Genomic DNA, 57671 nt, shown 5'->3' on the forward strand with positions numbered 1-57671 from the left:
CCGAAATCAGCCGGGCGGCGATGATCAGTTGGGCATTGCGGGTGGAGTTCACATTCAGTCCTTGAGTGTGGAGAGTATCGCCGTTGCGGATTGCCTGGTCTGACGCCATCGCGGGCAAGCCACGCTCCCACAGGTCAGGTGTCGATCATAGAATCCGGGGGCGACACAAAACCTGTGGGAGCGGACTTGCCCGCGATGCAGACGACGCGGCCCCCAAAAAAGCATCTACAAAAAACCCGGCCGAAGCCGGGTTATGGGTCAACCGATCACTGCATCCAGGGTGGAGGCGGTTCTTCGGCTTTGCTCGGTGGCGCGTCGTCCGCAGCGCGGATCGCTTGCTTACGCTCTTCATCAAGACGGGCCGCCTCGATCTCGCGCATGATCCCGCCGACGTCTGCCAGTTCTTCCGGCTCGTCGAACTCGCCGGTCAACACACTGGCCGGGTGCAAAGTGCCCGCTTCGTACAATGCCCACATTTCCTTGGCGTACTTGGTGCGTTTCAACTCCGGTGCAAAACGACCGAAGTACGACGCCATGTTGCCCACGTCCCGCTCCAGCATGTTGAACGCGTGGTTGTTGCCCGCCGCATCCACCGCTTGAGGCAAGTCGATGATGACCGGGCCGGTCGGCGTCAGCAGCACGTTGAACTCGGACAGGTCACCATGCACCAGACCGGTACACAGCATCAGCACGATCTGCGAAATCAGAAACGCGTGATATTCGCGCGCCTGGTCCGGCTCCAGCACCACATCGTTCAGACGCGGCGCGGCATCGCCGTACTCATCGGCCACCAGCTCCATCAGCAGCACGCCTTCGAGGAAGTCATACGGCTTGGGGACTCGCACACCGGCACCGGCCAGGCGGAACAACGCCGCCACTTCGGCATTCTGCCAGGCGTCTTCGGTTTCTTTCTTGCCAAACTTGGAGCCCTTGGCCATCGCTCGAGCCTGCCGGCTGTTGCGCACCTTACGGCCTTCCTGATACTCGGCCGCCTGACGAAAACTGCGTTTATTCGCCTCCTTGTAGACCTTGGCACAACGCAGCTCGTTGCCGCAGCGCACCACATAAACAGCTGCTTCTTTACCACTCATGAGTGGGCGCAGCACCTCGTCGACCAGACCGTCCTCGATCAGGGGTTCAATGCGTTTTGGAGTCTTCATCAGCTTTTATTGTGGGTCCTTTATTACCAAACACGCGAAAGTCATTCGTTATACGGCAATCCACTCATTCGCGGGAGGGGTTGCCGACCTATGAACGTTCCCATGAACATCAAGAAGCACACAATGTGCCGGATTAATCAGACACAACTCATCGACCGCTCAAGATCATAGCTGAGCCTGCGCCACTTGTTGACGAAGGGCTACAAGGGCATTTGCGACAGAATCTGACACCGAGCCCCTACCCTTCGCCGGATTTTTCTCAACAGGCCTCAATTTCCACGTTCCTCAGCCGAAGTCATTAGAGAGAAAAGGAATTGTCCGACAATCGCCGACAATGATAACGAGGGCGCACTCAAGGATCGGGGTATCGAACGTTTTCGGCTGCCAATAATCCGCGAGTCATCTGCACTGCGTGGGCCTACAAGAAAAAACTGGAGCGCGGATGAACATCAAACAGAAGTTGACCTGGGCGTTTGCAATCATCGCCTGCTTGCCCGTGGTACTGGTCGCCACCCTCGTGGTGCTGAACTTGCGCAGCGATGCCAAGGATAATTTTGTCGACGGCAGCGGCCGCGAGATTCGTCAGGTCAGCAATGCCATGCAGTTGTTTTTTGACGGCATCAGCCAGAACGTCGATTACCTGGCCACCCAACCGCTGATCAAGAACTCCGACGACAGCCTCAAGACCTACATGAGCGCCAACGCCGAAAGTATTCCCCAAGGCGAGTCGGACAAAAAGGTTTTCGCCCTCCTCCAGGACCTTGGCAACAGCCACCCGGCCTACGCCTACGCCATCCTCGGTACGGCGGCGGGCGGTTACGTGTCCTGGCCGGACGATGCGAAGCTGAGCAATTACGATCCGCGCCAGCGCCCGTGGTACAAAGCCGCGCAGGCCAAACCCGGCAAACCATTTCGCACCGAGGCCTATTACTGGGCTCAGGATGACGCGACTTACGTCAGCACCGTGCGCACCATCGACAACAAACTGGGCACCAACGGCGGCGTGGTCAGTATCGACGTGACGCTCAAGCAGCTCACCGAAATCGTCAAACAGATCAAACTCGGCGAAACCGGCTACCTGATGCTGGTGGAAAACACCGGCACGGTGCTGGTCGATCCGAAGCAACCAGCACACAACTTCAAAGCCCTGACCAGTCTCGGCGACGGCTACGCGCAACTCGCCAAGGCCGGCAAAGGGCTGGTGGAAGTCGAGCTCAATGGCGAGCGCTACATGGCCAACGTCTGGCCGTCGGAACAACTGGGCTGGACCTTTATCGGCCTGATCAAGCAGACCGACGTGATGAGTTCGGCCACTCAACTGACCTGGCTGATCGCGATCATCGCGGCGGTACTGGCGGTGTTCTTCGCCATCGTCGGCGCCAGTTTCGCCAGCCTGATCGTGCGGCCGATCCGCAGCGTGGCCAGTGGTCTGGAAGGCATCGCCCAAGGTGAAGGCGACCTGACCAAGAACCTGCAAATCCGTGGCAGCGACGAAACGGCTCAATTGGCCAACTGGTTCAACCAGTTTCTGGCGGCGATTCGCAACCTGATTCAAAGCATCGGCGGCGCCGCGACCAAGATCCTCGCCACCTCCCAGAGCTCGACGCAGGTGTCCAGCGACATGGCCGAAGCCGCCGGGCGCCAACGTGAAGCGGTGGACATGGTGTCCACGGCGTTCCACGAAATGGTCGCCACCGCCAACGAAGTCGCACGCTCCTGCAGCCAGGCCGCCGAGTCGGCCGACAGCGGCCAGCGCCAGGCGCGCGAAGGTCAGCAGCAGATCGATGCCGCAGTGAGCAGTGTTGATCGCTTGAGCCAGGAGATCGAACAATCGGCGCAATCGATGCAACAGCTTGAGCGCGATAGCAACGACATTCAGTCGATCCTCGGGACCATTCGTTCCATCGCTGAACAGACCAACCTGCTGGCCCTGAACGCGGCCATCGAAGCGGCCCGGGCCGGTGAACAGGGTCGTGGTTTTGCGGTGGTGGCGGATGAAGTTCGCGCCCTGGCCAAACGGACTGCCGACTCCACGGCGGAAATCGACGGGCTGCTGGGCAACCTGGCCAAGCGTACCAGCCAGGTGACCCAGCAGATGCATGCGAGCCTGGAAGTGTCGCAGCAATCGGTGACCCGCATCGGTGAAGCGCGCAGCAGCTTCGGGCAGATTCGTGAATCGGTGGATGTGATTCGCGACATGAACACTCAAATCGCCACGGCGGCTGAGCAACAGCATCAAGTGGCAGAAGACATCAATCGCCACATCAGCCAGATTCATGGCGATGCGCAGTTGGTGGCAGAACTGGCGAACTCGGCACGCCTGGATTCGCAGAGTCTGGCTGGGTTGTCGAATGAGCTGGATGGGTTGGTTCGGCGGTTCAGAACCTGATCCAGAATCCCGGTGGCCGCTTCGCGGCCAATCGCGGGCAAGCCCGCTCCCACAAGGACAGCGCAAAACCCTGTGGGAGCGGGCTTGCCCGCGATGAGGCCGTCACTGTCTAAACAATTCCCCCGGGGTAAACCCGAACAACCCCTTGAACGCCGCAATAAACGCCGACGTCGAGTCATACCCGCAAGACAGCGCGGCATTGGTCACGCTGTTCCCCTCCTCCAGCAAACTCAGCGACGACAGCAGCCGCATGCGCTGGCGCCAACCGCGGAAGCTCAAGCCGGTTTCACGCTGGAACAAGCGCATCAGGGTTTTCTCCGACGTACCCAAACGCTCGGCCCATTCCTGCAAGGTCGCATTGCGCTCAGGGCTGTCGATCAGCTCGTTGCACAAGCCCAGCAAACGTTCATGCCGGGGCAGCGGCAGGGAAAACCCCACCTCCGGCAGACTCGCCAACTGATCCAGCAACACGCCCACCAATCGCGCTTCCTGGCTGTCGCCCTGTGGATATTCCACGGGAAGCAGGCAAAAGCGCTTGATCAACTCCCGCGCCAATGGCGTGACTTCCAGCACCCGGCAACGCCCCTCCGCCCACTGGCAGTCCTCGCGGCGCACATACAGGCTGCGCATCTCGGCACGCATCGACGTCACGACCTGATGCTCGAGATCCGCCGGAATCCAGATGCCCCACTGCGGCGGCGCAAAGAAGCTGCCCTCGGCGGTATGCACACCGAGAACGCCGCTGATGGCGTAGGAAAACTGCACCCAATCGTGACGATGCGGCGACGTCCATGAACCGGCGTTCAGACTTTCCGCCCGCGCATACAACGGACGCGGCAACGCCGTCAGTGCCGGGATGGTGCGTTCGAGGGAAAGTTGTCCGTTAGTCGGCATTGATTGGCCTTATGTCGCAAGACGGCTGATGGAGCCGACGTTAGGCTAAGTCATCAATTCTTACAAACGTATTCGGTGCCCATCATGCATGCCTTCAAACACCTCAAACGCGTGGTCACCGACTGGTTCTTGTGCGGCATGCTGCTCGCCACGCTGCTGGCGTATTTTTTCCCGACCTTCGGCGCCACCGGCGGCGGGATGCACGCGGAGTATGTGATTAACATCGGCGTGTTTCTGGTGTTCTTCCTCCATGGGGTCAACCTCTCCAGCGAGCAGATCCGCCACGGGCTGAAGAACTGGAAGCTGCACGTGATGGTTCAGGCCTTCACCTTTGCGGTGTTTCCGTTGATCTGGCTGCTGAGCGACAAACTGCTGGGTTCGCACATCCCCTCACTGCTGATGCTCGGCTTCCTCTACCTCTGCGCCCTGCCCTCAACCATTTCCTCGTCCGTGGCGCTCACCGGCAGCGCGGGCGGCAACGTACCGGCAGCAATTCTCAACGCGAGCCTGTCCAGCGTGCTGGGGATTTTTCTGACACCGTTGCTGCTGAGTTTCGTGGTCGGCAGCGGCGCGGGCGGTATCGACCTCGGTGCAACCCTGCTCGACTTGTGCGCCATGCTGCTATTGCCGCTGGTGCTCGGGCAATTGCTGCGGCCGTTACTGGGCAAGTTTTTCGCTCGGCACAAGCGCTACACCAACATCGCCGACAAACTGGTGATCCTGCTGCTGGTGTACTCGGCGTTCTGCAACTCGATGGTCTCGGGGATGTGGCAGCAACAGGGCAACAGCGTGATTCTGACTGCGCTGTTGGGCAGTGCGATTTTGCTGGCAATCATCCTGTGGATGACCACCCGCACCGCTCGGGCGCTGAAGTTCAGCCCTGCCGATGAGATTGCCGCGGTGTTCTGCGCCAGCAAGAAATCCCTGGCGGCCGGTGCGCCGATGGCGGCGCTGATCTTCGGCGCCAACCCCGGCCTTGGCTTGATCCTGCTGCCGATCATGATCTATCACCCATTACAGCTGATCGTCTGCTCGGTGATGGCCGAGGGTTACGCCAACCGCAACCGGGAAATGGCCGCGCAGCAACGCGCGGCAGTGCTCAACCCCCAGTAATCAGTAATCAGCAATCAGCAATCAGCGCTCGATAATCGCCGTCACGCCCTGACCGCCCGCTGCGCAGATCGAGATCAACCCTCGGCCCTTGCCCGCCGCGTCCAGCAGCTTCGCCAGGTTGGCGACGATGCGCGCACCGGTGGCGGCAAACGGATGCCCGGCGGCCAGTGAGCTGCCCTTGACGTTGAGCCGGCTGCGGTCGATGGAGCCCAACGGTGCGTCGAGCCCGAGTCGGGTTTTGCAGAACGCCGGATCTTCCCAGGCCTTCAACGTACACAGCACTTGCGCGGCAAACGCTTCATGGATTTCGTAGTAATCGAAGTCCTGCAAGGTCAGGCCATTGCGCGCCAGTAACCGCGGCACGGCATAAGCCGGCGCCATCAGCAGGCCTTCGGCACCGTTGACAAAATCCACCGCCGCCGCTTCGCCGTCACGCCAATAGGCGAGGATCGGCAAGCCGCGCTCTTTCGCCCATTCTTCACTGCCCAGCAGCACCACCGACGCGCCATCGGTGAGTGGCGTGGAGTTGCCCGCGGTCAGGGTGCCCTTGGCGCTTTTCTCGAAGGCCGGTTTCAGTGACGCCAGTTTTTCCAGGGTCAGATCCGGGCGCAGGTTGTTGTCCCGGGTCAGGCCGAGGAACGGCGTCATCAAATCGTTATGCCAGCCTTCGGCGTAGGACGCGGCCAGTTTCTGATGGCTTTGCTGGGTCAGCTGATCCTGCTCGTCACGCGGGATGCTCCAGGTTTGGGCCATCATTTCACAGTGTTCGCCCATCGACCGGCCGGTGCGCGGCTCGCCGATGCTTGGAAAGTCGGGCATCAAGTGGCGGGGACGCAGTTGCAGGAAAGTTTTCAGTTTGTCGGCGGTGCTTCGGGCGCGGTTGGCTTGCAAGAGGATCTTGCGCAGGTTTTCGTTGACGCCGATCGGCACGTCCGAGGCGGTGTCGACGCCGCCGGCAATGCCACATTCGATCTGACCCAGGGCGATTTTGTTCGCCACCAACAACGTCGCCTCCAGCCCCGTGCCGCAGGCTTGCTGGATGTCATAGGCCGGCGTCATCGGCGACAACCGCGAGCCGAGCACGCATTCGCGGGTCAGGCCGTAATCACGCAAATATTTGAGCAGCGCTCCAGCCGCCACTTCACCCATGCGCACACCGTGCAGGTTATAGCGCTCGATCAAGCCTTCCAGCGCTGCGGTGAACATCGCCTGGTTACTGGCAGTGGCGTACGGCCCGTTGGACCGGGCAAAGGGGATACGGTTACCACCGATAATCGCGACGCGACGCAGCTGAGTCATGAAAAAGCTCTCCTTCCTGATATTCAATTGTGAACACATACCCCTGTGGGAGCGGGCTTGCCCGCGAAGGGGCCGGCTCATTCAACATCTCTGCTGACTGACACACCGCCATCGCGGGCAAGCCCGCTCCCACAGGTTCTGCGCTCCCCGAAAGTCCCATTACAAACTAACCTGCAATGATCAAGCGTAGGCCGTATCTCGTGGGTCGAACGACTAATTGCCATTCCTGGTCCACACTTTTAACCCCAGCTGCTGGAGCGTGATCCATGTCTGACCGCTATATCGACTTCGCCAATTCGTCCATCGGCCATCGTGTGGTCGGTGCCCTGGGTCTGCCGTCGCCGGTACGACTGGAACGCTGGCAAGCAGGCCGGCTGCGGCCTATCGAGGGGGCGCTGTTGATTGGCGGTGGCCCGCTGGCGGAAAAAGTCAGCACTCTCGCCAACCGCCTGACCGACACGATTTACAGCTACGGCACCGATCCGACCCTGGCCACCGCGTGGATTCCCGGCCACGGCCAGAAACTCAAAGCCGTGGTGTACGACGCCAGTGACCTGGTGCAGGTCGATCAGTTGAAACAGCTGCGCGAGTTCTTCCAGCCGCTGATGAAAAACCTCGACCACCATGCGCATCTGGTGATTCTTGGCCGGGCGCCGGAGACCTTGAGCGACCCGTTCGCCGCCAGCGCCCAACGCGCCCTTGAAGGTTTCAGCCGTTCGCTGGCCAAGGAACTGCGCAGCGGCGGCACGTTGCAGCTGATCTATGTCGGCGAAGGTGCCGAAGATCAACTGGAAGGCCCATTGCGGTTTTTCCTCTCACCCAAAAGCGCGTTCATTTCCGGGCAAGTCATTCGCCTGAAAGCGTGTGAAGCGCAGGTGATGGACTGGAGTCGCCCCTTGTCAGGGCGCAAGGCTCTGGTGACGGGCGCGGCGCGCGGCATCGGCGCTTCGATCGCCGAAACCCTGGCCCGCGACGGCGCCGAGGTAATCCTGCTCGACGTGCCACCGGCCAAGAACGATCTAGAGGCCCTGGCCGCACGCCTCGGCGGGCGCGGCATCACCCTGGACATTTGCGCCGAAGACGCCGCCGCACAATTGATCGAACACTTGCCCGACGGCATCGACATCGTGGTCCACAACGCGGGTATCACCCGGGACAAAACCCTGGCCAACATGACCCCGGAATTCTGGGACGCGGTGCTGGCGGTCAACCTCAACGCGCCGCAAGTGCTGACCAAGGCGTTGCTCGACAGCGGCACCTTGCGCGACAACGGCCGAGTGATTCTGCTGGCGTCCATCAGCGGCATCGCCGGCAATCGCGGGCAAACCAATTATGCCGCGAGCAAGGCCGGGTTGATCGGCCTGGCCCAGGCCTGGGCGCCGCTGCTGAGTGAGCGCGGCATCAGCATCAATGCCGTGGCGCCAGGGTTCATCGAAACCCAAATGACCGCGCACCTGCCCTTCGGCCTGCGCGAAGCCGGGCGGCGCATGAGTTCGTTGGGCCAGGGCGGCCTGCCGCAAGACGTCGCCGAAGCCGTGGCCTGGCTGGCACAACCGGGCACCGGAGCGTTTACCGGGCAGGCGTTGCGCGTCTGTGGGCAAAGCGTTTTGGGAGCCTGACCATGACCACCGACTGGCACACACTCAATAGCGAACCGGGCCTGAAAACGTTGTATGTGAAAGCGGCAACGCGCCGCAAAATCACCGGTACCACGCTGCCCGACCTGGGTTATCACTGCTGGGTCAATGTCGATCCGAAACGCCTGGAGGCTTATCGCAAGGTCTGTGGTTTCGCCGACAACGGGCTGCTACCACCGACGTATCCACACATCCTGGCGTTTGCCTTGCAGATGCAATTGCTCACGGCCAAAGCGTTTCCTTTCCCGCTGCTGGGGCTGATTCACTTGAGCAATCGCATCCGCATCTTGCGCCCCATGGGCGGCGTACACCGGGTGCGGGTCAGCGTGAACGTGCAGAACCTGCAACCCCATGCCAAGGGGGCGACGTTCGATTTGGTGACGACACTCGACGATCAGTTGGGCGTGCTGTGGGAGGCGGAAAGCCAGATGCTCTGTCGCGGCGTCAAACTGGAAGGCGAGCCGGTCGAGGAAGCGTTTGCATCGACGCTGTCGCTGACCGAAGTGGCCCACTGGAAAGCACCCGCGGACATTGGCCGGCGGTACGCCAAGGTGTCTGGAGACTACAACCCGATCCACCTGAGTGCGATCAGCGCGAAACTCTTCGGTTTTCCTGCCGCCATCGCCCATGGCCTGTGGAACAAGGCCCGCACGCTGGCAGCCCTGAGCGATCATTTGCCGACGGCAAACATCGAGATTGCGGTGCAGTTCAGGAAACCGGTGCGACTTCCCAGTGAAGTGACGCTGATGTCCAGCGCGGCGGGGTCCAGCGGGGATTTTCAGTTGATGGGTGCGGGGGAGATTGAGCATATGGTGGGGCAGTGGCGGCCTGTTGCCTGATGGTTCGGTCTGATCGTTCCCACGCTCTGCGTGGGAACGCAGCCCGGGACGCTCCGCGTCCCAAGAGCCGAACGCAGAGCGTCCGTAGAGGCGTTCCCGCGCAGAGCGTGGGAACGATCAAATCTTTTGATCTTGGGCGAAGATCAGGAACTAACCAAATTCCGAGGCTGGGGAAACAAATTATCCAACGTCTCCAACAACCGCACGTGATAAATCGGCTTGCGAAACAAATCCAGCACCTGCAAGCGCAACATATCACTCACATCATCCATATCCGCATGCCCCGACGTCACGATCACCGGTAAATGCTGACGAGCCGTATGCTCACGCAACCGCTTGATCAACGACATGCCACTCTCCTCCGGCATCCGCAAATCAGTAATCACCAGTGCAATATCAGGATGACAAGTCAAATGATGAAGGGCGAGTTTGACCGACGTTGCCGTAAAACAAGTAAAGCCCTCGCCCTCCAGCAACTCGGCCAGTTCCAGTAACGCATCCTCCTCATCGTCGACCAGAAGCAGCTGTTGGCGTGGCAGCGCGGGAGCATTCATAAATAAACACCTGCAATGGACTAAGCGTTGACGTTAGAACCGCCCTGGCAGGTTAGCAAGCTGTCGGCATCAAGCAGGAGGCACCAGCGCTTCCTTGATCACGGTAAACATGTCGGTTACCGCCTCCGAGATCGGCGTCATGAACACCGCCAACGCAACGGCTGCCATACCCGCAATAATCGCGTATTCGATACCCGAGGCACCTTCCGTATCTTTGGCCAGGTATTTGAACAAAATGATTTCGGATTTGATCTTCTGAACCACTTTAGTAAAGGACATGACGTGTCTCCTATGACAGGAGGGTGTTGCACGGCCGCAACATGATTCCCCTATGCCAGCATCAGCATTGTCGGCAAACCCCAGACCAACAACTGTAAGAACCTATTAATACTTAAGTAGTAACCGGTTCACTGACGTCATAAAACAGTGCTTTTGGCTTCAGCCCGTTACTTTTGTCAGATATTTACTGCCCTGTAATGGCTTTTTGCTCTACCTGCGCTACCGTCAAATAGCGAAATAGTTCGATGTTCATAGCTGCCTGATTGCGAAGTCATCTCATTTATAAACTCTTGGGGGCGTTACGCAGCAGGAAAGGGAGAGCCGTCATGAACAGTCGCGTCACCATGGGCCTGGCCGGGCTGTTTCTGGTAGGCGCCATCATTGCCGGTTATTGGGGGCTGGCGTTGAGTCGCCAACCGGCACCCGAATCCGTCGCGCAATCCGGCACGTCATCGGCCCCGATATTGGCGCCGGCAGACGACCCGACTCGCCAGCCAGTGGTTGTGCTGTTACGTGACATCGCGCCGTTCGAGCAAATCAGCGCCGCCGACGTGACGCTGGAGAAACTCCGTACCGCCCCGGCCGGCAGCCTGTCCCGTCTCGATCAAGCCATTGGCCGTACGCCCTGGCGCACGCTGACTGCCGGCAGCTGGCTCAATGATGAAAGTTTCGAAACCGGCGGTGCGCTGGCGCGAATGATCCGCCCCGATGAGCGCGCCCTCGCCGTGGCGGCGGATGATGTGATCAATGTCGGTGGTCAACTGAGCCCCGGCGACTATGTCGACGTCCTGCTGTTTTTGCGCATGGACACCAACAACCTCCAGCAATCGGCCCAGGTCGTGGTCCCGGCGTTGCGGGTGCTCGGTGTCGGCGACCAGTTGGGGCTGATGAACGATGGCCTGCCTGCCAACCCGGCGCGCAGTCACGAGGAGCGACTCAAGCAAGACCAACTGCGCGCCAGCGCTCGCACCGTTTTGCTTGCCGTTCCTGAACCCCTCTTGAGTCGCCTGATGCTCGCGGCTCAAGTTGGGGTTTTGCGCCTGGCCGTGCGCAGCGCCGAGGAAAAACGTCTGAACCAATACTGGGCTGGCAACCGCGACTCAAAGGCGAGCCTGGCCAGTGCCAATCGCGAACTGGTGCAATTCAGTCAACTGGCCTTGAACGGTACACCCAAACCCGCCACCGGCGGCGCAGCACCGCGCAAGTCGAGCGTGGAGGTCATCCGCGGCAATGAAGTCACCCAACAAACGCCCTGAAACCAGCGAGGACGCTTCTCCATGCGCAGACGCTTCACGCGGTACTTCCTCGACAACGGCCACTTCGATAAACGCGGCGGATTATCGCTATGAGCCAACCCCAGAACCTGAGTCAGACGTTCCTCGCGATCACGCGCAACAGCACCGACTTCGAGTGGCTGCAAGGTGCGCTTGCCCCTTTGGGCCGGGTGATCAGCGCCGGTGGCGGCAACCTCGATGAACTCTTGACGCTGGTGGACGTGACCTTCGCCAACCTGGTGTTCGTGGGGCTGGACCGGGAGCATGTGGTGGCCCAGAGCGCGTTGATCGAGGGTGCTCTGGAAGCCAAACCGATGCTGGCAATCGTTGCCTTGGGCGACGGCATGGACAACCAACTCGTGCTCAATGCCATGCGCGCCGGTGCGCGGGATTTCGTCTCTTACGGCTCGCGTTCCAGTGAAGTTGCCGGGCTGGTGCGACGCCTGAGCAAACGCCTGCCGACCGTGACGCCGAATATGCAACAGAGTCAACAGGGTGGCCTGACCGTGCTTTACGGTGCGCAGAGCAATGCCGATGGAGCATTGCTCGCCAACCACCTGGCGCACGTGGTGCAAAAGAGCGGTCAGCAGACGCTGTTGCTGGATCTGGGCCTGCCGCGTGGCGACAGCCTTGCGTTGCTGGGGCTGGAGAGCTCGTTTCATTTTGGCGATGCGTTGCGCCATCTGCGGCGCCTGGACGCGACGCTGATCGACAGTGCCTTCACCACGTGTGACGCCGGGCTGCGGATTCTCGCCTACGCCAGCAACGACGAACCACTGGAACAGACCAGTGCCGCCGAGCTGTACATGCTGCTCAGCGCCTTGCGTCAGCATTTCCAGCACATCGTGGTGAACCTCACTGGCCAGTCGGACAGCGAAGCGTTGCGCACCTTCGTCAGCCATTGCGACAAGTTGCTGTGGTACACCGATCAGAATGTGCTCGACTGCCGACGCAACCTTGAGGTGCTCGGCCGCTGGCGCGAAAAAGGCCTCAAGCTCGATCACGCCAGGTTGCTGGTGGACCGCTATCTGCGCAACGTCGCGCCAGACTCCGATACCTTGAGCAAAAGCTTCGGCATGGAGGTTATGGCGGTCCTTGCCTACAGCCCGGAAGTACGGCTCAACGCCAAGAATCAGGGGGTGAGCCTGTTCGAGCTGGCCCCGCGCGAAAACCTGACCCAAAGCCTGCGCGCCCTCGGTGAACGCCTGGCCAAACGCTCCGAAGACCTGGACAAACCCAAGGCTGGCTGGTTCGACCGATTGAGGGGCGCGCCATGAGCGGCGAAAAACTCTTCGGCGCCCCCTCCCACGGGCCGGCCGGCAATACCGACCACGAAGGCCTGAAACTGGTGCTGCACCGCTACATCATCGACGCCATCGAAGAGTCCGGAAAAAACCTGCTGGAAGGTTCGCGGCCAATGCTGTCGCAGTTCGTCATCGACAAAGTCGCCGAGTACATCGCCCGTCTGCACCTGGCGATTTCCCGTTATGAGATGGAGCGACTGGCCGAGGAACTCGTCGACGAGCTCACCGGGTTCGGCCCCCTGGAGGTGTTGCTGCGTGATTCGACGGTGACCGAAATCCTGGTCAACGGCCCACACCGGGTGTTCGTCGAACGCGAGGGTGTGTTGCACCTGAGCGACCTGCGATTCATCGACGACCATCACGTCGAGCGGGTGATGCAACGGATTCTCGCGCCCCTGGGCCGACGGCTCGACGAGTCTTCACCAATGGTCGATGCGCGTTTGCCCGATGGCAGCCGGGTCAATGCGATCATCCCGCCCATTGCCCTCGATGGCCCGTGCCTGTCGATTCGAAAATTCCGCAAGGACATGCTCAAAAGCTCCGATCTGATGGCGATGCAAACCATCGATCAGGCGATCTTTGAATTTATTCAGGAGGCCGTAGGCAAGCGCTGCAACATCCTTGTCAGTGGCGGTACCGGCACCGGCAAGACCACACTGCTGAACATTCTCAGCCAGTTGATCGCCCCCCACGAACGCCTGGTCACCATCGAAGACGTTGCCGAACTGCAACTGGGCCATCCTCATGTGGTACGCCTGGAAACCCGACCGCCGAATGCCGAAGGCCACGGCGAAGTGAAGGCCAGCGACCTGATTCGCAACGCACTGCGGATGCGCCCGGACCGGATCATCCTCGGCGAGATTCGCGGTGTCGAAGTGGTCGACGTGCTCACCGCGATGAACACCGGGCATGACGGTTCCATGAGCACCGTGCACGCCAACAATGCCCAGGATGCGCTGTTGCGCCTGGAGACCCTGGTGGGCCTGACCGGACGCACCATCGCTGAGCGCACACTGCGGCAAATGATCTGTGCGGCGCTGGACGTGGTGATCCAGTTGACGCGCCTGCCCGATGGCCGCCGCTGCGTCAGCGAAGTGGTGGAGGTCGTGGGTATTCGTGATGACATCTATGTGACCAATACGCTGTTCCGCTTCGACCGACGCACCGGTTTCGGTTTTCTGCGCGAGGCGGTCAACCCCGCCGGCGAAAAGCTGCGTCGCGAATCGGCGCTTTCTCCCTTATCGCACTAAAGGATCACGGCATGCTCAAACCGGCGCTGCTCATCCTGATTTGCCTGACATTGCTGGGCCTGTCGATCCGTTTGTTCTACAACGGTCTGCGCCAGACCGGCATCGATCGAACCCTCGGTCGCTTGATGCAGGGGCAACCGCAACTGGCGGTGGCGAAATCATCCTGGGCCGGCCTGGAACGGGCCTTTCTACGCGCCGGCCTCGGTCGTCCCACCGAGCGCCTGAGGTTGTGGCTGTTGCTCTGGGCCGTGGGCATTTTGCTGGGGTTTGCCCTCGCCAGCTGGATCGGTTTGCTGGCGTTGTTGCTGCTGCCACCTCTGGCTCTGCGGCTGTACATCAGTTGGTGCTACCAGCGCCGGCTCAAGCGCATGATCGAACAACTGCCGCCGTTGCTCGATCACACCGTGCGAAGTCTGAAGTCCGGACGCACCCTGGCCGATGCGGTGCTGGTCGCCATCGACGCCGCCGAAGACCCACTGAAGAACGCCATGGGCCGGGTTCAGCGCAATGTGCACCTGGGCGTCAGCCTGCCTGACGCTGTCACGGACTTCGCCGAACTGTACGAGAAAGACGAGTTTCGATTATTTGCGCTGGGCCTGAAGGTCAATCACCGCTACGGCGGTAATGCCAGTGAGCTGTTTGAGAACCTGATCAAAATGGTCCGTGAACGCGACCAGGCTGCGCGCCAACTGCGCGCCATGACGGGCGAAACCCGCATCACAGCGATGGTGCTGGCCCTGATGCCTGTGGGGCTCGCCGGCTACTTCTTGCTGTCCAATCCGAAATACCTGCTCGCCATGTGGAACAGCAGCTCGGGGCAAATGATGCTCGCGACCGCGTTTGGCCTGCAGGTGGTGGGTTGCCTGGCGCTGTGGCGCATGTTGCGCAGCGTATGAAAATAGCCCTGCTGATCAGCGCACTGTTGTTTCTCGGGGCCACGCTGTTGCTGCTCAGTGGGCTGCTGGACCAACATCGGCGTGCTCGCCAAGTGGCTCAACGACTGGACGGCAAACCGCTGAACGACCATCGCGTCAGTCACTGGTTGCAAGCGCTGGGCGACAGCCGCATCGGTCAGCGCTCGGTCAAACTGGACAACGAAACCCAAATATTGCTCAACCGCCTCGGCTGGCGCAGCGCCCGGCAACGCTCGCTGTTCGCCGCCTGCCAGATCGGCACACCGGTGCTTGCGTTGGTCCTGAGTCTGTTGATCCAGAGCGTGTTCTTCCCGCAGGTGAACAACCACTGGATCACTCCGGCCTTCGCCACCGCTCTTGGTTACTTGCTGCCCAAACGCTTGCTGGCCGCTGCCGCACACCGTCGGCAAAAACAACTGGCGATCGAGATTTCGACCTTCATTCCACTGCTGCGCATCCTGTTCGAATCCGGTATGGCGGTGGAGCAGTCGCTGCGAGTACTGAGCATCGAAGGCAAACAATTACTGCCGGCCCTGACCCATGAACTGCGCCTGATACTGACCCGGGTCGATTCCGGCCTGGAACTGGGCGAAGAACTGAACAAGGCCACCCAGTTACTGGCGGTGGACGAATTCACCGACACCTGCGTGATACTTCAGCAATTGATCCACCAGGGCGGCGGCGCCATGAAATCACTGCTGGGGCTCAAAATGCTGCTCGATGACCGGCGCCTGACACGCTTGCAGGAATACATCTCCAAGATGTCCGCGAAAATGTCCGTGGTGATGATGTTGTTTCTGTTCCCGGCGTTGCTGATCGTACTGGCCGGCCCCAGCTTCAGCGCATTGGCCCGGGCTTTTGGTCGTTGAAAAGCACAAGGCCATCCCGTAGGGGCGACCTGTGGCGAGCGAGCTTGCTCGCGCTGGGCTGCGTAGCGGCCCCAAAATCTCTGATATACCAAAGATCTTGTGAGTGCTGCGCACTCAAGCGGGAGCAAGCTCCCTCGCCACAGTTCGCGTCTACAGGGGATCAGCTGTGTGGCGCGGGTTTTGGTACGCCCACGTTATCCAACATCCGGTTCACCGCCAGTTCTGCCAGCATGACGATCTGTTGAATCGCCATCGCCGTGTGCCGGTGCGGCCCTTCCAGATACCCCGCAAAATCACCCGCCATCACACTGGCCTGGGCCAACGATTCACAGGTGTGGGCCAACAGGTCTTCGTCTTTGATATCCGGCGCGACCATATACATCGTGCTCGGCTTGCGGGCCGCGGGGGCTTTGAGGGCGGATGGGTTGAGGTAGTGATCGAGCGCGCGGTTAGCGGCGTCGTGGAGTTTTTTTGAATCAGCAGATTCGTAAGGGGAAACGTTGTCAGTTTCTGGGGGATTCGGGGTTGCTTTGAACATGATTACACCTCTGGGATGAAATGGAGCCACTTCCAAATTGCCGCGACGCAATTTGGGGTGGCAGCTGTACGCGGGTTCGCGGACCGATCCCCGAGGCAGCTCGGCATACCCGAAGGTATCCCGCGCACAGTCGCCATGACACGAAACGACAGACACCCAAAAGTGTTGTGGTTTGGTGGAGCGATTATGCCTCAAGAATCGAGCCGCGACGCCCGGTCGCTGAATTGTCAGCGACGGACAAAGGCTAGAGACGCAGCGTCCGACGGGCAACCTGAAAAACATGTGGGAAGGTTCTGATGTTTTTATCGATCGATAAACATCATTGCCTGTGAGGCAGCCATCGCGAGCAGGGTCGCTCCCACAGTGGGTCAGCGTATGTCTGGGGGAGATTGGTTGGTTGTGAGGGCGCCTTCGCGGGCAAGCCTCGCTCCTACAATTGAGCCGTGTGCATCTGCGAGAGATTGGTCGGCTGTCAGGCCGCCATCGCGGGCAAGCCCGCTCCCACAGTGGAGCGGCGTGCACCCGCCCCTCACCACTCAACAGGCCGAGCGTTAGCTCGCCTGCAGCTTTTGATCTGGCTTTTGATTTTGATCCACCCGCCCCTTCGGGAGGCCTCGTTCCGGTGTTCATCTGGGGATTGGCGCGTAGCGCCGTTCGACGCAGTCGAACTCATCGCATGTAGGTCGTAGCGAAGCAGACCGTAGGGCGATGCCCCCAGATGGATACCGGAGCGAAGGAACGCCGAGCCTCAGCGAGGGGCCGTACGCTTGGGGCGAGACCTTTTGGTTCCTTTTGGGGCGTTTGCCAAAAGGGACTCGCCGTAAGGGCGAAACCATAAGCGGCCGTTACCGCAGAAATGGATATGTACTCAGTCAACAAAATACAGGTCGGCTGTCAGGCCGCCTTCGCGGGCAAGCCCGCTCCCACAGTTGAACGGTGTATATCAGAGAAAGATTGGTCGGCTATAAGGCCGCCAAGATCAAAAGATTGCAGCCTTCAAAAAAACTCAGTGCGCAGTAAGCCGCCGCACACCAGCATTACCGGGCGACAACGCCAACGCCACTTGCGTGCGGTTATGCATATGCGTCAACCGCAACACCTGCGACACATAAAGCTTCACCGTGTTCTCGGTAATCCCCAACTCACAGGCAATCTGATAATTGGTCTGCCCCTTGCCCACCAACCGCGCCACCTCCAGCTGCCGTGGCGACAGCTGATTGAAAACCGCCGGCATCTCCACCCGCTCCGCCTCACTGAATGCACCATCAGCCGAGTCCGACGAAGACACCGAAGACGGCCCCCGACGAACCTTGTCCAGATCCTGGTACAACTCGTCGATCGACTCGCAAAGGTATTGCAGCTTCTGACTCAAATGCCCCAACTGCAGGTTTTTCTGCCGCTCCTGCAAGACCACTTCCTGGCGCTGCAAACCTTCGAGCAACTCAACCAGATCAATCGGTTTCTGATAGTAGTCGGCGAACCCGGCGCGCAAGGCCTTGATCACGTCCTGCTTGTCGGCGCGGCCGGTGAGCATGATCGCCTCGAACGCCCGGTGTTTGCCGGACAACCGTTGCAACGCCTGGACGAGCTGAATGCCATCCATGTCAGGCATCCGCAAATCACAGAGCACCAGACCGATATCCTCGTATTCACTGAAACGCTCGATCGCCTGCTTGCCGGACTGACAAGGAACACAGCGATAACCATTGCGCTCGATGAACTCGCACAGTTCTTCGACAATCAATGGTTCGTCATCGACCACAAGGACTTTTATTGCCGAGATACGCTTGTTCACGTGTCACTCCAGGCTTGACCGTTCCTGTACCCACTTCCACAGGCTGTACAACAACTGTTTTGAAAGTAGACGCACTTTCCAACTATGTACATAGAACGAGTGGCGCCCGGCAACTAATGCAGCCAGACCAGAGTAAGCAACATGCCCACCAGCACGAACGGCGCAAAGGGCTGCTTTTTTGACGTTCCCGGTCCCAGGTAACGAAGACGATCCCTAAGCCCTTGCCCCATATACAGCCAGAGTCTTGGCGCCAGCAGCAGCCAGAATGCACTGGCCAATCCGGCGCCGATGAAGCCGCCGAGCAGGTGCATACCGTCCGTCGCAAGGCCCAGCGTCGCCATCAGTTTCACGTCGCCCGCCCCCAGGCGTTTCAATGCATAACCGGGCAAGGTGAAGGCCAGGGCCAACAACAAAGCCCAGCCGCCCTGCACCGCCTCGGCCCCCAACCATGTGGTGCCCGTCCACAACAGATACGCCAGCGCCAGTACACCCGCGCCAAGGGTCAGGCCATTGGCGATGTGCCGCTCTCGGACATCCTGTGCTGCGCAAAGCGTCAGCCAGATAAGTAGGACAAAGTTCTGCATCCGGTAAAAAACGTCCGTTTTGGCTGAATGATTCTATGCTGATACTACGTCGTGATGGTCAGGGTAGACGCACTCATGAAAACAGGCCTCCCCCGCAAACAAAAAGGTGCCGTGGCGATTGAGTTCGCTTTGGTGTTCATCATCTTTTTCGCCGTGTTTTATGGGCTGGTGAGTTACAGCCTGCCGCTGTTGCTGATGCAATCGTTCAATCAATCGACGGCCGAAGCGGTGCGCCGCAGTGTGGCGCTGGACCCGAGCACCGCCAATTACGACACCGCCGTCAGAAACATAGCGACCACCGAACTGACCCGGCAACTGGCCTGGATTCCCGCAGCGCTGAACTTCAATGTGGCCACCGACGCCAGTGCCACCTACATCGGTGGCGTGCTGACGGTCACCATCAATTACCCCACCAGTAAACTGAATCAGGTCCTGCCGTTTCTGGTGCTGCCGGGGATCGGCTCGGTGCCCAATCTGCCGGCGACCCTTACCGCCCGCTCGAGCCTGCAATTTTGAGTTCCGGGGACAAACTCTTCGGGCGCCTGCTCAATCGCCAACCGCAGCAGCCCTCGACCAGTGCTGACCCTCCGAGCGTGCAACGTGTCGGTTTGCAGCTGCATCTGGATGACGAAGGCCGGGTGATTCAGCTGACCGGCCCGCTGCGGCATCTGCTGGCGCAACAAATGCCCGGCGCGCAGACACCGCATCTGCTCGATTACCTCATGCCCCATAGCGCCCTGTCGGTCGAAGGTGCACCCGCCGAGTGGCAAGGACAAAGCCTGGACCTGGATTTTTTCAGCCTCGGCGAACAACCGCTGCATCTGCGTGGCTGGGTGCAGCCGTTGGGCGAAAACTGGCTGTTGCAGTTGATCGACATCGGCGACCTGCTGCTCGAACGTCGACAAGCGCGCAGCCGTGAACAATGCCAGTTGCTCGCGGCGCAGGTCAGTGAACAGTTGCGCCTGTGCAGCCTGACGCGCTTGCCCGAGGTGCTGGCGGAGCAACTGCAAGGTCTGGCCCAGCGCTTTCAGATCCCCTGCATCGCCATGGCTTTGCTCGATGAACAGGCCGAGGGTTGGCTGATTCACCAGCATTACGCAGCCTTCGATGCCCCCCTATTGTGGGAAATCGACCAACGCCTGGGCACCGGTCTCGACAGTTTGAATGGCTCCGCCCCTCAGCAACTGATTCCCAGCGAACACCCGCGCCTGCAAGGCATCTTCGGCAATGCCGAAGGGTTCGCGGTGCCTTACCACAATGCCCAGGGCGTGGTGGCCTGGCTGCTCTGTGGTTTCTACCCGGTGCAACAGCGTGCCCCGGATCTGAGCGAGCGCGACTGGTTGCAACTCACCGCCGCCCTGGCCGGCCCGCTGCTTGAGCGCTTGCACGAGCATCAGCACCATCTGCAACTGGAGCGGCTGGAGTCTCTGCAAGCCTTGCTCGGCACCGGTTGGTGGGAGGTCTTCAGTGACAACGCCGAGGTGCAATTGGCGCCATCGCTGGCCGGTACGTTGAACCTTGCGAGCACGCGTTTGCCGCTGCACGACTGGCTCGAACAGATCCACCCCGCCGACCGTGAAGAGCTGACGATTCGCCTGCAAACCTTGCAGGATGAAGGCGCGCCGTTACTGCTGTGCGTACGCCTGCATCGTCCCGACGCGGCACAAACGCCGATCTGGTATCGACTGCAAGGTCAGGCCCTGGGCATCGGCAGAAACCGGCGGCTGGTGGGTTTCATGCTCGACATCAGTGACATCAAAAATCAGGAGCAGAACGCCGCTGCCGCCCATGCCCGGCTGGACAACCTGATCGCCAGTTCACCGGCGGTGATCTACGTGCAGCGCTATGTCGAAGGTGCGCTGCAACCGACATTTTTCAGCGACAGTTTGTTGCCGCTACTCGGTTGGTCGCTCGCTGATTGCGCTGCCGGCGCGCTGGTGGAACGGGTCCACCCCGAGGACCGCGACGGCTATTTCGAGCGCACCCGGCAACTGCTGCGCGAAGGTTCGGTGCGTGCCCGTTATCGGTTACGCGACAGTCGTGGCGATTACCACTGGCTGCTGGACGAAGCCAAACTGCTGCGCGATGACCTCGGGCTGCCGGTAGAAGCTGTGGGCCTGTGGCTGGATGTCACCGAAGCGACCCTGGCCGCCGAGCAAGTAAAACAGAGTGAAGAGCGCTATCGGATCCTGGTGGAAGATTCCCCGGCGATGATCTGCCGCTACCTTCCAGACCTGACGCTGACCTTCGGCAACCGCCCCCTGGCGACTTACCTGGAATGCCAGCCCGAGCAACTGCCGGGGGTGAGCCTGGGCAGCTGGATGTCGCCGGAACAACGCGAAGCGTTCCTCCAGCGGCTCAGTCGACTGAGCCCGGAGTTCCCGGTCAGTACCGCGGAAATCAACCTGCAACTGCCGGGACGGGAACACGCCTGGTGGGTCTGGTCGGATCGCGGGGTGTTCGACGAGCAGGGTCGCTTGCTGGAGATTCAAGCCGTGGGCCGTGACAACACCGAAGTCCGGCGTGCCCAGCAACAGCTCACCCAGAGCGCGAAAATGGCCACCCTCGGCGAAATGGCCACCGGGCTGGCCCATGAAATCAATCAGCCGCTGAATGTGATGCGCATGGCCATCGTCAATGTGCTCAAGCGCCTGAGCAATGGTGATGCGCAAATCGATTACCTGACAGACAAACTCAACCGCATCGACGCACAAGTCCAGCGCGCCGCGCGGGTGGTGGATCACATGCGGGTATTCGGTCGGCGCTCGGAGATCGAGCAACACCCGTTCAATCCGGCGCAAGCCATCGAAGGCACGCTGTCTCTGCTGTCCGAAGGCATGCGCGGCAAAGGGGTCGAGCTGCGGGTCAGCGAGACCGGATTTGAGGTACAGGTGCGCGGTTACGTCGATCAACTGGAACAGGTGTTGATCAATCTAATGGTCAATGCAAGGGATGCGCTGCTGAGTAAGCGCGAGGCCGACCGGGAGTTCAAACCGTGGATCTCGGTGTACGCCGAACGTGATGAATACTCGGTGCGACTGTGGGTCGAGGACAACGGCGGCGGTATCGATCCACGGCTGCTGGAGCGGATTTTCGAACCGTTCTTCACCACCAAACCGGTGGGTGTCGGCACCGGGCTCGGGTTGTCGGTGAGTTACGGCATCGTCGCAAACATGGGCGGTAAGTTGAGTGTAAGAAACTCGACCGAGGGCGCGCGGTTTTGTATCGAGTTGCCGATTGCCACAGACGATCAGATCACCAGCGTCGCGCGCCCCGAGTGACAGCTGAGGTTGGCGCCGACGTCGACCTTGTTCAAATCGATCCCCAGGCTTAACAGCAAGGTGTTGATCAAGCTGTCGAGCAACGGGCTGAGCACGCTGTTGATCGCGCTGACCAGCAAGGTAGTGACGCTGCTCAGGATCGTCCCCAGACCGCTGACGAGACTGCCCGACGGGCCATACATGTCCACGTGAATATTAAGCGGGGTATTGAGCAGACTGCTGACGATGCTGCTGGTGGTGAATGAGTAGTAGAACGGTGGCTGATTGATTTCCGGCAGGCTGCTGGCCGGTGGTGCGGAGTACACGTGGGAAATGTTGGCGTTCGCCGCCACGCTGGTGTCGGCCACGATATCGATGCCGCCACCGACGCCGGGCACCCGCGGATCGCAGGTAATGGGCAAAAACAGAATCCGGTGACAGGTTTTGATCCCGATATCGATCACCTTCAACGGCTGCACCGTGACCGCCGGCGGTGTGGTGTTGCTGCCGAACATGCTGGCCGCATCGATCCGGCCGATTTTCAGGTTCACCAGCGACGTACTGGTGTTGGTGGTCAGGGTTTTGTTGGTGTTACTGACGCAGCTGTAGGCCGTGACGTAACTGCTGGCGCTGGCGACCTCCAGCGCCACGTCGAGCCGTATCGGCCCCGGCAACACGATGATGTCGGGTGTCTGGCAGGGTACGCCCAAGGCACACGTCAGTGAATTGAGCACCGCCACCAGGTTGAGATTGAGCAAGGCGTTTAGGGTGTTGGTCAGCGGTCCTGCCAGATCGGTTACCGCATTGACCAGCGCCACGATGGCGTCGAGTGCCGGCAAGTCGATCGACAGCAATGTGCGAACCTGCGCGGTTCTCACGTAGATCCGATTGGGGCCCAGTGGATCCAGCGCCGCGTTTTTCGGGTTGCCGATTGCCGAGAGTTGCGGCGGCTCCAGGACCTGCACTCGAGCCGTGATTTGCGCCAGCCCCGCCAGATTGATCGGTAGCGTCGCCACCAGACCGTTTTTCTTGTTGGCCAGTTGCACGATGCCTTCGATCAGGTTGAACACGCTCACGTTAGTCGCCAACGCCGACATGTTGCTGCCATTCTCGACGTGCAACAAATTGCCCAGCACCACGGTCGTGGAGCCTGCGGCAACCTTGAGTGCTTGCAGACCGACGATGGTCGCCGTCGCGCCGAGAGTGCCGCCGGGGTCCAGCACGTTGACGGCGGTCTGGATCAACTGGCTGACGGCCACCGAAGTGCCCAACACCTGGCTATACCCGGCAGCGTTGACGCCGAGGTCTACCTTCAGTCGATCGAGGTAACCGAGCAGGCTGATATTGCTGTTCAGCAACCCCTCCCAACCCGCCACGGAGAGGTTCAGACTGCCGCCCAACAAACCACCGAACAACGCATTAAGGGTGGCCGACTTGCTGGTATCGATAGTCAGCACCGTACTGCGAATGGTCAGCGATGCCAGCGGAGGTGGCAACGCTGCGACGGCGGTCGCGGTCAGGTTGAGGGTCGCACCGGCTGGAGCACCGCCGAACACGGCACCAATACCACCGGCAAAACTCTGCAGGATCGAATGGCTGACGGTCACCCGAATGGCTTCGCTGCTGCTCGGATCAGCCGTAAAAACCCGAAGATTATTGGCGTCCAGACTCAAGGTGCCACAGGCTACCGCCAAGCTGCGGGTGGAGTCAGGAAGGGAGAAGTTGTTGCGGTTGGCACTGGCGGTGGCATAGACGGTAGCGGTGGCACCCACGGCGCAATCACCGTTGCGCGTGGCAGCCTCCAGCGCGGCCATATCCGCCACCCGTTGCAAGCTGCGTTTTTCCAGGTACAGGCGGCCGCTATCGACCACGACCAGCAAGAACACCAAGGCCATGCCCAGGGTCAGCACCGCCATCAAACCGATCGCTCCCCGTTGCCGGGCCGGGCTACGAAACTGCAAGCAGGGAGACATGGCGCACTCCTTTGCCGGCGCACTGGCGAGGGTTACCTCCATTGGTGAGAAGCAGTGTAGACAAGGGTTGGCCAGATTGCTGGCAACTCGCCATCCAAGACAACAAAAACTCAATGTGGGAGGGCAATGCTGTTTACAAAAGAGAGTCTTGAATCAGAGAAACCTGTGGCGAGGGAGCTTGCTCCCGCTTGAGTGCGTAGCGCTCACAAAAATCGGCAGTGGTTGTCAGATTTTTGGGGCTGCTACGCAGCCCAACGCGAGCAAGCTCGCTCGCCACAGGTCCGCTGCCACAACGGATCTGTGGTGTCGGTTTAGCGCGGTGGATAGTTGGCTAGTATCCGTCCGACCGTCTCGTGGATTTTATTGCTACGATCCTGCGGGTTCGGTGTGCGGCTGAGCGTCTGCTCGTCGCTGCCGCGCCACACCAGTTTGCCGTCCTTGCCATCGAGCAGGTCGATCTGAATGGTCGCCACCTTGTAGCTGATGTTGCGCGTTTCGTTGTACATCGGCCCGCCCCAGTAGCCGTACCATGGACCACCATAACCACCGCCATAGTGAGTGGTCACCTGCTGCTGACGATCTTCGACGATCAGGTAGGCCTGCACCTTCAGATCCGGACTGGCGCCGGCGGCGGCCGGACGCAAGCCGCGCTGATCCAGCTGATCGGCAACGGACTGGCGGATGCGTTGTTCGGTCAGGTCACTCTTGATCCGTGGATCATCGGGACGGTATTGCACGGCGGGCTCTTTCCAGCTCCAGCTACGATAGGCAGCAAAGTCGCGGCTGGCATCGAAGTCATGATTGACCTGGTTGGCGGCGCAGGCAGTGAGCAGCGCGGCCATGGCCAGTAAAGCGAGACGGCGGAACATGATTTTTCTCCGGTAGAAGACATGCACCTGCGGGAGGCTTCCTGTACGGGAAGCTAACTAGGAGGATACGCCGACATGGCCTTTTCGACAGCTTTGCGTATGGCATCGGCACGCTCGCTCTGGGTGCCCTGGCTGCTGGTTTCGGCACTGGCATTCCATACCGGCTGGCCAGTGCTCGCGTCGAACAGTTCGACACGCACCACCACGACTTGTACCTGATAAGTGCGGATGACCGGCACCGTGTTGTACATGCCGTAACCGCTGCCGTAGCGGTTATAACCGCCGCCGTAATAACCCCCGCCGTAACCATAGTCGTCCTGCACTTGACGCAAGCGGGTTTCCAGATGCAAATCGGCGCTGACCAACAGGTCCGCCGGGCGGTTGTCGTGCAGTGGGCGCAAGCCGCGTTGATCCAGGGCATTACTGACCGCTTCGGCCACCTGCGCCGAGTCGGCCCAGGCCGTGCCCGGTGGCAGGCGTCCGTTGAGCCAGGCCCAGCTGCGATAGCGGCCGTAATCGCGTGGCGGCGCCGGGTAGGCGCTGCGGTCGAAGGTGGTGGCGGCCTGAGGCGGTGCCGGTGGCAGAGGATTGGACGTCGCGACATAAGGGTTGCTGCCCTGACAGGCCGCCAACCCGAGACAGATCACCAGTAACCCTGAACGACTTTTCATTTCCGCTCCGCTCAGATCGGCCGACAGATCCAGTGCAGGTAGCGCCCAAGCCCGGCGAAACTTGGGTGACGGCGGTGGGCCAGTTCCATTTCCAGCAAGTCCGGCAGTTCGACGCGGCCCTGGAATTCCACTGGCATGTAGTCATAAAAAACCCGCACCCCACTCTGGGTTTCGACCTGCCACATGCTCTCAAGTTGCGCCGCCAGTTCCCGTGGATCCAGTGGCTGCTGCGGCGTCAGGCTCTGCTTTTCGCCGGCCATGTCGTTCTTGCGCATCTTGCGGAAATGACCCTTTAGCAGGTTGCGGTAGATCAACGCATCGCGGTTGTAGAACGCCAGGGACAACCAGCCGTCCGGCTTCGTCAACTGATGCAGTACCGGCAAAATCGCATGGGGTTCGGCCAGCCATTCCAGCACGGCGTGGCACAGCACCAGGTCGTAAGGTTCAGTGAGCTGACCGAGCAGATCCTGCCACGGCGCCTGGATGAACGTCGCCGTCTGCCCGGCTTCGGCGAAGCGCTGGCGGGCGCCTTCAAGCATCGGTTCGGCGGGCTCGGCGAGGGTCACCTGATGACCGCGCTCGGCCAGCCACAACGACATGTGGCCCAGGCCGGCGCCGATGTCCAGGACGCGCAACGGTCGGTCCGGCAGGGTTTCGGCCAGGTCGGCTTGCAGCACCGCGAGCCGGATCGCACCTTTGGCGCCACCGTAGATTTTTTCGGCGAAGCGAGTCGCCAGCTGATCGAAATGACGGTCGCTCATCAGCTGAACCGCCGTTCGCTGTCCGCAAGCTTGCTGCGCACCACTTCATTCATGTCCAACCCCAACTCGCTGCACAGCAGCAGTAGATACAACACGATGTCGCCGACTTCCTGCCCGACATGGGCGAGCTTGTCCGCCGGCAACTGGCGGGACTGGTCTTCGGTCAGCCACTGGAAAATCTCCACCAGCTCGGACATTTCCACGCTCGCGGCCATGGCCAGGTTTTTCGGGCTGTGAAATTGCCGCCAGTCATTGCGGTCGCGAATGGCGTGCAGGCGTTCGGTCAGTTCAACAAGGTTCATCGGGCTCTCCTGAAGGCGTATAGCTTCAGGGGGATGGCGGGTGAAGGCAAGTAGCAGCGTTGTGCCTGCGCACTTTGCGCCATACTCCAAAAGATCGCAGCCTTCGGCAGCTCCTACGGGAACTCGGTAACACAATCAATAGCCCAACGGTCGGATCCGGCAACCACGCCATCACTCCATCAGGACGTACACATGCAGGTAGAAAGCTTTTTCGAATGGCTCGGCCAGATAATCGGTTCGGCCATCCGGTTCATCATCGATGCCCTCAGTGGTCTGTTCAACCTGTTGAGCAACGCCGGCAGCAATTTTGTCGAAGGGTTGGCCCAGGCGCTGGGCATGGACACTTCGATCATCAGCATCATCACGCTGATCATCGGGCTGATGTTGCTGTGGGCAGCGATCCGCGCCTTCATGAACGCGTCGATCATCATGGGGATTATCTGGTTGCTGCTGGGATTGTGGTTGCTGAGCTGGATTGTTCATTAACACCACCATCCCCTGTGGGAGCGAGCCTGCTCGCGATAATGCCGGCACATTCAACATCCAAGTTGACTGTCAGTCCGCTATCGCGAGCAGGCTCGCTCCCACAATGGATCGATGTAGATTGCGAATGTGCCGCTACAATGCAGGCGCCCCCAAGGAGCCTGCATGTCCAACCTGATTGCCGACTGGCGCGACCGTCCGACCCATCGTCGAGTCTGGGCGCTCGCCGCGCCGATGATTCTCTCGAACATTTCCGTACCGCTGGTAGCACTGGTCGATAGTACTGTCATCGGCCACCTGCCCCATGCTCATCAACTCGGCGCTGTCGCGGTGGGCGCCAGTTTGTATACCTTTCTGGCCTGGGCCATGGGCTTTCTGCGCATGGGCTCCACCGGGTTCGCCGCCCAGGCTGCCGGACGCGGAGATGGCGCAGCGTTGCGGCAGATTTTGCTGCAAGGTCTGTTGTTGGCCATGGGCCTGGCCATCGTGTTGGGCACAGTGGGCGTGCCGTTGAGCGGGGTCGCGTTGCACTTCATGCAACCGTCGGCCGAGCTGAATCAGCTAACCCGCGAGTTCTTCCACACGCGGCTGTTCGGCTTGCCGGCGGCGCTGGCCAGCTACGCGCTGGTGGGCTGGTTCCTCGGCACCCAGAACGCTCGGGCTCCGCTGGCGATTCTGCTGAGCACCAATCTGGTCAACATCGCGCTGAACCTGTGGTTCGTGCTCGGCCTGGAGTGGGGTGTGGTCGGCGCAGCCCGGGCCTCGGTGATCGCCGAGTGGACCGGCGCGCTGATCGGCCTGTTCATGACCCGCCAGGCTCTGCGCGCCTATCCCGGCCATATCGCCTGGGCAGCGCTGGCGTTGTGGCAGAGCTGGCGCCCATTGCTGGCGGTCAATCGCGACATCTTCATCCGCAGCCTGGCATTGCAGTCAGTGTTTTTCCTGATCACCGTGCAAGGCGCGCGGCTGGGCGATGCCACGGTCGCCGCCAACGCGTTACTGCTCAACGGTCTGCTGCTGACCGCCCACGCGCTGGACGGTCTGGCTCATGCCGTAGAAGCCCTGTGTGGACACGCCATCGGTGCTCGCGACCGAGAAGCCCTGCGTCGCTCATTGGTGGTGGCGTGCGGTTGGTCGTTGCTGGCGAGTGTGGGGTTTGCCTTGCTGTTTCTGTTCGCCGGGCACCTGTTCATCCAGATGCAGACGGACATCCAGAGCGTGCGCGATACCGCATTCCTATACCTGCCTTACCTCGCGGTGCTGCCGCTGATTGCCGTCTGGAGCTACCTGCTCGACGGTCTGTTCATTGGCGCCACCCGCGCCCGGGAAATGCGCAACGGTATGCTGCTGACGGTGATCCTGCTGCTGCCCTTCGCCTGGGCGCTGCAAGGCTTGGGCAACCATGGACTGTGGATAACCTTCCTGTTGTTCATGTTGCTGCGCAGCCTGACCCTTGGCGCATTCGCCTGGTACTTGCGCAAGCACGATAGCTGGTTCAAAGGATAACGAGGGCCGGCCTCACGTTCAGGGCTGATCGTTTTGCCACAGGTTGCGCAGGCTATCGAGACGCTCCTGCTGGCTGGCTCCCGACAATGGCTGCCCGGCCACTGCGTCGGGATGCTGCAAGCGCAGCCATAACCAGTCATCGAGCACCGCACGTTCGCTGAAACCCAGCGCCAGCCCTTCCTGCAAGTAAGCCCATACGCTGTTGTAACCGGTGCCGGTGGATCGGCTCCAGCGCCAGGCGTGTTGTTCCAGCAGGCAGGTTTGCAAGGTGTCTCGCTGACGCAGGCTGAGGTTTTCTTCAATGGCCAGCGGCCGGACGGCAAGCTGCGGATTGAACAACTGCTGCCAGCCCTGACAGCCTATCGCCCGGTCGGCCCAGGTGCCACCGAACCAGCGCAACTGATCGATCGGACCGAGCCAGCGACTCAACTCCTGCGCATCGCAGGCATCGAAAAAATAACTCGCCGTGTGTGGATTGTAGTAACTCAACAAGGCCCGGTGATGCAGACCCAGCGTGACCGTGAGCATGCGTCGCAAATGCTCCAGCAACTGCGATGGCGTTGCTTCACTGGCTAGCAGCAATCCGCTCCAGATGTGTGGCGTACTTTGGCATAACTCGATCAGTGCCGGGCATTCGCGAAGGTCGACCAATACCGGGCCGTACTCACGCAACGGATGAAACTCAGTGCCTTCGAACAGGCGGAACCATCGGGCATGAGCAAACTGTTGCCGCAAATTCGCACCGGCCTGAGGCTCGCCCGGAACATCGAGCAACAACCATTGCGCAGTCGAGTCGGGCGCCTGAGCGGCGATCATGCCGCACCGCTCTGGCCAAACTGCGTCACCACCCGACAGGTGCAGAAGGACTGCGTGCAATGACTGAAACTGCCGCCGCCGGGCAGCAGGCACAGCAGCACCAAGGGTTCGCTGGATTGCAGCATGCCCAGCAAGCCGTCGAGCGCCAGGTTCGCATCGGTCACCAAGGAAGGTTGCAGGTCGGGTATGACTGGCTCTGTGCTCGACGCTGCGCCGGGAAGAAATCCGCTGATCAAGGGTTGATCCGGATCGCCTTCGATAAAGCTCACCAGCACCTGCGCCCCTTCGCACAACGGCAGACTGCCCGCGTCTCCCAACTCGGGAGCCAACGGCAACCAGCAGTGGCTGGGCGCTGCGCCTTCCCCCTGATAAAGCCAGTCAAACTGCACCGCTACCGGTCTGGACAGATCCGGTTGAGACTCATCGACCTCGACGACCCACGCCCGTTGCAGGCTGTGCATCCTGGGTTTCATGACCGAATGATCTGCCACGAAAGGCACTTCCTGCACAACGGCGCGCAGTTGATTGCTATAGGGCAACCCTGGCTCCTGCCCCCCTCGATGCTCGACATGGGTCAGTAGCCAGAGACGATTCCAGTCCACACACGGGTGGCCGGACAGCGGCATCAGTTGACCGCTGCGCAGCGTCGCCAGATTCGTCTGGCCTTCGGCAATCTGCCCGCAGCCGTGAAGCTTGAACTGATGCACACCTGGCCGTTCGCTCTCACCCTCAAAGACACTCTCTTCACCACGACTGAACTGCCCCAGGCCATCACCGAAAACCAAACAGTGTCCTGCGCGTGCGCAGTGTTCGAAATGGTAATGAAGGCGTTCCTGGGCACACAGACGCTGGAGAAACTGCAGGTCTGATTCCCGGTACTGCGTACAGAAATCACGGGGTGGGTAATCGCCGCTCAGGTCGAAGCGACGCCCCTTACCGGCAATGCCGTGCTCCTTGAGTACTTGAGCGAGAATCTCCGGCACCGAGCGCTGGCTGAAGATTCGCTGATTGAAGCGCTGGCCCAGACACGCCAGCCTGGGGCCAAGACGCACACGACATAGCCCGGGCTCACCGCCATGGCCAAGCTGAACGAGGCCAAGCAGCTGCCCGTGAATACCCTGCCCCTGGGGCCCGAAATGCAAAAAGGCCGAACGATACAGCAGGCTCGCAAGGTCCAGCGTCGGGTCATCGTTCAGCAGATCCACGTCGAACACAAAGGGCTCGCTGATGGCTTCACTACCGGTAAAGGCCAAGACCTCAAAGGGGTCGGGAAGACCCGCTATATCCAGACGAAATGACGGCTCGTTGACTGGATCGAACATCGGCGATTCTCTACAGGAGGGGCGGCCGGGGATTCTCGCTGAGAGACATGGCCGAGTAGAGTGCCGAAATACAACTTAGGAAATGACCTACGTGAAAAGAAGACCACATCGCTTGGATAGCCCGGTCTGTGGTTCATTTCACTTGAAAAAAGAGAAGCCCCGCACCAGGTCATCTGAAATTTCCGCACTGTACGGAGAATTTTCAGACAACCCGATGAGAACGGAGCCTTACCTCAAGAAGACAGGTAAGACGAGCGGGTCAGGCCCAGACGCAAGGCATCGAGGAACTGGGTGCGCTCGGCGGCGCTGATGCGGGCACTGGCGCACTTGTCGCGGTAGTGGGTCATCAGCTCTTCCGGCGACAAGTGCACGTAACGCAGCATGTCTTCGATGGTGTCGTGGGTTTCGATACCGGCGTGGTACACGCTGCCATCGGCGTTCTGGTAGATGTTCACCGAGTCGGTGTCACCGAACAGGTTATGCATGTCGCCGAGAATTTCCTGGTAGGCACCCACCAGGAAGATCCCCAGCAGATAGTCTTCACCTTCGTTCAGACCGTGAACCGGCAGGCTGGTCTCGATGCTCTGCTCATCGACATACTGCTTGATCTTGCCGTCGGAGTCGCAAGTCAGGTCTTGCAGCACCGCACGGCGCAGCGGCTCTTCGTCGAGACGGTGCAACGGCAAAATCGGCAGGACCTGGCCGATGGCCCAAGTGTCCGGCAGGCTCTGGAATACCGAGAAGTTGCAGATGTACTTGTCAGCCAGCTTGTCGTTGAGTTCGTCGAGCACCTGACGGTGGGAACGCTGACGGGCCTTCAACGAGTTGTGCAGGCGACGGCAAACGGCGAAGTAGCATTGCTCGGCCAGGGCTTTTTGCGCCAGGGTCAGCTTGCCATCGGCGTATTGCGTGGCGACGTCGCTCATGTAGTGCGTGGCGCGCCAGTAGGTCTCGGTGACCATTTCGATGTCGGTCGGGCCGAGCAGGTCAACCAGCCACTGCACGGTTTCCGGCAGCTCTTCCTTGTTATCGATCTTCGGCACGTCGTCGTTGTGTTTCTCGACGTCGGTCACCTGAACCACCAGCATGGCGTGGTGAGCGGTCAGGGAGCGGCCGCTTTCAGAGAAGATATTCGGGTGCGGCAGGCTCTGCGCGTCGCAGAACTCCTTGAGCATCCCGACCACGACACCGGCGTAATCGTCCATGTCGTAGTTGATCGAACTGGCGTTACGCGAGTGCGTACCGTCGTAGTCCACGCCCAAACCGCCACCGACGTCGATGTGATCCACCGGCAGGCCGAGATTGCGCAGTTCGCCGTAATAACGGATCGCTTCCTTGAAGCCGTGCTGGTAGTCCGCCAGGTTGGCGATCTGCGAACCCATGTGGAAGTGCAGCAGACGAATGCCCTGATCCAGGCCGGCAGCGCGGAAACGCTCGACCACCGACAGCAGTTGCGCCGCCGACAGGCCGAACTTGGATTTTTCGCCACCGGTGTCTGCCCACTTGCTCGACGCCAGGGACGACAGACGCACGCGCAGGCCGACCTGCGGCTTGACCTTTAGCGCCGCTGCTTCTTCGATCACCAGACCGACTTCGGATTCTTTCTCGATCACGATGAACACGTTATGACCGAGCTTCTGGCCCATCAGCGCCAGACGGATGAACTCGCGGTCCTTGTAACCGTTGCAGACGATGGTGCCACCCTTCGGTGCCAACGCCAGAACAGCGAGCAACTCAGGCTTGGAGCCGGCTTCCAGACCGATGGAAACGTTCTGGGTGGCGATGATGTTTTCGATCACAGCTTCCTGCTGGTTGACCTTGATCGGGTACAGAGCGGTGTACTTGCTCTGGTATTCCAGGCGTTCGATATTGGCGTCGAACGCACCGGTCAGCTGACGCACGCGGTCTTGCAGGATGTCAGGGAAACGCACCAGCAACGGCAACGACAAACCGCTTTTGCGCAGCTGGTCGACTTGCTCGAAGAGGTCGATAGGCGAACTGGTCGGACCGTTCGGACGAACTTCGACGCGACCGGCATCATTGATCGCGAAATACCCGGCCCCCCAATGGCGAATCCCGTAAACACTGCGGCTGTCCGCAACTGTCCATTGGCTGCCATCGTCTTTGCGTGTGCGTCGTACGGACATCGAAGTCCCCTATAAAGAAGTCATAGAGCGTCGCCTGGGTTCAGGCCGGCGCAGTCTAAAGAATGAAAATGACGATTAGCCTGCATGCAAGGGGCATAGACCTCGCATTCAGCGCTGAGTTTAGAAACCGGTCAGAACAGGCTCTGTGAAAACCATGTAGACGACGCCAGACCAGAATTGAATCGGGGCCGGATCAAGCCGAGGGTGGTTTTCACAGAGGCTGCTAGCCGCCGGACTTCTTCGCTTTGAAACCGTGTTTGATCAGCTCGGCCAAGAGTAGCTCGACATGATCGCCCTGGATTTCGATGATCCCGTCTTTCAACGCCCCACCGGTCCCGCAACGCTTCTTCAACGTAGTGGCCAGATCCTTGAGCGCGTCTTCGGCCAACGGCACACCGGTGATGGTGGTCACCGTCTTGCCGCCACGGCCCTTGCTTTCGCGACGCACGCGGGCAATGCCGTCGCCGGCCGGGATAACGGTTTGTTTGCAGATGCAGGCATCCACCGGTTGACTGCAATCCGGGCAATGACGACCTGCGTCGGTGGAAAATACCAGGCCACCAAGGGCGGCGAAGGATGCGGCTTTTTTGGCCACCGGCAATCCTCTTGGGAGGACAAAGACTGGTCGCGGCAACCTGGGAGGGAGCCATCGACCGCGAAGCCCCACTCAGGCAGGGGCAGCGCTACTGGACCGTTATACATCGCTGTATTACCGGTTCAGTTTGAAAAGGTCGCGCAGTGTAACGGCAAAAAGCCGACTTGCTAAGAGCCAATCGGCGCCAATTTATACCTTCTTTGCGACGTCGGTTTGCCGGGCCTTCAGATAGCGCTGTAAAGCTGCCAGAGAGTCCGGGCAATAAGGCTTCTGCGTGATTTCCAGCATGACCTGATCGATCGGGATGAAGCGCGCTTCCAGCACCTCTTCCGGCTGCAGGATCAACGGACCATCCCACACCGCCGAAAACGCCGAACACCAGAGTCGGTTGCCGGTGTCCTCGAAGAAAAAGTGATCATGGGCGGTTAGTTCCACACCGCTCACGCCCAATTCCTCTTCCAGCTCACGGGCCGCCGATTCGGCGTAAGTTTCGGTGGCCAACACCATGCCGCCGGCCGCTACGTCCCAGTAACCGGGGTAGATCGCTTTGCTCAATGTGCGCCGGTGTACGCACAACTCACCGGCGGAATTGAACAGCATGATGTAAGTGCCACGCCCGATCAGCTCGCGTTCGCGCAGCTCGGAGCGGACCAGAGCGCCGAGCAGGTTGTCCTGCTCGTCGACCCAGGCGATCTGTTCGGCATCGGAGGCCGCGCGATGGGCGGCCTCCCGCATGCTATCGATCAAGCTATCGACCATGACTCAGCCCTGATTGAGCAGTTGACGCAAATCGATCACCGCGGCGTTGGCCCGGGAGATGTAATTGGCCATGACCAGCGAGTGGTTGGCCAACACACCGAAGCCGCTGCCGTTGAGGATCATCGGGCTCCAGACTGGCTCTTGCGAAGCTTCCAGCTCACGAATGATCTGGCGCACGCTGACCGTGGCGTTCTTCTTCGCCAGCACATCGGCAAAATCGACTTCGATGGCACGCAGCAGGTGGGACAACGCCCAGGCCTGACCGCGGGCTTCGTAGAACACGTTATCGATCTGCAGCCACGGGGTCTCGACGACTTCTTCGTCAACCTGCGGCACCTGACCGAGCGCCGGGACTTCGGTTTTCAGCGCGGTGTTGAGCTTGACCCGGCCAACACTGGCCGACAGCCGTTGCGACAGCGAACCCAGACGGGTTCCGACATCACCCAGCCAGTTGTTCAGGTTGTCGGCGCGGGCATAGAACAGCGCACTTTTCTGGTCAGGACCCGACAGACGTGCCTGATAACGGCTCAGGGAGTTGATGCCTTCCAGGTATTCCGATTCACTGGATGGCAGCACCCAGCTTTTGTTGTCGAAGTTGAAACGCGGCTCGGCCTTGGCCAGGTCGGCGTCTTCGGCGGACTGCGACTGGGAACGGGCGAAGTCTTTACGCAGCGCACGACTCAGGTCGCGGACCTGGACCAGCACGCCATATTCCCAGCTCGGCATGTTGTCCATCCACAGGCCCGGCGGGAAACGGTCGTTGGAAATATAGCCACCCGGCTTGGTCAGCAAAGTACCGGCGACGGTCTTGAGGGTTTCCACCGTGGTGTACCCGACCACCATCTGCTTGCCTTCTTTCTCGGCCGCCACCTGGGCATTCTGCTGAACCGGGAACAGCGCCGGCTCCTGGCTCCAGTACCAGCCCAGCGCGATCGCCACCAACAGGTAAAGAACAATCAGAGTAGCCAGCGCCCGGCTGAACAACAGACCGCCAAAATAACTGCGGGTGGCCGATTTCGGTTCAGCGGCACGCTCAGGCGCGCTGCCTGTGCGGTTCTTCCAGTCCAGCATGGCGATATCCTTTCAATCACTTGAGTTCATCGGTTCGACCACAACCATACAACAACGTGCCTTTGACCGGCACCTGCCGTTAGGTCTATCCGGAAAATTATTGCCCGAACCTGCGGCAGCCGTTGCCAATAAGCTCAAGTATCCATGCCAGTGCTAAACGCCGATGACCTTCATTGAGATCTGCCGCACCCCGGCCGGCGCAAAAAGATGGGCGATACCCTCGCCATCGGTTCGACGCTGGACAGTCTGCCCATCCACCGTTGCGAGGTACGACAACTGCGCCAGCGGTTCGGCCGTTACGCTGTCAACGAGGCGAAAGATTCTTGGCGATCGCGAGGGTTGAACCGGCGGATTTTTCATCAATTCGATCACTGACTGATCGAATGCAGGCGTCGGCACTCCCCAGTCACCCAAGTCTGCCTCCATGCGGATCAGCCACCACTCGCCACGCTCGACCTGCTCCAGCACCTCGCTGTTGATATTGATCAGCAGAGCCGCACGCAATTCGTCGAGTCCGTCGATGGATTGCCGATCGAGCAACGCCTGGCGCACGTGGTCCAGTGCTTGCTCGCGGGGATACGCATGTTGGCGTTCCCACGCGGACAGATGAATTTCATTGACCAGCCTCACTCCTGCGCCTCGGCACGCCATTCGTCGGAGCCCATGGTCCGGCTGACCTCATGCCGCCAATAGATCCGCCGATAGCTGAAGTGGACCTTTTCCAGTTGAGTCAGGTGAGCAGTGCCGGGGTCCTGACAATGCGGCATGAGCACTTCAGCGCCGACGATCACCGCGCCTTCCAGCTCCATCGTGTAGAAATGTTCCTGCGTTCCGTGAGCCGAGGTGCGATACCACTCGACGCGGCACTGGCTGAGCAACTCCCCGGAACACAGAGCGATGTTGATCAGCGGCGAAGCTTTGTCGATTGCCTTGGTGATGATCAAGGGCTTGTGCATCCGGTGCCCCGCTCCCGCCCCTTTCGGCACGAAAATGCCATGGCTCAGGGCTTGAATCATGATCTGGTCCTCGCGGCCCAGCTGATAGACGTTGCCCACTGACGCTTCGGTGAAGGCGCCTGCGCTGATCAGGCCTTGTCTTTCACCCTTGAGGGTCATGAAGGCGGGAGTTGGCATGGTGGGGCTCCGTCAGATTTGGATGGAAATAAGGAAGCGATCGGATGGTCTTGAATCCGTGCATGCTCGGCGTTTTCGAAAGGTAACCAGGGTTCAGCAAGGGTGACGAAGATCAAATAGCGCTGGTCAGTTCGATGACGAGAACGATTGGACGGTTCAAGGTCCAGCTTTAGCTGATACTTATCACCAGCCAACCAGAAAGACATCGCATACCCTGTGCCATCCCGAAGCCAAGCTCGCCATTCAGGCGTATCGGCTATCACAGGATCATCAAGAACTTTCGCCGCAATCCAGCCTTTCTCGCGCCATTGATCATGCAAGCCCAGTACGACTTTAAGAGCGTCATCAAGCGGTAGTGGCTCGATTTGTGGGGATAAACGCACTCTTCCAACCCGTCCGTTTTTGGACGTGATTGTGAAATAGCGGGCCAGTGGCGTGACAAAACCATAATCAGGGTCGTTGAAACGCAGGCATACGCCGGATCTGGATTTGTTGGACCATACCTTTCCCGATGGTATGGGGCCGATGGCAGCGTTTGAACGCTGAAGCATATCCTCCCAAGGCTCATTGATATTCAGTGAGACTTCGAAGTCGTCCAGCGTAGAGTCAATCCACCAGCGCAGTAACGTCACCGCCAGCACCATCAGCAGTATGAAGCGCCAACCATCGATCCATCGTCGGAAACTCATGGAGGTGCACCACCAGTCGCGATTTCCCGGATCGACTGTTCTAGAGCAGAACGGTTGTCGTCGCGCAACAGATCATTAAAACGTTCGGCAGCCCTGAGTACAAATACCATGCGCTGTTCAACATCGGAGAGGTTGGCCAGAGGACTATTGCCAAAACCAATAGTGCGCCCATCATCAAGTCGCTGACATTGACTGGTAAGTGTCAGCTCGATTGCTTGGGCTACGCCTGAAGGGAAACCCGTAACAAAAGACGCATGATTGCCCTGCAGCAAAGCGGCGAGATGCGAGTCCTCATAAATAGTTGGCTGCAAAATATTTCGTTGTTCATGCTCTGCCAGATACTCCACGCTCAATGCCACATCGCCTGCTTCAATCGCGTCGAAAGCTTTCAAGATTTCGTCTTGTTGCAACCCGAATTGGAGCTTTTCCTGCCCTACTGGCCAAATCATCGGAAATTCCGGATGGCCAAAAATCCCAACCCGCGCCTTCAGGCACGTTTTCAATTCCTTGAGGCCTCGCTTCGCGTAAAACACATGTAGAGGAAAAATATCCAGAAACAGCGTGGTGTTACCCAATGCCATCATCTCCTGCACATATCGAAACTGCTGCTGCACCACAGACAAGTCCTCCCCCGTTAAATGCAGGTCAACAGAGGGAACAGGATTGCGCGAGTCTGCTTCTTTATAGTCACGCAAGGCTTCTGCCTGTTCCGCCATTCGATCAAGCCGCAACAATCCGAACTCTCGGCGGCTATCTCGTAATCGCTGCCTGGTTTCCCGCTCATCACGGATTCGCGCCACACTGTGCGCCGCATGCAAAAGTCCACAGCCGACCTGCTTAGAGGCAAAAGCCGCTAGCCCCGCCCACTGAAACCGCGAGTCGTGTAACCACAGTCGGGCATACGCAGCATTGATCGCTCGATTCCGCTCCACTGGGTCAACGATCAAGATGCCATCAGGAGCGATGATGTCTTCGGCCTCGCGCTGGTAGATGCGCCATAGGCCAGAGCAAGTCAGGATCGGCACGTCCGTAACAAGGGTCTTGCTGCCATAAAGCCGCACTTCTTTGCATTCACAGTCAGCAACGGGCGTGCTGTTTTGGTTCAGGCGCTGATCATCTATGGGGTGTTGTTTGAAACACTGGGTCATGGTTTGCGGACGAGCGACTAAGGGAATCCCTGAACCCTATCAGCCGCAATTCCCGACCGGATCGTTTGGCCGAAAAATCAGAAATACCTGACAGACGAGGCTCGCCGAGACATGGGAAGTTGCCTTGAAATGACCAGGAGATGTCCTCAAACACCTGATTCATCAGGCTCTATCGCCCATTGACGCGCTGGCCGAGACTCACGGGTCTGAAACTGAATAACATCGCTTTGCAGATTATTGACCTACGACACTCATGCAATCGAAAAGAGGTGCTAGCATAGAGCCACCAGTCGATCTCAGCATGCACCCTAACTAGTAGTCAGGATATGACCGAGCCAGAAGACCCCAGCCGTGAGCGCCTCAAGCACCATTTTGCCCAGCGGGTCATTCATCAGGCACGCCAGATTCTTGAGATATGGCAACGCCTGCAGCGCAACGAATGGTCCACCACCGACTTGTCGGAGTTGAGCGAAGCCAATCTGCGCTTGCTGCGTTTTGCCGAACGTTTCGAACAACCGGAACATACCCAGCTGGCGCGCCACATCGGCCAGTCGCTGGAAGCGGTGGACGCCAACCGCGGACGCCTGAGCAGCGGACTGATCACTGACCTCAATCGTCTGATGCAGCGCCTGTCCCGCACCGGCCTGCGCCATGGCGATCAGTTCGAACACACCTTTCTGCCGCCGCTGCGCAAACCGATCTACGTGATGCTGCAGGATCACGACCGGGCCGAACGGCTGGCCAAACAACTGGAATTCTTCGGGCTCAGCGCTCAATCCCTCGACAGTGTCGCCGCGTTCCGCTCCTCGATGGTCGAGCGGTTGCCGGCGGCGATTGTCATGGACGTCGACTTCAGCGGCGCCGGCATTGGCCTGAAACTGGCGTCCGAAGCCCAGGAAGGTCTCGATCAGCCCTTGCCGCTGTTGTTTTTCAGCCTGCACGAAACCGATACCCCGACCCGCCTGGCCGCCGTGCGTGCCGGCGGCCAGGAATTTCTCACCGGCACCCTCGAAGCCTCGAGCCTGCTGGAAAAAATCGAAGTCCTGACCTGCGTCGCCCAGTACGAACCTTATAAAGTGCTGATCATCGACGACTCCCGCGCCCAGGCCTTGCACACCGAACGCCTGCTTAATAGCGCCGGGATCGTCACGCGGACTCTGATCGAACCGATCCAGGCCATGGCCGAACTGGCGGATTTCCAGCCGGACCTGATCATCCTCGACATGTACATGCCGGCCTGCACCGGTACTGAACTGGCCAAGGTGATCCGGCATAACGACCGCTATGTCAGCGTGCCGATCATTTATCTGTCGGCCGAAGATGATCTGGACAAGCAGCTCGACGCCATGAGCGAAGGCGGCGACGACTTCCTGACCAAGCCGATCAAGCCACGACACCTGATCACCACCGTGCGCAACCGCGCGGCGCGGGCGCGCAATCTGAAAGCGCGGATGGTGCGTGACAGCCTGACCGGTTTGTACAACCACACTCACATTCTGCAATTGCTCGAAGACTGTTCATTCCGTGCCCGCCGCGAAAGCAAGCCACTGAGCTTTGCGATGCTCGACATCGACCACTTCAAACGGGTCAACGACAGCCACGGCCATCCCATGGGCGACCGGGTGATCAAGAGCCTGGCGCTATTCCTCAAGCAACGGTTGCGCAAGACCGACTTCATTGGCCGCTACGGTGGTGAAGAGTTCGCCATCGTCATGCCCGACACTGATATCGAATCGGCCTACAAGGTCGCTCGATGAAATCCGTCAGCGCTTTGCCGAAATTCACTACCCCGCTCAGCCGCAGGACCTCTGGTGCACGTTCAGCGCCGGTGTCGTCGAACTGCGCGAAGACTCCGACAGCCTGCTGATGGCCAGCCAGGCGGACGAGGCGCTGTACCGCGCCAAGGACGCCGGTCGCAACCGCGTACAAGCCGCGCGAGAATCAAAGCAAAGTGCCACTTTTTCATCGGAATCGACCCATTCGGTCATAACTCTGTAACAGAAACGCAATAACTTCAGACACTTACCATTCTGCCGTTGGTAGACCATGATGCGCCTGAAGCTGCTGACCAATCTCAATACCCTCCTTTTGGTCGCCGTGTGCGTGGCCCTTGGCACCACCCTCTGGTGGTCGCAAAAAGCTCTGGAACGTCCCTATCTGTTGATGGAGCGTTATCTGGGCCTGTCTCAGCAGTTTCAAAATGAAGTGGCGCGTAACGTCGAGGATTACCTGGCCAGCGGCGACGCCCTGCGCCTGAGCAGCGCCAGCCAGGCCATCGACGCCTTGCAAAAGGAACTCGGTGAGTTGCCACCGGCATTGGCCGATACCTTGCGTCCGAGCCTGTCGAACCTGGCTGAATTCAGCAAAACCGACCTGCTGGCCGCCGGCAAACTCGCGGGCGACCCGCAAGCATTGCTGCTGCAAGCCGAACGTGAACTTGGCGCCAGCCTCGATCAACTCAACCAATACGCCAACGGCAACGCGGCCTATCTGACGCCTTTGCTCGTCGCGTCCCAGCACCTGGGCAAACTGTCACTGGCCCGAAACAAACTGGTCAGCAGTGGTCGTAGCGAACTGGCCGCCGATGTCGAACGCGAAGTCGCTGACATCCGCACTCAAGCCGAGCAACTGGACGCTTTACCGCTACTTGGCGTGACGGCCAAAACCGAATCGAACACCGATGATTTCGCCGCGATGATGGGTTTGGATAACACCGAGAAAACCGTCGCCGAAGATGCCGGCGTCGGCCTCAAGCGGGAACTCAACAGCCTGCTCACCCGCTACCCCTCGGAACTGGCGCGCACTCGCGAACAGATCCAGAAACGCGCCGACCTCAGCGCTGCGACGCACGTGAAAATCACCGCCGTGCAGCAGTCCATCGCCGGGCTGGAACCGGTGGTGCGCGCCCAACACGGGCAGATCCAGAGCGAAGTACGGCTGATGCAAGGAGTGATGATCGGACTGATTCTGCTGATCGCATTGCTCATCGACACCTTGCAGCGACGCCTCGCCCGAACCCTGACCAACCTCGCCCCGGCGCTGTCGACCTGGGCCGAAGGTGACTTCAGCCGCGACATTCAACTGGGCGCGACCAACCGCGAGCTGCATGACATTCAAGCCTCGCTCAATCGCTTGCGCGCTTATCTGGTCGATCTGGTCGGCACCATTCGCCTCAACGCCGAGCAAGTCGCCGGCAGCAGCCGAACGTTGGCCGAATTGAGCAATGACCTGCACAGTGGCGCCGAGCATCAGGCCGGCGACACCGCGTTGATCCGCGACTCTCTGGGTGAACTCGAGGCGACGATTCAACAAGTCGCCGGTGACGCCAGCCAGGCCGCCGATGCCAGCCGCCATGCAGGAGTTGCGGTGGAACACGGGCAGAAAGTGATCGGCCTGAGCCTCACCGGACTGCACGCGTTGGTGGGTGAAGTGCAAGGCAACGCGCAAATGATCGAACATCTGGCCGAGGAGTCGGCGACCATCGGCGGTGTGCTGACGGTGATCCGCTCGATTGCCGACCAGACCAATCTGCTGGCCCTGAACGCCGCCATCGAAGCGGCCCGCGCCGGTGAAATGGGCCGAGGGTTTGCGGTAGTGGCCGAGGAGGTTCGCTCACTGGCGCAACGTACCGCCGGGGCCACGGCCGAGATCCAGACGCTGATCGCCGGCCTGCAAACCGCCGCGCGACAATCGGTCGAAGGCATGCGCGCCCAGGTCGAACACGCCGAAGCCACGGCCAATCAGGCCCAGGCGGCCGATGGCGCGCTGGATAAAATCGTCGGGGCGATCCAGACCATTGCCGACACCGCCGTGCGCATCGCCGATGTCACCGCCCAGCAGAGCGGCGCTGTCAGCGAAATCCGCGATCACAGTGAGCGGATTCACCAATTGGGTGGGGATAATTTGCTGCGCATCGGCGAGGGGCGCAGCCAAGGCGAACATTTACTGGCGCTGGGTGGACAGCTGCATACGGCGGTACAGGCATTTCGGGTTTAGAAAAAGCTGGTGGAACAAGGCTACTTTTGGCGATGTTCCTGCGGATCAGGAATGGATCAAAAAAGGAGTCAGGTATGCCCGGTTCAGGAATTACTAAAAAAACCACATACACAATCGTCACCTCCTGCCTGCTGGCTGTATGCCTGGTTTACATCGGCTGGACATGGCTTATGTCTCCCAGCTCCCCGGTGCTGACCGATGTAGTACTCAAACTACCCCATGGCGAAAATGGCTTCATCTACGGTGTCAAGGATGATCGAGGCGGAGCAACAGTGCCGTTCAGCTATCGATACTATGTCTATCGCGAACTGCCATCCGACGAACAAATAGCGTCTGAACTCAAGACTGCCGGTCCGTTTCTGGTCACCCGAGATCCAGCCATAAAGGTCGATATCCAAGGTTCGGTCATCAATGTGCCGACCAACCAGGAAGTCTATGAGTATCACAGCAGCACGCTGTTTCGACATACCGACAACACTCAGTACACGCCTGTAACAATCAACCTGTGCAACCACTCCAGCGATCAATCAACAAAGTAAGCTCAATGCGGTCCACCGGAGCGACCAAAAAAACCGTCATGATCCGGTAGCACGGGGCGGTCCCTATATACAGCCGTTCAGGCCTTCCGCGTCTGACAAACCGCCATCGCGGGCAAGCCCGCTCCCACAGGGTATGCGCTGTCCTTGTGGGAGCGGGCTTGCCCGCGATGGCGTCAGAACAACCACCACAAGATGCCCCGCCCTGCACACCCTGCCACTGTCCGCTATCATGCCCACACTTTCGATACGCGAGATTGTCATGCGCCGTTTGCTTTGCCTGCTGTTTTTAGTGCTCGCCCTGCCGGCCTCCGCCGCCGGATTGCTGGACAGTCGGCCCAGTTCCACCCTGGGTTCGATCAACAACAGCGCCGACTTCCTGCCGGTGCGCGAAGCTTTTAAGTTGAGTTTGGTAGAAAGTACGCCGCAATCAATCAAGCTACGCTTCGTCGCCACCGAGGGTTATTACCTCTACCGCCATCGCTTCCAGTTTCGCGCCGACCCGGCCGATATTGGCCTCGGCGCGGCGCAACTGCCCAAAGGCGAACAAAAGCACGATGAGTTCTTCGGCGATGTCGAGGTTTACCACGGCATTCTCGATGTAGAACTGCCACGCACCGACTCACGCGCCTTTACGCTGGTCGTGACCTACCAGGGCTGCGCCGACAAAGGCCTGTGTTATCCGCCTGAGACCGAACGCCTGAATATTGATGGCAGCGACGCCGCAAGCACATCCTGGAGCTGGCGCGAACTGGCGCTGTTTTTTCTTGCAGGTGTTGGCCTGAGCTTCACTCCCTGCGTGCTGCCGATGCTGCCGATCCTCTCCGGGGTGGTCCTGCGCGGACAGGTTGGCGGGCTACGCGGCTTCAACCTGTCGCTGGCTTACGTACTGCCGATGGCCCTCTGTTTCGCCCTGCTCGGGGCCTTGATGGGCATGTTCGGCGCACAGCTCAATCTTCAGGCGCGCTTGCAGTCGGCTTGGGTGCTGGTACCGTTCGCGATGTTTTTCGCGGTATTTGCCCTGGCCATGTTTGGCGTCTTCGAACTGAAACTCCCCCATGCCATCAGCAGCCGCCTGGACCGGATCGCCGGGCGTACCGAAGGCGGCTCATTGTGGGGCGCGGCCGTGCTGGGCGTGGTGTCGAGCCTGCTGGTTTCGCCGTGTGTATCGGCACCACTGGCCGGCGCGCTGCTGTACATCAGCGCCAGCGGCGATGCTCTGGGCGGCGGATTGAAACTGTTCATGCTCGGCTTGGGCATGGGCGCGCCGCTGTTGCTGGTGGCAACCGGTGGCGCGGCCTGGCTGCCGAAAAGCGGTCCGTGGCTGATCTACGTGAAAAACGCGATTGGGGTGCTGCTACTGGGGCTGGCGATCGCTTTGCTCAGCCGGGTATTGCCGGGCCAGATCACCTTGCTGTTGATCGGCTTGCTCGCCGGTGGCGTCGGGTTGTTTATGGGTGCACTGGAATTCGTCTATAAACCGCCAAGAAAACGCCTGGGGCAATTGCTCGGGATGTTCCTGCTGTTTTATGCCCTGGCCTGTTGGTACGGCGCCTTCAGTGGCCAGACCGATCCGTTCAACCCCATTGGCCAACCACGCAATGTCACCAGCAACAGTCAACCGCCAATCGCCGGCAACTGGCAAACCATTACCACACCAGCCGAACTGGACCGCGTCCTCGCCGAAGCCAAGTCCTCCGCTACACCGCTGCTGCTCGATTGGTACGCCGACTGGTGCATCAGTTGCAAAGTCATCGAACACGAAGTGCTCACCGATGCCAATGTCGTCGAACGCCTCAAAGGTTATCGATTGATCCGTTTCGACATCACCGCCAGCAACGCCGAACAACGCGCCCTGCTCGACCGCTACAAGCTATTCGGTCCTCCAGCGCTGATGTTTTTCGGCAAGGATGGCGTCGAACGTGTCGATGTGCGGGTGATTGGCGAGATCAGCGCGAAAAACTTCGCCGAACGTGTTGCGAAAGCAAATGACCGGATTTAATTACCCGGTCATATATTTCGCGTAAACATCGGCCATCGTGCTGGCTATTGCATAGAACTGGACAGTCACAAAGGCTTTGCGGCATAGTCGCCGGGTTCTGACAATTGCACACAGATGACAAAGGAGCAGCAGATGGCGACCTTATTGGTTTTACACGGCCCCAACCTGAACCTGCTCGGCACCCGGGAACCGGGCGTCTACGGTGCAACGACGCTGGCGCAGATCAATCAGGATCTGGAACAGCGGGCGCGCAATGCCGGCCACCATTTGCTCTATCTGCAAAGCAACGCCGAGTACGAATTGATCGATCGCATCCACGCTGCTCGCGGCGAAGGTGTGGACTTCATTCTGATCAATCCAGCAGCTTTTACGCATACAAGTGTCGCATTACGTGACGCGCTGCTGGCAGTGAGCATCCCATTCATCGAAGTGCATTTGTCTAACGTGCACAAACGCGAACCTTTCCGCCATCACTCTTACTTCTCCGACGTTGCGGAGGGAGTGATCTGCGGCCTTGGCGCCAGCGGTTATCGACTGGCCCTGGAGGCCGCCCTAGAGCAGCTTGAAAGACAGGCAACAGCTTGAACAACAAGCGTTAAACGCCCCCTGACCGACCCTTGGGAGTTGATGATTCATGGATATCCGTAAAGTTAAGAAACTGATCGAATTGCTGGAAGAGTCCGGTATCGACGAGCTCGAGATCAAGGAAGGCGAAGAGTCCGTACGCATCAGCCGTCACAGCAAGACACCGGCTCAGCAGTACTACGCTCCCGCTCCTATGCATGCTCCGGCACCGGCGCCTGCGCCTGTCGCTGCTGCTCCGGTTGCCGCCGCTGCTCCTGCAGCCCCGGCTGCGCCTGCGCTGAACGGCAACGTTGCCCGCTCGCCTATGGTCGGTACTTTCTATCGCAAATCCTCGCCGTCCTCGCCGTCCTTCGTTGAAGTCGGCCAGACCGTGAAGAAAGGCGACACCCTGTGCATCGTCGAAGCCATGAAGATGATGAACCACATCGAAGCTGAAGCCAGCGGTGTGATCGAATCCATCCTCGTCGAAGACGGCCAGCCGGTTGAGTACGACCAACCGCTGTTCACCATCGTTTGAACCGCGGAGAAACTTTGATGACTGCGAAGTTGGAAAAAGTTCTGATCGCCAACCGCGGTGAGATCGCCCTGCGGATTCTGCGTGCCTGCAAAGAGATGGGCATCAAGACTGTCGCTGTTTACTCCAAGGCCGACAAAGAGCTGATGCACCTGGGCCTGGCAGACGAATCCGTCTGCATCGGCCCGGCCTCGGCCGCGCACTCTTACCTGCACATTCCGGCCATCATCGCCGCCGCTGAAGTGACTGGCGCTACCGCCATCCACCCAGGCTACGGTTTCCTTGCGGAAAACGCTGACTTTGCCGAACAGGTCGAGAACTCCGGCTTTGCGTTCATTGGCCCGAAAGCCGAAACCATTCGCCTGATGGGCGACAAGGTATCGGCCAAGCACGCCATGATCGCCGCCGGCGTGCCGACCGTTCCGGGTTCCGACGGCCCGTTGCCGGAAGACGAAGAAACCGCTCTGGGCATCGGCCGCGAAGTCGGCTATCCAGTGATCATCAAAGCCGCTGGCGGCGGCGGTGGTCGTGGCATGCGCGTGGTGCACAAAGAGGAAGACCTGATCTCCTCGGCGAAACTGACCCGCTCCGAAGCGGGCGCAGCGTTCGGCAACCCGATGGTCTACCTGGAAAAATTCCTGACCAACCCACGACACGTGGAAGTTCAGGTACTTTCCGACGGCCAGGGCCACGCCATCCATCTGGGTGACCGCGATTGCTCGCTGCAACGTCGCCACCAGAAGGTTCTCGAAGAAGCGCCGGCACCGGGCATCGACGAGAAAGCACGCGCTGAAGTCCTCGCTCGCTGCGTCAAGGCTTGCATCGACATCGGCTACCGTGGCGCCGGCACTTTCGAGTTCCTGTACGAGAACGGCCACTTCTACTTCATCGAGATGAACACTCGTGTCCAGGTAGAGCACCCGGTATCGGAAATGGTCACCGGCATCGACATCGTCAAGGAGATGCTCAGCATCGCCGCTGGCAACAAGCTGTCGTACACCCAGGATGACGTCGTTATCCGCGGTCACGCGCTGGAATGCCGGATCAACGCCGAAGACCCGAAAACCTTCATGCCTAGCCCAGGCACGGTCAAGCATTTCCACGCTCCAGGCGGCAACGGCGTTCGCGTCGATTCGCACCTGTACAGTGGCTACGCCGTTCCGCCGAACTACGATTCGTTGATCGGCAAGCTGATCACCTACGGCGCCACCCGTGACGAAGCCATGGCGCGCATGCGCAATGCGCTGGACGAAATCGTGGTCGACGGGATCAAGACCAACATCCCGCTGCACCGCGACCTGGTCCGTGATGCTGGCTTCTGCGAAGGCGGAGTCAACATCCACTACCTGGAACACAAGCTGGCTGGCGAAAAGCATTAAGCTGTGATCCATACCAGCAAAGCCGCTTTCGAGCGGCTTTGTTGTTTCTGAAGCAAAGTCAAAAGATCGCAGCCTTCGGGAGCTCCTGCATTTGGAATGCGTTCCCCTTGTAGGAACTGCCGAAGGCTGCGATCTTTTGATCTTCAACCATGGTCGTCTTCTTAGCCACGCTCGCGTAAACTTGCGCGCTTCTCGCAGCCCGCCAGGCTGCAATCCATATTTTTCAAAGGTGCCCGCCATGCCTTGGCTGCAAGTCCGTCTCGCCATCAGCCCAGAACAAGCCGAAACCTACGAAGACGCTTTCCTTGAAGTGGGCGCCGTGTCGGTGACCTTCATGGACGCCGAAGATCAGCCGATTTTCGAGCCGGAACTCAACACCACCCCGCTGTGGTCGCACACTCACTTGTTGGCCTTGTTCGAAGGCGGCACCGAAGCCGCCAGCGTACTGGCCCACCTCGAGTTGCTGACCGGCAGCCCGCTGCCCGAGCATCACAGCGAAGTGATCGAAGACCAGGATTGGGAACGCAGCTGGATGGACGGTTTCCAGCCGATGCGCTTCGGTCAGCGCCTGTGGATCGTCCCGAGCTGGCACGCCGCGCCGGAGCCGGACGCAGTAAACCTGCTGCTGGACCCGGGCCTGGCGTTCGGCACCGGCACTCACCCGACCACCGCGCTGTGCCTGGAATGGCTCGACGGTCAGGACCTGAAGGGTTGCAACGTGCTCGACTTCGGTTGCGGTTCGGGGATTCTGGCGATTGCCGCCCTGTTGCTGGGCGCCAAGCAAGCCGTCGGCACCGACATCGACGTGCAGGCGCTGGAAGCCTCACGCGACAACGCCGGGCGCAACAACATTGCTGACGAACTCTTCCCGCTGTATCTGCCGCAAGACCTGCCGCAGGTTCAAGCCGACGTGCTGGTGGCCAACATTCTTGCCGGCCCGCTGGTTTCGCTGGCGCCGCAGCTGTCCAGCCTGGTCAGGCAGGGTGGTCGTTTGGCGCTTTCAGGCATCCTCGCCGAACAAGGTGAAGAAGTCGCCGCGGCCTACGCTCAGGACTTCGAACTGGACCCGATTGCCAATCGCGACGGCTGGGTACGCATTACTGGCCGTCGGCGCTAGAATGAGCGCCTGCATAAACCGGATTACCGCATGACCGACAGCTTCGTCACCCAGTGCCCGCATTGCCAAACCAGCTTCCGCGTCAGCCATGCTCAGTTGAGCGTGGCCCGTGGAGTGGTTCGTTGCGGCTCGTGTTTGCAGGTGTTCAACGCCGCCAAGCAGTTACTCGAGCAGCGGGCCGGCAAGGAAACGGTCAAACCGGTTGCACCGGCGCCCGTCGAACCGCCCGTGCAGCGAGCCATCAGCCAAAAACAATGGACGGCTGCAGAAATGGATCTGGACAGCCTGGATCTGGACGAAGAGCTCGCCCGGCTTGAACAGCGGGAAATCCAGCCAACTACGGAATTCACTCGGCCCCGCGAAGACAGCCTCAGCGCTCGCCGCGATACCACCGAGCACGACCAGGAGCCCTGGTCCGACAGCCTCTTCAGTGAATCGGCCGCCGATCGTGCAAAAACCGCCGACGCGCCCACGCCAGAACCGACGATCGAGCCGAGCAAACACTCGCGCACCGAGCCTTCGCTGTCGCTGGAGCCCGCGGATCCGGACGACGAACCCGCGATCCAACAGCTGCGCCTGCACGACCCGCTCGACGCCCCGATCCCCTTTGGCAGCCTGTCGGCGACTCCCGATGAAGTCGACGACGACCTGCCCTCGGTCGAACCCCTGCGCAAGCGACGTGAACGCAGCGAACCGGCGCTGCGCGCGGAGGTATTGGAGGATCTGACCGACGATCCGTTGCAACTGGACTGGCAAAAACGTCGCTCCCCCTGGGGCCGGCGCTTTTTCTGGCTGCTGCTGATCCTGCTCGGCGCCGCCGGCCTCGCCGGTCAATACGTCGCCTACCACTTTGACGAACTGGCACGCCAGGACCAGTACCGTCCGTGGTTCCAGCAACTGTGCCCGCAGATCGGCTGCACCGTGCCGTCCAAGGTCGACATCGCAAAAGTCAAAAGCAGCAACCTGGTGGTCCGCAGCCACCCGGACTTCAACGGCGCGCTGGTGGTCGATGCCATCATCTACAATCGTGCGCCCTTCTCTCAGCCCTTCCCGCTGCTGGAGTTGCGTTTTGCCGACCTCAACGGCCACCTGATCGCCAGCCGTCGCTTCAAGCCCGGCGAGTACCTCAACGGCGATCTCGAAGGCATGGCGGAAATGCCGCCGCAAACGCCGATCCACATCGCGCTGGACATTCTCGATCCAGGCCCCAAAGCGGTGAACTACAGCCTGAGCTTCCATTCTCCCGAGTGAAACGCTCGAGTGTTACAGGCTTGACGACGGTTTTCTGACTTTGACGTTCAAACCAAACCGCTGGCGATAACGAATTAACTGTTCAGATTTTATCCAATTCAGCCTTTATCCAGTCATCGAGAGCGGGTATCATGCCAACCCTTTTTCGAACTCTCATGATCCGGCCCCACAACAGGGAAGTCCTATGTCGGCGGTACGCATCGGTCCATATACATTGCACAACGGCTTGATTCTCGCCCCCATGGCGGGGGTCACCGATCAGCCCTTTCGTCAGCTGTGCAAGCGACTGGGCGCGGGCCTTGTAGTCTCGGAAATGGTCACCAGCGACATGAGTTTGTGGAACACCCGCAAATCGCGGATGCGCATGATCCACGAAGGCGATCCCGAGCCTCGCTCGGTACAGATCGCCGGCGGAGATGCGCAGATGCTGGCGGATGCAGCCCGGGCCAACGTCGAACTGGGCGCACAGATTATTGATATCAACATGGGCTGTCCGGCGAAAAAGGTCTGCAACAAGGCCGCCGGTTCCGCCCTGTTGAAAGATGAAGCATTGGTGACCGAGATCCTGCAGGCCGTAGTGGCCGCGGTCGATGTGCCGGTTACCTTGAAGATCCGCACCGGCTGGGACCGGGCGAACAAGAACGGCCTGACCGTGGCGAAGATTGCCGAGCAGGCAGGCATTACGGCGTTGGCGGTACATGGCCGCACCCGTGCCGATCTGTACACCGGTGAAGCCGAGTACGACACCATTGCCGCGATCAAGCAGGCGGTGTCGATTCCGGTGTTTGCCAATGGCGATATCAATTCGCCCGAGAAGGCCCGGTACGTGCTCGACGCGACCGGTGCCGATGGCCTGTTGGTAGGTCGGGCTGCCCAGGGGCAGCCATGGATTTTTCGTGAAATCGACCATTATCTGCGTACCGGCGAAAAACTCCCGGCACCGGAACTGATCGAGGTGGAACGTATTCTGCTTGAGCATCTGGCTGCGCTGCATGCCTTCTATGGCGACGTCATGGGCGTGCGCATAGCTCGCAAGCATGTGGGCTGGTATCTCGCAACCTTGCCGGGCGCCAGGGAGTTCCGCGCCCACTTCAATCGTTTGGAAGATACGGAAGCACAATGCGCCTACGTTCGGGCCTTCTTCGCCGAACGTTACAAGAGCCTGACAGGGGACGGAGAAGGGGTGGCCGCATGACGATGATGACCGAGACTTTAGTGAGTGGAACAACACCCGTGAGCGACAACGTAAATTTGAAACAGCACCTCAATACGCCGAGCGAAGAAGGTCAGACCCTTCGCGGGAATGTCGAGAAGGCGCTGCACAATTATTTCGCCCACCTTGAGGGCGCTGCCGTCACGGATGTGTACAACCTGGTGCTCTCCGAAGTCGAGGCTCCCCTGCTCGAATGCGTGATGAACTACGTCAAGGGCAACCAGACCAAGGCCAGTGAGCTGCTCGGACTGAACCGGGGCACCCTGCGCAAGAAACTCAAGCAGTACGATTTGCTGTAAGCATTCAATCAAACCAGAAAGGCGCCCGCGTAAAACCGGTCGCCTTTTTTGCTGACTTCCCTTGCTTTTGATGGAAATTGAAATGACCGACCAGACTACCCGCCTGCCGATCCGCCGCGCCTTGATCAGCGTTTCCGACAAGACCGGGATCCTTGAATTCGCCAAGGAGCTTGAAGCCCTGGGCGTCGAGATCCTCTCCACCGGCGGAACGTTCAAGCTGCTGCGCGACAACGGTGTTGCCGCAGTGGAAGTCGCGGACTACACCGGTTTCGCAGAAATGATGGACGGCCGGGTGAAAACCCTGCACCCGAAAATCCACGGCGGGATCCTCGGTCGTCGCGGTATCGACGACGCCATCATGAATGAGCACGGCATCAAGCCGATCGATCTGGTTGCGGTCAACCTGTACCCGTTCGAAGCCACCATCAACAAGCCAGGCTGCGACCTGCCGACCGCCATCGAAAACATCGACATCGGCGGCCCGACCATGGTCCGTTCGGCAGCCAAGAACCACAAAGACGTGGCCATCGTGGTGAATGCCAGCGATTACGCCAACGTCCTGGAAAGCCTCAAGGCCGGCGGCCTGACCTACGCTCAGCGTTTCGACCTGATGCTCAAGGCCTTCGAACACACCGCCGCCTATGACGGCATGATCGCCAACTACATGGGCACCGTGAACCAGGCGGCTGAAACCCTCAGCACCGAAGATCGCAGCGAGTTCCCGCGCACCTTCAACAGCCAGTTCATCAAGGCTCAGGAAATGCGCTACGGCGAGAACCCGCACCAGAGCGCGGCGTTCTACGTTGAAGCCAAGCCTGCGGAAGTCGGCATCGCCACCGCCACCCAGCTGCAAGGCAAAGAGCTGTCGTACAACAACGTGGCCGACACCGACGCCGCGCTGGAATGTGTGAAGAGCTTCGTCAAACCGGCCTGCGTGATCGTCAAGCATGCCAACCCGTGCGGCGTGGCCGTGAGCCCGGACGCTGAAGGCGGCATCCGTCAGGCCTACGAACTGGCCTACGCCACCGACACCGAATCGGCGTTCGGCGGCATCATCGCGTTCAACCGCGAACTGGATGCTGAAACCGCCAAGGCTATCGTCGAGCGTCAGTTCGTCGAAGTGATCATTGCCCCGAGCGTCAGCGCTGAAGCACGCGCAATTGTCGCCGCCAAAGCCAACGTGCGCCTGCTGGCCTGCGGCGAGTGGTCGGCTGATCGCGCTCCGGCCTGGGACTACAAACGCGTCAACGGCGGTTTACTGGTGCAGAGCCGCGACATTGGCATGATCGGTGCCGACGACTTGAAAGTCGTGACCAAACGCGCCCCGACCGAGCAAGAGATCCACGACCTGATCTTCGCCTGGAAAGTCGCCAAGTACGTTAAATCCAACGCCATCGTCTACGCCAAGAACCGTCAGACCATTGGTGTCGGCGCCGGACAGATGAGCCGCGTGAACTCCGCGCGTATCGCCGCGATCAAGGCTGAGCACGCCGGTTTGCAGGTAGCAGGCTCGGTGATGGCATCCGACGCCTTTTTCCCGTTCCGCGATGGTCTGGACAATGCGGCCAAGGTCGGCATCACTGCGGTGATCCAGCCAGGTGGCTCGATGCGTGACAACGAAGTGATTGCTGCTGCTGATGAAGCCGGCATCGCCATGGTGTTCACCGGCATGCGCCACTTCCGTCACTAATAAGACAACGGCCGCACTGAAGCCGGCATCTGCTGCGTTGGAGCCGACCTCGATGATGCTCATTGCCAAAAGGCAACTCCGCTCATCGAGGTCGACTCCGCCTTGCATCTACCGGCTTCAATGCGACCTCCTACGGCGTGAAGCGCTTTAGGTTCTAAAACAGAATTAGCGTCATCCGAGGTTTTTGAAATGAATGTTTTGATCATTGGCAGCGGTGGCCGTGAACACGCCCTGGCCTGGAAAGTGGCTCAGGATCCGCGCGTGCAGAAAGTTTTCGTTGCCCCGGGCAACGCCGGCACCGCCATTGAAGCCAAGTGCGAGAACGTCGCCATCGACGTGCTGGCTCTTGAGCAGCTGGCTGACTTTGCCGAAAAGAATGTTTCCCTGACCATCGTCGGCCCGGAAGTGCCGCTGGTTGCCGGTGTTGTCGATCTGTTCCGCTCCCGTGGCCTGGATTGCTTCGGCCCGACCGCTGGCGCTGCTCAGCTGGAAGGTTCGAAAGCCTTTACCAAAGACTTCCTGGCGCGCCACAAGATCCCGACCGCCGACTACCAGAACTTCACCGAGATCGAGCCAGCCCTGGCTTACCTGCGTGAAAAAGGCGCACCGATCGTGATCAAGGCCGATGGCCTGGCCGCCGGTAAAGGCGTGATCGTGGCCATGACCCTGGGCGAAGCCGAAGACGCGGTGCGCGACATGCTCGCCGGCAACGCCTTTGGCGACGCCGGTTCACGCGTGGTGATCGAAGAGTTCCTGGACGGCGAAGAAGCCAGCTTCATCGTCATGGTCGACGGCAAGAACGTATTGCCGATGGCCACCAGCCAGGACCACAAACGCGTCGGCGACGGCGATACCGGCCCGAACACCGGCGGCATGGGCGCTTACTCCCCGGCCCCGGTCGTCACGGCCGAAGTCCATCAGCGGGTCATGGACCTGGTGATCTGGCCGACCGTGCGGGGTATGGCCGAGGAAGGGAACGTCTACACCGGCTTCCTCTATGCCGGCCTGATGATCGACAAGGCTGGTAACCCAAAAGTCATCGAGTTCAACTGCCGTTTCGGCGATCCTGAGACCCAACCGGTGATGCTGCGTTTGCAGTCGAGCCTGGTGTTGCTGGTCGAAGCGGCCCTGGCGCAAGCGCTGGACAAGGTCGAAGCGCAATGGGATCCACGTCCGAGCGTCGGTATTGTATTGGCCGCTGGCGGGTACCCGGGTGACTACGCCAAAGGCGTTGCCATCAACGGCCTGGATGCAGCCGCGACACTGGAAGGCAAAGTCTTCCATGCCGGTACTGCGCTCAAGGACGGTCAGGTGGTGACCGCCGGTGGTCGGGTACTGTGCGCAACCGCCATGGGCACCAGCGTCGATGCAGCCCAGCAGCAGGCTTACAAACTGGCGGCTAAAATCGACTGGGAAGGCTGCTTCTACCGTAAGGACATTGGCTACCGCGCCATTGCCCGCGAGCGTGGCGAGAATCAGGAATAAGCCATCCATCCGGCCAGGCAAGGGCTTGCGGCCCTTGCCTGACTATTCCGGCACCGCGCATAGTTATACTTTGGCATTAACCTACGAAGGGATTTCGCCGTGCGCTGGCTCAGGATTGCCATAGGCTTCGCCGTCACTCTGCTGACCTTGCTCTGCATGCTCCCGGCCCAGGCCACGCAAGGCAGTGGCTGGGCGGTATTGCTCGACGAACAGGGCGACCTGCAGCTGAGCGACATCCGCTCCAGCCGCTACACCAACCAATTCAGCCCCATTGAACTTGATCACCTCACCGCGGCCGCACCCGATGGCGCGCTATGGCTGCGTTTCAAGCTCGCGCCCGGCAAGCATGAACAGTTGCTGCGAGTGTTCGCACCGGACCTGATGCACCTCAATCTGTATGTGCTCGACGGCGACCAGTTGATCGATCAATTGAATACCGGTACCGCGCAGCTCCAGGTTAAGCCTCCCCTTCCCAGCAGCGACTTCATGTTGCCGCTGCCACAAAGTGACAAAACCCTCGACGTCTACCTGCGGCTGGTCTCCGAACACCAGTTCCGGCCTTACATCACCCTGCAATCGGCGGTCATGACCGCGGCCACTCAGTACCAGACGCTGATCTATGGCTTGCTCTTCGGCTGCCTCGGGATGCTGATCCTGCACAACCTGACCCGTTACCTCTACACCCGCTCGCGCAGCAGCCTCTGGCTGGCAGCGTGCGAAGGGTTGCTGATGCTCAGCCTGGTGTTGCTGCTGAACCTGGCCCGGCCATGGTTACCGAACTGGTCCGTCGTGCAAACACCCGGTGCCTACCTCGCCTTGCTGATGACCGCGCCTTGCGGCCTGATGTTCGCCTACCGTTTCTTCGCCCCGCTCGGCCCTCACCCGTTGAACAAGCTGCTGCTGGGGAACATTCTGTTCATCATGGTGTGCGGCCTGCTGTTGCTGTTCGTCAACACACTGCCGCTGAACCTGATCACGTATGGGCTGGTTGCTCTGGCCGGTCTGAGCATGTTGTTCGTCAGCGCCCATCACTGGCAAAAAGGTTATCGCCCGGCGCGTCTGTTCGTGGCGGCCATGGTGGTGTTCAATCTCGGCACATTGATTATTCTGCCGGCACTGCAGGGGCTGACCCTGGTCGCGCCACAAAGCCTGATCATTATTCTGCTGGTGTTTATCTGTATCAGTGGCCTGTTGATGAGTATTGCCTTGGGCGAGCGACAGCGCAGCATCACCGAAGACCGTTTCAGCGTCAGTCGCGACCTGGCCGCCAGTAACGCCGAAATCAACGCCAAAGCCGAATTTCTGGCGAAGATCAGCCACGAAATCCGCACCCCGATGAATGGTGTGCTGGGCATGACCGAATTGCTGCTGGGCACACCGCTGTCGGTCAAGCAACGCGACTATGTGCAGACCATCCATAGCGCCGGCAACGAACTGCTGACACTGATCAACGAAATTCTCGACATCTCCAAACTCGAGTCCGGGCAGATCGAACTGGACGACGTGCAGTTCGACCTCAACGCCCTGATCGAAGATTGCCTGAGCATCTTCCGCGCCAAGGCTGAACAGCAGAACGTCGAGCTGATCAGCTTTATCCAGCCGCAGGTACCACGCGTCATCAGCGGAGATCCCACGCGCCTGCGCCAGACCCTGCTGAGCCTGCTGGAAAACGCCCTGAAGAAAACCGATGAAGGCGAGATCCTGATCGTCGTCGCCCTGGATGAACGCAGCGCCAAACCGCGGCTGCGCATCGCTGTGCAAGACAGCGGCCAGCCCATGGAGGCGGAAGAACGCGACGCGTTGATGCATGCCGAACTGCACAGCAAACACTTCCTCTCGGCCACCAGCCTGGGGGGCAATCTTGGACTGGTCATCGCCCGTCAGCTGATCCGTTTGATGCAAGGCGAGTTCGGCATCAAGAGCGGCGCCAACCAGGGCAGCACGTTGTGGCTGACCCTGCCGCTGGACCCGGACCGTCTCGAACATCCGACCTCGGACCTGGACGGTCCGCTGCAAGGCGCACGCGTATTGGTCGTGGACGACAACGACACTTGTCGCAAGGTGCTGGTGCAGCAGTGCAGCGCCTGGGGCCTGAATGTCAGTGCCGTGCCGTCCGGCAAGGAGGCTTTGGCGCTGCTGCGCACCAAGGCTCATTTGCGCGATTACTTCGACGTGGTCCTGCTGGATCAGAACATGCCTGGCATGACCGGCATGCAGCTCGCGGCCAAGATCAAGGAAGACCCGAGCCTGAACCATGACATTCTGCTGATCATGCTCACCGGCATCAGCAACGCCCCGAGCAAAATCATCGCGCGCAACTGCGGGATCAAGCGAATTCTCGCCAAACCGGTGGCCGGCTATACACTCAAGACCACGCTGGCGGACGAGCTGAACCAGCGCAATAAAGGCCCCTCCGTTTCGCAGCAGCTGCCCACCGGCCCTACCCTTCCGGTCAAGGTGCCCAGCGATTTCCGCATTCTGGTGGCCGAAGACAACAGCATCTCGACCAAGGTCATACGTGGCATGCTGGGCAAACTCAATCTGCAACCGGACACCGCCAGCAATGGCGAAGAAGCCCTGCTGGCGATGAAAGCCCAGCGTTACGACCTGGTGCTGATGGACTGTGAAATGCCGATCCTCGACGGTTTCTCCGCCACTCAGCAACTGCGTGCCTGGGAAGTCGGCAACCAGCGGATTCGCACCCCCGTGGTGGCGTTGACCGCACACATCCTCGCCGAGCACAAAGAGCGCGCGCGCCAGGCGGGCATGGACGGGCACATGGCCAAACCGGTCGAGCTGTCACAACTGCGCGACCTGATCGAGCACTGGGTTGCCCAACGTGATCAGCAGAATCGTACGGCTTCGACGTTCTGACGATGCAGTCCGGTGCCCGAAAGTGGTTTCAACAATCGGGCAGGACGTATCACTCCCCCATATCGACCTTCTCGACCAGCAGCGCCAGGTTGTCCGCCAATCGATTCCCGAGCTTGTGGGTAATCGCCTCGCGGGATAACGCGTAAAGGGTTTCGGACAGATTCGCCCGTGCGTATCGCACGCACACCTGACCTTCTACGTCATCGACCTCAAAACGCTGCGACCACGGATTCCGGGCCAACTCCTGCCGGGTCTTGAATTCGAGATAAATGCTGCTGATTGAGGTCGGGCTTTGTCCCACAATCGCCAGCAGGCGCACAACCTTGAGCGGTGAACGAGGTGCTTGCATCTCCTCCTCGCAACGCTCCTCGGGCCATATCTGAATGGCAGGGACATAACACGGCAATTGCGCCGCATACACCAAAAATCCGCCAAGAGCATGATCTTCGCTACCGCTATTTGCCATTACGGCCAAGGCCCATTCAAGCGCTGAAGAGGCGTTTAGCCCGTTGAGAGAAAAGTCTTGGCGAAAC

The 57671-nt window shown here is 60.0% G+C and carries 51 protein-coding genes and 2 pseudogenes (2 of these 53 cut by a window edge); 28 read left to right on the forward strand and 25 right to left on the reverse strand.

Going from position 1 to position 57671, the window contains the following annotated elements; all coding sequences use genetic code 11:
- Positions 1–52: the 5' portion of an MFS transporter gene (locus tag AB7M26_RS01935; RefSeq protein WP_123500958.1), read on the reverse strand. It extends 1163 nt beyond the left edge of the window; the window shows 52 of its 1215 coding nt (coding positions 1–52); it begins with the start codon at positions 50–52; its stop codon lies off the left edge, out of view.
- A 214-nt stretch (positions 53–266) separates the two neighbouring features.
- On the reverse strand, positions 267–1160 hold the full coding sequence (locus AB7M26_RS01940; RefSeq protein ID WP_007907116.1) for a PA4780 family RIO1-like protein kinase: 894 nt from the start codon (positions 1158–1160) through the stop codon (positions 267–269).
- 442 nt (positions 1161–1602) lie between these two features.
- Here AB7M26_RS01940 and AB7M26_RS01945 point away from each other — a divergent pair.
- Together AB7M26_RS01945 and AB7M26_RS01950 are read left to right on the forward strand one after the other, a co-directional pair.
- Positions 1603–2691, forward strand: a pseudogene (locus AB7M26_RS01945) (cache domain-containing protein); the annotation flags it as partial.
- A gap of 129 nt (positions 2692–2820) precedes the next feature.
- Positions 2821–3549, forward strand: a complete 729-nt coding sequence (locus AB7M26_RS01950) for a methyl-accepting chemotaxis protein (RefSeq protein ID WP_371917492.1) — start codon at positions 2821–2823, stop codon at positions 3547–3549.
- 102 nt (positions 3550–3651) lie between these two features.
- On the opposite strand, the gene AB7M26_RS01955 is transcribed toward AB7M26_RS01950, so the two are convergent.
- Positions 3652–4443, reverse strand: coding sequence for an AraC family transcriptional regulator (locus tag AB7M26_RS01955; RefSeq protein WP_123500954.1), 792 nt, complete (start codon positions 4441–4443; stop codon positions 3652–3654).
- Between the two features lie 84 nt (positions 4444–4527).
- Between AB7M26_RS01955 and AB7M26_RS01960 the strand changes: the two genes are divergently transcribed.
- Entirely contained in the window at positions 4528–5556 is a 1029-nt protein-coding gene (locus tag AB7M26_RS01960) for a bile acid:sodium symporter family protein (RefSeq protein WP_123500952.1), read from the forward strand.
- A gap of 21 nt (positions 5557–5577) precedes the next feature.
- Here AB7M26_RS01960 and AB7M26_RS01965 read toward each other — a convergent pair whose 3' ends face one another.
- Positions 5578–6855, reverse strand: coding sequence for an acetyl-CoA C-acetyltransferase (locus tag AB7M26_RS01965; RefSeq protein ID WP_123500950.1), 1278 nt, complete (start codon positions 6853–6855; stop codon positions 5578–5580).
- A 266-nt stretch (positions 6856–7121) separates the two neighbouring features.
- Between AB7M26_RS01965 and AB7M26_RS01970 the strand changes: the two genes are divergently transcribed.
- Positions 7122–8474, forward strand: a complete 1353-nt coding sequence (locus AB7M26_RS01970; RefSeq protein WP_123500948.1) for a 3-oxoacyl-ACP reductase — start codon at positions 7122–7124, stop codon at positions 8472–8474.
- Positions 8475–8476: 2 nt separating this feature from the next.
- The gene (locus AB7M26_RS01975) at positions 8477–9331 is read left to right on the forward strand and encodes a MaoC family dehydratase (RefSeq protein WP_123500946.1); all 855 of its coding nucleotides are present in this window, start codon (positions 8477–8479) and stop codon (positions 9329–9331) included.
- Positions 9332–9474: 143 nt separating this feature from the next.
- Here the strand turns inward: AB7M26_RS01975 and AB7M26_RS01980 are convergent, their stop codons facing one another.
- Both AB7M26_RS01980 and AB7M26_RS01985 read right to left on the reverse strand, forming a co-directional pair.
- Entirely contained in the window at positions 9475–9885 is a 411-nt protein-coding gene (locus AB7M26_RS01980) for a response regulator (protein WP_123500944.1), read from the reverse strand.
- Positions 9886–9954: 69 nt separating this feature from the next.
- Positions 9955–10164: a Flp family type IVb pilin gene (locus AB7M26_RS01985; protein ID WP_123500942.1), complete on the reverse strand. Its 210-nt coding sequence runs from the start codon at positions 10162–10164 to the stop codon at positions 9955–9957.
- Between the two features lie 326 nt (positions 10165–10490).
- Here AB7M26_RS01985 and cpaB point away from each other — a divergent pair, with 326 nt between their 5' ends.
- From cpaB to AB7M26_RS02010, 5 genes are all read left to right on the forward strand, one after another.
- Positions 10491–11420 carry a Flp pilus assembly protein CpaB gene (gene cpaB / locus AB7M26_RS01990; protein WP_123500940.1) on the forward strand — a complete coding sequence of 310 codons (930 nt, stop codon included), beginning with the start codon at positions 10491–10493 and terminating at the stop codon, positions 11418–11420.
- 89 nt (positions 11421–11509) lie between these two features.
- Positions 11510–12715: an AAA family ATPase gene (locus AB7M26_RS01995; RefSeq protein ID WP_123500938.1), complete on the forward strand. Its 1206-nt coding sequence runs from the start codon at positions 11510–11512 to the stop codon at positions 12713–12715.
- The gene (locus tag AB7M26_RS02000) at positions 12712–13992 is read left to right on the forward strand and encodes a CpaF family protein (protein WP_123500936.1); all 1281 of its coding nucleotides are present in this window, start codon (positions 12712–12714) and stop codon (positions 13990–13992) included. Before AB7M26_RS01995 ends, AB7M26_RS02000 begins: the two co-directional genes overlap by 4 nt.
- 11 nt (positions 13993–14003) lie before the next feature.
- Positions 14004–14888: a type II secretion system F family protein gene (locus AB7M26_RS02005; RefSeq protein ID WP_123500934.1), complete on the forward strand. Its 885-nt coding sequence runs from the start codon at positions 14004–14006 to the stop codon at positions 14886–14888.
- Entirely contained in the window at positions 14885–15775 is an 891-nt protein-coding gene (locus AB7M26_RS02010; protein WP_123500932.1) for a type II secretion system F family protein, read from the forward strand. Before AB7M26_RS02005 ends, AB7M26_RS02010 begins: the two co-directional genes overlap by 4 nt.
- A gap of 160 nt (positions 15776–15935) precedes the next feature.
- On the opposite strand, the gene AB7M26_RS02015 is transcribed toward AB7M26_RS02010, so the two are convergent.
- The 3 genes from AB7M26_RS02015 to AB7M26_RS02025 form a co-directional block, all read right to left on the reverse strand.
- Positions 15936–16313 carry a DUF6124 family protein gene (locus AB7M26_RS02015; protein WP_123500930.1) on the reverse strand — a complete coding sequence of 126 codons (378 nt, stop codon included), beginning with the start codon at positions 16311–16313 and terminating at the stop codon, positions 15936–15938.
- 1006 nt (positions 16314–17319) lie between these two features.
- Entirely contained in the window at positions 17320–18108 is a 789-nt protein-coding gene (locus tag AB7M26_RS02020; RefSeq protein WP_123500926.1) for a response regulator transcription factor, read from the reverse strand.
- A 113-nt stretch (positions 18109–18221) separates the two neighbouring features.
- Positions 18222–18692: a prepilin peptidase gene (locus tag AB7M26_RS02025; protein ID WP_123500924.1), complete on the reverse strand. Its 471-nt coding sequence runs from the start codon at positions 18690–18692 to the stop codon at positions 18222–18224.
- 75 nt (positions 18693–18767) lie between these two features.
- Here AB7M26_RS02025 and AB7M26_RS02030 point away from each other — a divergent pair, with 75 nt between their 5' ends.
- Positions 18768–19208 carry a TadE/TadG family type IV pilus assembly protein gene (locus AB7M26_RS02030; RefSeq protein ID WP_007907464.1) on the forward strand — a complete coding sequence of 147 codons (441 nt, stop codon included), beginning with the start codon at positions 18768–18770 and terminating at the stop codon, positions 19206–19208.
- The gene (locus AB7M26_RS02035; protein ID WP_123500922.1) at positions 19205–21973 is read left to right on the forward strand and encodes an ATP-binding protein; all 2769 of its coding nucleotides are present in this window, start codon (positions 19205–19207) and stop codon (positions 21971–21973) included. The genes AB7M26_RS02030 and AB7M26_RS02035 overlap by 4 nt, the downstream gene beginning before the upstream one ends.
- Here AB7M26_RS02035 and AB7M26_RS02040 read toward each other — a convergent pair.
- The 5 genes from AB7M26_RS02040 to AB7M26_RS02060 form a co-directional block, all read right to left on the reverse strand.
- Positions 21943–23925 carry a pilus assembly protein TadG-related protein gene (locus AB7M26_RS02040; protein ID WP_123500920.1) on the reverse strand — a complete coding sequence of 661 codons (1983 nt, stop codon included), beginning with the start codon at positions 23923–23925 and terminating at the stop codon, positions 21943–21945. The two genes, AB7M26_RS02035 and AB7M26_RS02040, sit on opposite strands and share 31 nt — an antisense overlap.
- 311 nt (positions 23926–24236) lie before the next feature.
- Positions 24237–24794 (reverse strand): DUF4136 domain-containing protein, encoded by a 558-nt coding sequence (locus AB7M26_RS02045; RefSeq protein ID WP_123500918.1) that lies wholly within the window; start codon positions 24792–24794, stop codon positions 24237–24239.
- Positions 24795–24847: 53 nt separating this feature from the next.
- Positions 24848–25465 carry a DUF4136 domain-containing protein gene (locus AB7M26_RS02050; RefSeq protein ID WP_123500916.1) on the reverse strand — a complete coding sequence of 206 codons (618 nt, stop codon included), beginning with the start codon at positions 25463–25465 and terminating at the stop codon, positions 24848–24850.
- 11 nt (positions 25466–25476) lie between these two features.
- Positions 25477–26226: a methyltransferase domain-containing protein gene (locus AB7M26_RS02055; protein WP_123500914.1), complete on the reverse strand. Its 750-nt coding sequence runs from the start codon at positions 26224–26226 to the stop codon at positions 25477–25479.
- Entirely contained in the window at positions 26226–26528 is a 303-nt protein-coding gene (locus AB7M26_RS02060) for a MazG-like family protein (RefSeq protein WP_095634107.1), read from the reverse strand. Before AB7M26_RS02060 ends, AB7M26_RS02055 begins: the two co-directional genes overlap by 1 nt.
- Before the next feature lie 192 nt (positions 26529–26720).
- Here AB7M26_RS02060 and AB7M26_RS02065 point away from each other — a divergent pair, with 192 nt between their 5' ends.
- Both AB7M26_RS02065 and AB7M26_RS02070 read left to right on the forward strand, forming a co-directional pair.
- Positions 26721–27014: a hypothetical protein gene (locus AB7M26_RS02065; RefSeq protein ID WP_063341672.1), complete on the forward strand. Its 294-nt coding sequence runs from the start codon at positions 26721–26723 to the stop codon at positions 27012–27014.
- A gap of 162 nt (positions 27015–27176) precedes the next feature.
- Positions 27177–28517: an MATE family efflux transporter gene (locus tag AB7M26_RS02070; RefSeq protein ID WP_123500912.1), complete on the forward strand. Its 1341-nt coding sequence runs from the start codon at positions 27177–27179 to the stop codon at positions 28515–28517.
- Between the two features lie 18 nt (positions 28518–28535).
- On the opposite strand, the gene AB7M26_RS02075 is transcribed toward AB7M26_RS02070, so the two are convergent.
- The 10 genes from AB7M26_RS02075 to AB7M26_RS02120 form a co-directional block, all read right to left on the reverse strand.
- Positions 28536–29333, reverse strand: a complete 798-nt coding sequence (locus tag AB7M26_RS02075) for a DUF4123 domain-containing protein (protein WP_123500910.1) — start codon at positions 29331–29333, stop codon at positions 28536–28538.
- On the reverse strand, positions 29330–30655 hold the full coding sequence (locus tag AB7M26_RS02080; RefSeq protein ID WP_123500908.1) for a type VI secretion system Vgr family protein: 1326 nt from the start codon (positions 30653–30655) through the stop codon (positions 29330–29332). The genes AB7M26_RS02075 and AB7M26_RS02080 overlap by 4 nt, the downstream gene beginning before the upstream one ends.
- A 233-nt stretch (positions 30656–30888) precedes the next feature.
- Positions 30889–32802 carry an arginine decarboxylase gene (speA, locus tag AB7M26_RS02085; RefSeq protein WP_052965842.1) on the reverse strand — a complete coding sequence of 638 codons (1914 nt, stop codon included), beginning with the start codon at positions 32800–32802 and terminating at the stop codon, positions 30889–30891.
- Positions 32803–33025: 223 nt separating this feature from the next.
- Positions 33026–33397: a translation initiation factor Sui1 gene (locus tag AB7M26_RS02090; protein ID WP_007907444.1), complete on the reverse strand. Its 372-nt coding sequence runs from the start codon at positions 33395–33397 to the stop codon at positions 33026–33028.
- A 189-nt stretch (positions 33398–33586) separates the two neighbouring features.
- Positions 33587–34156 carry an NUDIX hydrolase gene (locus AB7M26_RS02095; protein ID WP_123500906.1) on the reverse strand — a complete coding sequence of 190 codons (570 nt, stop codon included), beginning with the start codon at positions 34154–34156 and terminating at the stop codon, positions 33587–33589.
- A 3-nt stretch (positions 34157–34159) separates the two neighbouring features.
- Positions 34160–35227: a DUF2333 family protein gene (locus tag AB7M26_RS02100; RefSeq protein ID WP_048396187.1), complete on the reverse strand. Its 1068-nt coding sequence runs from the start codon at positions 35225–35227 to the stop codon at positions 34160–34162.
- 153 nt (positions 35228–35380) lie between these two features.
- On the reverse strand, positions 35381–35857 hold the full coding sequence (locus AB7M26_RS02105; protein WP_123500904.1) for a hypothetical protein: 477 nt from the start codon (positions 35855–35857) through the stop codon (positions 35381–35383).
- Complete coding sequence (locus tag AB7M26_RS02110; RefSeq protein ID WP_123500902.1) at positions 35854–36360, reverse strand: Hcp family type VI secretion system effector; 507 nt, start codon at positions 36358–36360, stop codon at positions 35854–35856. Before AB7M26_RS02110 ends, AB7M26_RS02105 begins: the two co-directional genes overlap by 4 nt.
- Positions 36339–37049, reverse strand: coding sequence for a hypothetical protein (locus AB7M26_RS02115; RefSeq protein ID WP_123500900.1), 711 nt, complete (start codon positions 37047–37049; stop codon positions 36339–36341). The genes AB7M26_RS02110 and AB7M26_RS02115 overlap by 22 nt, the downstream gene beginning before the upstream one ends.
- The gene (locus AB7M26_RS02120; RefSeq protein WP_123500899.1) at positions 37046–38197 is read right to left on the reverse strand and encodes a DUF2515 family protein; all 1152 of its coding nucleotides are present in this window, start codon (positions 38195–38197) and stop codon (positions 37046–37048) included. Before AB7M26_RS02120 ends, AB7M26_RS02115 begins: the two co-directional genes overlap by 4 nt.
- A 326-nt stretch (positions 38198–38523) precedes the next feature.
- On the opposite strand from AB7M26_RS02120, the pseudogene gcbA reads away from it, so the two are divergent.
- From gcbA to AB7M26_RS02190, 14 genes and pseudogenes are all read left to right on the forward strand, one after another.
- Positions 38524–40195, forward strand: a pseudogene (gene gcbA / locus AB7M26_RS02125) (diguanylate cyclase GcbA).
- A gap of 954 nt (positions 40196–41149) precedes the next feature.
- Positions 41150–42193: a methyl-accepting chemotaxis protein gene (locus AB7M26_RS02130; RefSeq protein WP_429388990.1), complete on the forward strand. Its 1044-nt coding sequence runs from the start codon at positions 41150–41152 to the stop codon at positions 42191–42193.
- A 74-nt stretch (positions 42194–42267) separates the two neighbouring features.
- Positions 42268–42732, forward strand: a complete 465-nt coding sequence (locus AB7M26_RS02135; RefSeq protein WP_429387738.1) for a hypothetical protein — start codon at positions 42268–42270, stop codon at positions 42730–42732.
- A gap of 259 nt (positions 42733–42991) precedes the next feature.
- A complete protein-coding gene (locus AB7M26_RS02140) occupies positions 42992–44731 on the forward strand; it encodes a protein-disulfide reductase DsbD (RefSeq protein ID WP_429387741.1) in 1740 nt (579 codons plus the stop codon).
- A 132-nt stretch (positions 44732–44863) separates the two neighbouring features.
- Positions 44864–45316 carry a type II 3-dehydroquinate dehydratase gene (aroQ, locus tag AB7M26_RS02145; RefSeq protein ID WP_123500889.1) on the forward strand — a complete coding sequence of 151 codons (453 nt, stop codon included), beginning with the start codon at positions 44864–44866 and terminating at the stop codon, positions 45314–45316.
- A gap of 49 nt (positions 45317–45365) precedes the next feature.
- The gene (accB, locus tag AB7M26_RS02150) at positions 45366–45833 is read left to right on the forward strand and encodes an acetyl-CoA carboxylase biotin carboxyl carrier protein (protein ID WP_008069033.1); all 468 of its coding nucleotides are present in this window, start codon (positions 45366–45368) and stop codon (positions 45831–45833) included.
- Positions 45834–45850: 17 nt separating this feature from the next.
- Positions 45851–47209, forward strand: a complete 1359-nt coding sequence (accC, locus tag AB7M26_RS02155) for an acetyl-CoA carboxylase biotin carboxylase subunit (RefSeq protein WP_008069032.1) — start codon at positions 45851–45853, stop codon at positions 47207–47209.
- Positions 47210–47447: 238 nt separating this feature from the next.
- Positions 47448–48326, forward strand: coding sequence for a 50S ribosomal protein L11 methyltransferase (gene prmA, locus AB7M26_RS02160; RefSeq protein WP_429375432.1), 879 nt, complete (start codon positions 47448–47450; stop codon positions 48324–48326).
- A 30-nt stretch (positions 48327–48356) separates the two neighbouring features.
- Entirely contained in the window at positions 48357–49577 is a 1221-nt protein-coding gene (locus tag AB7M26_RS02165) for a DUF3426 domain-containing protein (protein WP_429375434.1), read from the forward strand.
- A gap of 184 nt (positions 49578–49761) precedes the next feature.
- Entirely contained in the window at positions 49762–50772 is a 1011-nt protein-coding gene (gene dusB / locus AB7M26_RS02170; protein ID WP_123500884.1) for a tRNA dihydrouridine synthase DusB, read from the forward strand.
- Complete coding sequence (gene fis / locus AB7M26_RS02175) at positions 50769–51089, forward strand: DNA-binding transcriptional regulator Fis (protein ID WP_030128251.1); 321 nt, start codon at positions 50769–50771, stop codon at positions 51087–51089. The genes dusB and fis overlap by 4 nt, the downstream gene beginning before the upstream one ends.
- A gap of 82 nt (positions 51090–51171) precedes the next feature.
- On the forward strand, positions 51172–52779 hold the full coding sequence (gene purH / locus AB7M26_RS02180; protein ID WP_123500882.1) for a bifunctional phosphoribosylaminoimidazolecarboxamide formyltransferase/IMP cyclohydrolase: 1608 nt from the start codon (positions 51172–51174) through the stop codon (positions 52777–52779).
- Positions 52780–52968: 189 nt separating this feature from the next.
- A complete protein-coding gene (purD, locus tag AB7M26_RS02185; protein WP_123500880.1) occupies positions 52969–54264 on the forward strand; it encodes a phosphoribosylamine--glycine ligase in 1296 nt (431 codons plus the stop codon).
- A gap of 99 nt (positions 54265–54363) precedes the next feature.
- Positions 54364–57138 carry a hybrid sensor histidine kinase/response regulator gene (locus AB7M26_RS02190; protein WP_123500878.1) on the forward strand — a complete coding sequence of 925 codons (2775 nt, stop codon included), beginning with the start codon at positions 54364–54366 and terminating at the stop codon, positions 57136–57138.
- Between the two features lie 49 nt (positions 57139–57187).
- Here the strand turns inward: AB7M26_RS02190 and AB7M26_RS02195 are convergent, their stop codons facing one another.
- On the reverse strand, positions 57188–57671 hold the 3' portion of the coding sequence (locus tag AB7M26_RS02195; protein ID WP_123500876.1) for a hypothetical protein. It continues 206 nt past the right edge of the window; the window shows 484 of its 690 coding nt (coding positions 207–690); its start codon lies off the right edge, out of view — the gene reads right to left on this strand; the stop codon is at positions 57188–57190.

The sequence above is a fragment of the Pseudomonas sp. F-14 TE3482 genome, assembly GCF_053629455.1.

What these genes read in the sequence shown, in the direction of transcription:
- dusB (WP_123500884.1), top strand. Translation starts at nt 49,762, where the DNA reads ATGTCGGCGGTACGCATCGGTCCATATACATTGCACAACGGCTTGATT.
- AB7M26_RS02050 (WP_123500916.1), bottom strand. Translation starts at nt 25,465, where the DNA reads ATGAAAAGTCGTTCAGGGTTACTGGTGATCTGTCTCGGGTTGGCGGCC.
- AB7M26_RS02040 (WP_123500920.1), bottom strand. Translation starts at nt 23,925, where the DNA reads ATGTCTCCCTGCTTGCAGTTTCGTAGCCCGGCCCGGCAACGGGGAGCG.
- AB7M26_RS01985 (WP_123500942.1), bottom strand. Translation starts at nt 10,164, where the DNA reads ATGTCCTTTACTAAAGTGGTTCAGAAGATCAAATCCGAAATCATTTTG.
- AB7M26_RS02010 (WP_123500932.1), top strand. Translation starts at nt 14,885, where the DNA reads ATGAAAATAGCCCTGCTGATCAGCGCACTGTTGTTTCTCGGGGCCACG.
- AB7M26_RS02120 (WP_123500899.1), bottom strand. Translation starts at nt 38,197, where the DNA reads ATGACCCAGTGTTTCAAACAACACCCCATAGATGATCAGCGCCTGAAC.
- purH (WP_123500882.1), top strand. Translation starts at nt 51,172, where the DNA reads ATGACCGACCAGACTACCCGCCTGCCGATCCGCCGCGCCTTGATCAGC.
- AB7M26_RS02080 (WP_123500908.1), bottom strand. Translation starts at nt 30,655, where the DNA reads ATGTTCGATCCAGTCAACGAGCCGTCATTTCGTCTGGATATAGCGGGT.
- AB7M26_RS02065 (WP_063341672.1), top strand. Translation starts at nt 26,721, where the DNA reads ATGCAGGTAGAAAGCTTTTTCGAATGGCTCGGCCAGATAATCGGTTCG.
- AB7M26_RS02135 (WP_429387738.1), top strand. Translation starts at nt 42,268, where the DNA reads ATGCCCGGTTCAGGAATTACTAAAAAAACCACATACACAATCGTCACC.
- speA (WP_052965842.1), bottom strand. Translation starts at nt 32,802, where the DNA reads ATGTCCGTACGACGCACACGCAAAGACGATGGCAGCCAATGGACAGTT.
- cpaB (WP_123500940.1), top strand. Translation starts at nt 10,491, where the DNA reads ATGAACAGTCGCGTCACCATGGGCCTGGCCGGGCTGTTTCTGGTAGGC.
- AB7M26_RS01980 (WP_123500944.1), bottom strand. Translation starts at nt 9,885, where the DNA reads ATGAATGCTCCCGCGCTGCCACGCCAACAGCTGCTTCTGGTCGACGAT.
- AB7M26_RS02045 (WP_123500918.1), bottom strand. Translation starts at nt 24,794, where the DNA reads ATGTTCCGCCGTCTCGCTTTACTGGCCATGGCCGCGCTGCTCACTGCC.
- AB7M26_RS01975 (WP_123500946.1), top strand. Translation starts at nt 8,477, where the DNA reads ATGACCACCGACTGGCACACACTCAATAGCGAACCGGGCCTGAAAACG.
- AB7M26_RS02075 (WP_123500910.1), bottom strand. Translation starts at nt 29,333, where the DNA reads ATGATCGCCGCTCAGGCGCCCGACTCGACTGCGCAATGGTTGTTGCTC.
- AB7M26_RS02000 (WP_123500936.1), top strand. Translation starts at nt 12,712, where the DNA reads ATGAGCGGCGAAAAACTCTTCGGCGCCCCCTCCCACGGGCCGGCCGGC.
- AB7M26_RS01940 (WP_007907116.1), bottom strand. Translation starts at nt 1,160, where the DNA reads ATGAAGACTCCAAAACGCATTGAACCCCTGATCGAGGACGGTCTGGTC.
- AB7M26_RS02095 (WP_123500906.1), bottom strand. Translation starts at nt 34,156, where the DNA reads ATGGTCGATAGCTTGATCGATAGCATGCGGGAGGCCGCCCATCGCGCG.
- AB7M26_RS02070 (WP_123500912.1), top strand. Translation starts at nt 27,177, where the DNA reads ATGTCCAACCTGATTGCCGACTGGCGCGACCGTCCGACCCATCGTCGA.
- aroQ (WP_123500889.1), top strand. Translation starts at nt 44,864, where the DNA reads ATGGCGACCTTATTGGTTTTACACGGCCCCAACCTGAACCTGCTCGGC.
- AB7M26_RS02115 (WP_123500900.1), bottom strand. Translation starts at nt 37,049, where the DNA reads ATGAGTTTCCGACGATGGATCGATGGTTGGCGCTTCATACTGCTGATG.
- fis (WP_030128251.1), top strand. Translation starts at nt 50,769, where the DNA reads ATGACGATGATGACCGAGACTTTAGTGAGTGGAACAACACCCGTGAGC.
- AB7M26_RS01955 (WP_123500954.1), bottom strand. Translation starts at nt 4,443, where the DNA reads ATGCCGACTAACGGACAACTTTCCCTCGAACGCACCATCCCGGCACTG.
- AB7M26_RS02005 (WP_123500934.1), top strand. Translation starts at nt 14,004, where the DNA reads ATGCTCAAACCGGCGCTGCTCATCCTGATTTGCCTGACATTGCTGGGC.
- AB7M26_RS01960 (WP_123500952.1), top strand. Translation starts at nt 4,528, where the DNA reads ATGCATGCCTTCAAACACCTCAAACGCGTGGTCACCGACTGGTTCTTG.
- AB7M26_RS02140 (WP_429387741.1), top strand. Translation starts at nt 42,992, where the DNA reads ATGCGCCGTTTGCTTTGCCTGCTGTTTTTAGTGCTCGCCCTGCCGGCC.
- accC (WP_008069032.1), top strand. Translation starts at nt 45,851, where the DNA reads ATGACTGCGAAGTTGGAAAAAGTTCTGATCGCCAACCGCGGTGAGATC.
- AB7M26_RS01950 (WP_371917492.1), top strand. Translation starts at nt 2,821, where the DNA reads ATGGTGTCCACGGCGTTCCACGAAATGGTCGCCACCGCCAACGAAGTC.
- AB7M26_RS02100 (WP_048396187.1), bottom strand. Translation starts at nt 35,227, where the DNA reads ATGCTGGACTGGAAGAACCGCACAGGCAGCGCGCCTGAGCGTGCCGCT.
- AB7M26_RS02055 (WP_123500914.1), bottom strand. Translation starts at nt 26,226, where the DNA reads ATGAGCGACCGTCATTTCGATCAGCTGGCGACTCGCTTCGCCGAAAAA.
- AB7M26_RS01965 (WP_123500950.1), bottom strand. Translation starts at nt 6,855, where the DNA reads ATGACTCAGCTGCGTCGCGTCGCGATTATCGGTGGTAACCGTATCCCC.
- AB7M26_RS01970 (WP_123500948.1), top strand. Translation starts at nt 7,122, where the DNA reads ATGTCTGACCGCTATATCGACTTCGCCAATTCGTCCATCGGCCATCGT.
- AB7M26_RS01995 (WP_123500938.1), top strand. Translation starts at nt 11,510, where the DNA reads ATGAGCCAACCCCAGAACCTGAGTCAGACGTTCCTCGCGATCACGCGC.
- purD (WP_123500880.1), top strand. Translation starts at nt 52,969, where the DNA reads ATGAATGTTTTGATCATTGGCAGCGGTGGCCGTGAACACGCCCTGGCC.
- AB7M26_RS02110 (WP_123500902.1), bottom strand. Translation starts at nt 36,360, where the DNA reads ATGCCAACTCCCGCCTTCATGACCCTCAAGGGTGAAAGACAAGGCCTG.
- AB7M26_RS02130 (WP_429388990.1), top strand. Translation starts at nt 41,150, where the DNA reads ATGATCGGACTGATTCTGCTGATCGCATTGCTCATCGACACCTTGCAG.
- AB7M26_RS02060 (WP_095634107.1), bottom strand. Translation starts at nt 26,528, where the DNA reads ATGAACCTTGTTGAACTGACCGAACGCCTGCACGCCATTCGCGACCGC.
- accB (WP_008069033.1), top strand. Translation starts at nt 45,366, where the DNA reads ATGGATATCCGTAAAGTTAAGAAACTGATCGAATTGCTGGAAGAGTCC.
- AB7M26_RS02030 (WP_007907464.1), top strand. Translation starts at nt 18,768, where the DNA reads ATGAAAACAGGCCTCCCCCGCAAACAAAAAGGTGCCGTGGCGATTGAG.
- AB7M26_RS02165 (WP_429375434.1), top strand. Translation starts at nt 48,357, where the DNA reads ATGACCGACAGCTTCGTCACCCAGTGCCCGCATTGCCAAACCAGCTTC.
- AB7M26_RS02015 (WP_123500930.1), bottom strand. Translation starts at nt 16,313, where the DNA reads ATGTTCAAAGCAACCCCGAATCCCCCAGAAACTGACAACGTTTCCCCT.
- prmA (WP_429375432.1), top strand. Translation starts at nt 47,448, where the DNA reads ATGCCTTGGCTGCAAGTCCGTCTCGCCATCAGCCCAGAACAAGCCGAA.
- AB7M26_RS02025 (WP_123500924.1), bottom strand. Translation starts at nt 18,692, where the DNA reads ATGCAGAACTTTGTCCTACTTATCTGGCTGACGCTTTGCGCAGCACAG.